Origin of the sequence: Pseudomonas frederiksbergensis (assembly GCF_003732275.1) — a bacterium.
Classification (GTDB): domain Bacteria; phylum Pseudomonadota; class Gammaproteobacteria; order Pseudomonadales; family Pseudomonadaceae; genus Aquipseudomonas; species Aquipseudomonas frederiksbergensis_H.
This window is the reverse complement of record NZ_MOBM01000009.1, coordinates 1-57,266: the sequence shown is the minus strand read 5'-3', so window position 1 is coordinate 57,266 and position 57,266 is coordinate 1. Positions and strand designations below refer to the sequence as shown.

Annotated in this window: 48 protein-coding genes and 6 pseudogenes (1 of these 54 running past the window's edge); 25 read left to right on the top strand and 29 right to left on the bottom strand. The window is 59.9% G+C overall.

What is annotated here, in order from left to right; all coding sequences use genetic code 11:
- Positions 1-1,303: the 3' portion of a phospholipase D family protein gene (locus BK662_RS06760; RefSeq protein ID WP_123357426.1), read on the top strand. Its footprint begins 284 nt before the window's first position; the window shows 1,303 of its 1,587 coding nt (coding positions 285-1,587); its start codon lies beyond the left edge, outside the window; the stop codon is at positions 1,301-1,303.
- 166 nt (positions 1,304-1,469) lie between these two features.
- Here the strand turns inward: BK662_RS06760 and BK662_RS06755 are convergent, their stop codons facing one another.
- Entirely contained in the window at positions 1,470-2,615 is a 1,146-nt protein-coding gene (locus BK662_RS06755) for an MFS transporter (protein ID WP_123357425.1), read from the bottom strand.
- A 186-nt stretch (positions 2,616-2,801) separates the two neighbouring features.
- On the bottom strand, positions 2,802-4,295 hold the full coding sequence (locus BK662_RS06750) for an aldehyde dehydrogenase (RefSeq protein WP_123357424.1): 1,494 nt from the start codon (positions 4,293-4,295) through the stop codon (positions 2,802-2,804).
- A gap of 227 nt (positions 4,296-4,522) precedes the next feature.
- Between BK662_RS06750 and BK662_RS06745 the strand changes: the two genes are divergently transcribed.
- The gene (locus BK662_RS06745) at positions 4,523-4,885 is read left to right on the top strand and encodes a cupin domain-containing protein (protein WP_123357423.1); all 363 of its coding nucleotides are present in this window, start codon (positions 4,523-4,525) and stop codon (positions 4,883-4,885) included.
- Between the two features lie 192 nt (positions 4,886-5,077).
- Here the strand turns inward: BK662_RS06745 and rpmG are convergent, their stop codons facing one another.
- Both rpmG and rpmB read right to left on the bottom strand, forming a co-directional pair.
- On the bottom strand, positions 5,078-5,233 hold the full coding sequence (rpmG, locus tag BK662_RS06740) for a 50S ribosomal protein L33 (protein WP_007894709.1): 156 nt from the start codon (positions 5,231-5,233) through the stop codon (positions 5,078-5,080).
- An 11-nt stretch (positions 5,234-5,244) separates the two neighbouring features.
- The gene (gene rpmB / locus BK662_RS06735; RefSeq protein ID WP_007894701.1) at positions 5,245-5,478 is read right to left on the bottom strand and encodes a 50S ribosomal protein L28; all 234 of its coding nucleotides are present in this window, start codon (positions 5,476-5,478) and stop codon (positions 5,245-5,247) included.
- 445 nt (positions 5,479-5,923) lie between these two features.
- On the opposite strand from rpmB, the gene BK662_RS06730 reads away from it, so the two are divergent.
- Positions 5,924-7,510 carry an ABC transporter substrate-binding protein gene (locus tag BK662_RS06730; protein WP_123357422.1) on the top strand — a complete coding sequence of 529 codons (1,587 nt, stop codon included), beginning with the start codon at positions 5,924-5,926 and terminating at the stop codon, positions 7,508-7,510.
- Between the two features lie 135 nt (positions 7,511-7,645).
- On the opposite strand, the gene radC is transcribed toward BK662_RS06730, so the two are convergent.
- On the bottom strand, positions 7,646-8,320 hold the full coding sequence (gene radC, locus BK662_RS06725; RefSeq protein WP_123357421.1) for a RadC family protein: 675 nt from the start codon (positions 8,318-8,320) through the stop codon (positions 7,646-7,648).
- 136 nt (positions 8,321-8,456) lie between these two features.
- On the opposite strand from radC, the gene coaBC reads away from it, so the two are divergent.
- The 4 genes and pseudogenes from coaBC to argB all read left to right on the top strand — a co-directional run bounded on the left by coaBC (position 8,457) and on the right by argB (position 12,784).
- On the top strand, positions 8,457-9,665 hold the full coding sequence (coaBC, locus tag BK662_RS06720) for a bifunctional phosphopantothenoylcysteine decarboxylase/phosphopantothenate--cysteine ligase CoaBC (RefSeq protein ID WP_007894693.1): 1,209 nt from the start codon (positions 8,457-8,459) through the stop codon (positions 9,663-9,665).
- 5 nt (positions 9,666-9,670) lie between these two features.
- Positions 9,671-10,126 carry a dUTP diphosphatase gene (gene dut / locus BK662_RS06715; protein WP_007894692.1) on the top strand — a complete coding sequence of 152 codons (456 nt, stop codon included), beginning with the start codon at positions 9,671-9,673 and terminating at the stop codon, positions 10,124-10,126.
- A 350-nt stretch (positions 10,127-10,476) separates the two neighbouring features.
- Positions 10,477-11,853, top strand: a pseudogene (locus tag BK662_RS06710) (phosphomannomutase/phosphoglucomutase); the annotation flags it as partial.
- 25 nt (positions 11,854-11,878) lie between these two features.
- Positions 11,879-12,784, top strand: coding sequence for an acetylglutamate kinase (gene argB, locus BK662_RS06705; protein ID WP_109626724.1), 906 nt, complete (start codon positions 11,879-11,881; stop codon positions 12,782-12,784).
- Between the two features lie 181 nt (positions 12,785-12,965).
- Here argB and pyrE read toward each other — a convergent pair whose 3' ends face one another.
- Entirely contained in the window at positions 12,966-13,610 is a 645-nt protein-coding gene (gene pyrE, locus BK662_RS06700; protein WP_007934609.1) for an orotate phosphoribosyltransferase, read from the bottom strand.
- Positions 13,611-13,692: 82 nt separating this feature from the next.
- On the opposite strand from pyrE, the gene crc reads away from it, so the two are divergent.
- Entirely contained in the window at positions 13,693-14,472 is a 780-nt protein-coding gene (gene crc, locus BK662_RS06695) for a catabolite repression control protein Crc (RefSeq protein ID WP_007934608.1), read from the top strand.
- A gap of 85 nt (positions 14,473-14,557) precedes the next feature.
- On the opposite strand, the gene gltS is transcribed toward crc, so the two are convergent.
- The 3 genes from gltS to rph all read right to left on the bottom strand — a co-directional run bounded on the left by gltS (position 14,558) and on the right by rph (position 17,242).
- Complete coding sequence (gltS, locus tag BK662_RS06690; RefSeq protein WP_123357419.1) at positions 14,558-15,763, bottom strand: sodium/glutamate symporter; 1,206 nt, start codon at positions 15,761-15,763, stop codon at positions 14,558-14,560.
- 358 nt (positions 15,764-16,121) lie between these two features.
- Complete coding sequence (locus BK662_RS06685; RefSeq protein ID WP_030132446.1) at positions 16,122-16,490, bottom strand: DUF4870 domain-containing protein; 369 nt, start codon at positions 16,488-16,490, stop codon at positions 16,122-16,124.
- Positions 16,491-16,519: 29 nt separating this feature from the next.
- Positions 16,520-17,242: a ribonuclease PH gene (gene rph / locus BK662_RS06680; RefSeq protein WP_008007612.1), complete on the bottom strand. Its 723-nt coding sequence runs from the start codon at positions 17,240-17,242 to the stop codon at positions 16,520-16,522.
- Positions 17,243-17,511: 269 nt separating this feature from the next.
- On the opposite strand from rph, the gene BK662_RS06675 reads away from it, so the two are divergent.
- From BK662_RS06675 to BK662_RS06650, 6 genes are all read left to right on the top strand, one after another.
- Positions 17,512-18,375 (top strand): YicC/YloC family endoribonuclease, encoded by an 864-nt coding sequence (locus BK662_RS06675; protein WP_123357418.1) that lies wholly within the window; start codon positions 17,512-17,514, stop codon positions 18,373-18,375.
- Between the two features lie 12 nt (positions 18,376-18,387).
- Positions 18,388-19,008: a guanylate kinase gene (gene gmk, locus BK662_RS06670; RefSeq protein ID WP_123357417.1), complete on the top strand. Its 621-nt coding sequence runs from the start codon at positions 18,388-18,390 to the stop codon at positions 19,006-19,008.
- A gap of 167 nt (positions 19,009-19,175) precedes the next feature.
- On the top strand, positions 19,176-19,439 hold the full coding sequence (gene rpoZ, locus BK662_RS06665; protein ID WP_007894670.1) for a DNA-directed RNA polymerase subunit omega: 264 nt from the start codon (positions 19,176-19,178) through the stop codon (positions 19,437-19,439).
- 57 nt (positions 19,440-19,496) lie between these two features.
- A complete protein-coding gene (gene spoT, locus BK662_RS06660; protein ID WP_007934594.1) occupies positions 19,497-21,602 on the top strand; it encodes a bifunctional GTP diphosphokinase/guanosine-3',5'-bis pyrophosphate 3'-pyrophosphohydrolase in 2,106 nt (701 codons plus the stop codon).
- A gap of 24 nt (positions 21,603-21,626) precedes the next feature.
- Positions 21,627-22,007, top strand: a complete 381-nt coding sequence (ridA, locus tag BK662_RS06655; protein ID WP_003177257.1) for a deaminase RidA — start codon at positions 21,627-21,629, stop codon at positions 22,005-22,007.
- A gap of 57 nt (positions 22,008-22,064) precedes the next feature.
- Positions 22,065-22,805 carry a hypothetical protein gene (locus BK662_RS06650; RefSeq protein ID WP_123357416.1) on the top strand — a complete coding sequence of 247 codons (741 nt, stop codon included), beginning with the start codon at positions 22,065-22,067 and terminating at the stop codon, positions 22,803-22,805.
- A 135-nt stretch (positions 22,806-22,940) separates the two neighbouring features.
- Here BK662_RS06650 and BK662_RS06640 read toward each other — a convergent pair whose 3' ends face one another.
- Positions 22,941-23,798, bottom strand: coding sequence for an SDR family oxidoreductase (locus BK662_RS06640; protein WP_123357414.1), 858 nt, complete (start codon positions 23,796-23,798; stop codon positions 22,941-22,943).
- A gap of 189 nt (positions 23,799-23,987) precedes the next feature.
- On the opposite strand from BK662_RS06640, the gene exbB reads away from it, so the two are divergent.
- The 6 genes from exbB to BK662_RS06610 all read left to right on the top strand — a co-directional run bounded on the left by exbB (position 23,988) and on the right by BK662_RS06610 (position 30,892).
- Positions 23,988-24,941, top strand: coding sequence for a tonB-system energizer ExbB (exbB, locus tag BK662_RS06635; protein ID WP_123357413.1), 954 nt, complete (start codon positions 23,988-23,990; stop codon positions 24,939-24,941).
- Between the two features lie 6 nt (positions 24,942-24,947).
- Positions 24,948-25,376: a TonB system transport protein ExbD gene (gene exbD, locus BK662_RS06630; RefSeq protein ID WP_038980717.1), complete on the top strand. Its 429-nt coding sequence runs from the start codon at positions 24,948-24,950 to the stop codon at positions 25,374-25,376.
- Positions 25,373-26,119, top strand: a complete 747-nt coding sequence (locus tag BK662_RS06625) for an energy transducer TonB family protein (protein ID WP_123357412.1) — start codon at positions 25,373-25,375, stop codon at positions 26,117-26,119. The genes exbD and BK662_RS06625 overlap by 4 nt, the downstream gene beginning before the upstream one ends.
- A 279-nt stretch (positions 26,120-26,398) precedes the next feature.
- Positions 26,399-27,328, top strand: coding sequence for a hydrogen peroxide-inducible genes activator (locus BK662_RS06620; protein ID WP_008007618.1), 930 nt, complete (start codon positions 26,399-26,401; stop codon positions 27,326-27,328).
- 9 nt (positions 27,329-27,337) lie between these two features.
- Positions 27,338-29,413, top strand: coding sequence for an ATP-dependent DNA helicase RecG (recG, locus tag BK662_RS06615; RefSeq protein ID WP_123357411.1), 2,076 nt, complete (start codon positions 27,338-27,340; stop codon positions 29,411-29,413).
- Between the two features lie 78 nt (positions 29,414-29,491).
- On the top strand, positions 29,492-30,892 hold the full coding sequence (locus BK662_RS06610) for an aminoacyl-tRNA deacylase and HDOD domain-containing protein (RefSeq protein WP_123357410.1): 1,401 nt from the start codon (positions 29,492-29,494) through the stop codon (positions 30,890-30,892).
- 107 nt (positions 30,893-30,999) lie between these two features.
- Here BK662_RS06610 and BK662_RS06605 read toward each other — a convergent pair whose 3' ends face one another.
- Positions 31,000-32,259, bottom strand: coding sequence for an NHL repeat-containing protein (locus BK662_RS06605; protein WP_185047089.1), 1,260 nt, complete (start codon positions 32,257-32,259; stop codon positions 31,000-31,002).
- 317 nt (positions 32,260-32,576) lie between these two features.
- Between BK662_RS06605 and BK662_RS06600 the strand changes: the two genes are divergently transcribed.
- Complete coding sequence (locus BK662_RS06600) at positions 32,577-32,834, top strand: hypothetical protein (RefSeq protein ID WP_123357408.1); 258 nt, start codon at positions 32,577-32,579, stop codon at positions 32,832-32,834.
- A complete protein-coding gene (locus tag BK662_RS06595) occupies positions 32,831-33,595 on the top strand; it encodes a Fic/DOC family protein (RefSeq protein ID WP_123357407.1) in 765 nt (254 codons plus the stop codon). The genes BK662_RS06600 and BK662_RS06595 overlap by 4 nt, the downstream gene beginning before the upstream one ends.
- 39 nt (positions 33,596-33,634) lie before the next feature.
- Here the strand turns inward: BK662_RS06595 and BK662_RS06590 are convergent, their stop codons facing one another.
- On the bottom strand, positions 33,635-34,018 hold the full coding sequence (locus tag BK662_RS06590; protein WP_123357406.1) for a helicase: 384 nt from the start codon (positions 34,016-34,018) through the stop codon (positions 33,635-33,637).
- 483 nt (positions 34,019-34,501) lie between these two features.
- Between BK662_RS06590 and BK662_RS06585 the strand changes: the two are divergent.
- A pseudogene (locus tag BK662_RS06585) lies at positions 34,502-34,875 on the top strand (DUF6124 family protein).
- A 249-nt stretch (positions 34,876-35,124) separates the two neighbouring features.
- Here BK662_RS06585 and BK662_RS06580 read toward each other — a convergent pair.
- The 17 genes and pseudogenes from BK662_RS06580 to tssA all read right to left on the bottom strand — a co-directional run bounded on the left by BK662_RS06580 (position 35,125) and on the right by tssA (position 56,251).
- Positions 35,125-36,147, bottom strand: a complete 1,023-nt coding sequence (locus tag BK662_RS06580) for a serine/threonine-protein kinase (RefSeq protein WP_185047088.1) — start codon at positions 36,145-36,147, stop codon at positions 35,125-35,127.
- Positions 36,144-36,872 (bottom strand): PP2C family protein-serine/threonine phosphatase, encoded by a 729-nt coding sequence (locus BK662_RS06575; RefSeq protein WP_123357405.1) that lies wholly within the window; start codon positions 36,870-36,872, stop codon positions 36,144-36,146. Before BK662_RS06575 ends, BK662_RS06580 begins: the two co-directional genes overlap by 4 nt.
- Positions 36,872-40,408 (bottom strand): type VI secretion system membrane subunit TssM, encoded by a 3,537-nt coding sequence (gene tssM, locus BK662_RS06570; RefSeq protein WP_123357404.1) that lies wholly within the window; start codon positions 40,406-40,408, stop codon positions 36,872-36,874. Before tssM ends, BK662_RS06575 begins: the two co-directional genes overlap by 1 nt.
- A 13-nt stretch (positions 40,409-40,421) precedes the next feature.
- Entirely contained in the window at positions 40,422-41,297 is an 876-nt protein-coding gene (gene icmH / locus BK662_RS06565; protein ID WP_123357403.1) for a type IVB secretion system protein IcmH/DotU, read from the bottom strand.
- 5 nt (positions 41,298-41,302) lie between these two features.
- Positions 41,303-42,634, bottom strand: a complete 1,332-nt coding sequence (gene tssK, locus BK662_RS06560; protein WP_123357402.1) for a type VI secretion system baseplate subunit TssK — start codon at positions 42,632-42,634, stop codon at positions 41,303-41,305.
- A 2-nt stretch (positions 42,635-42,636) separates the two neighbouring features.
- Complete coding sequence (tssJ, locus tag BK662_RS06555; RefSeq protein WP_123357401.1) at positions 42,637-43,137, bottom strand: type VI secretion system lipoprotein TssJ; 501 nt, start codon at positions 43,135-43,137, stop codon at positions 42,637-42,639.
- Between the two features lie 5 nt (positions 43,138-43,142).
- Positions 43,143-44,339: a type VI secretion system-associated FHA domain protein TagH gene (gene tagH / locus BK662_RS06550; RefSeq protein WP_123357400.1), complete on the bottom strand. Its 1,197-nt coding sequence runs from the start codon at positions 44,337-44,339 to the stop codon at positions 43,143-43,145.
- A 17-nt stretch (positions 44,340-44,356) separates the two neighbouring features.
- Positions 44,357-44,497 (bottom strand): type VI secretion protein, encoded by a 141-nt coding sequence (locus BK662_RS06545; protein ID WP_123357399.1) that lies wholly within the window; start codon positions 44,495-44,497, stop codon positions 44,357-44,359.
- Between the two features lie 305 nt (positions 44,498-44,802).
- A complete protein-coding gene (locus BK662_RS06540; protein WP_123357398.1) occupies positions 44,803-46,320 on the bottom strand; it encodes a sigma-54 interaction domain-containing protein in 1,518 nt (505 codons plus the stop codon).
- A 10-nt stretch (positions 46,321-46,330) separates the two neighbouring features.
- Positions 46,331-48,979: a type VI secretion system ATPase TssH gene (gene tssH / locus BK662_RS06535; RefSeq protein ID WP_123357397.1), complete on the bottom strand. Its 2,649-nt coding sequence runs from the start codon at positions 48,977-48,979 to the stop codon at positions 46,331-46,333.
- Positions 48,980-48,995: 16 nt separating this feature from the next.
- A pseudogene (gene tssG / locus BK662_RS06530) lies at positions 48,996-50,000 on the bottom strand (type VI secretion system baseplate subunit TssG); the annotation flags it as partial.
- Positions 49,964-51,751 carry a type VI secretion system baseplate subunit TssF gene (gene tssF / locus BK662_RS06525; RefSeq protein ID WP_123357396.1) on the bottom strand — a complete coding sequence of 596 codons (1,788 nt, stop codon included), beginning with the start codon at positions 51,749-51,751 and terminating at the stop codon, positions 49,964-49,966. The gene tssF and the pseudogene tssG, both read right to left, overlap by 37 nt.
- Before the next feature lie 6 nt (positions 51,752-51,757).
- Positions 51,758-52,231 (bottom strand): PAAR domain-containing protein, encoded by a 474-nt coding sequence (locus BK662_RS35145; protein WP_259695882.1) that lies wholly within the window; start codon positions 52,229-52,231, stop codon positions 51,758-51,760.
- 10 nt (positions 52,232-52,241) lie between these two features.
- Positions 52,242-52,649, bottom strand: a complete 408-nt coding sequence (tssE, locus tag BK662_RS06515) for a type VI secretion system baseplate subunit TssE (protein WP_123357395.1) — start codon at positions 52,647-52,649, stop codon at positions 52,242-52,244.
- 12 nt (positions 52,650-52,661) lie between these two features.
- Positions 52,662-54,130, bottom strand: a pseudogene (gene tssC / locus BK662_RS06510) (type VI secretion system contractile sheath large subunit).
- A 28-nt stretch (positions 54,131-54,158) separates the two neighbouring features.
- Positions 54,159-54,662 carry a type VI secretion system contractile sheath small subunit gene (tssB, locus tag BK662_RS06505; protein ID WP_123357394.1) on the bottom strand — a complete coding sequence of 168 codons (504 nt, stop codon included), beginning with the start codon at positions 54,660-54,662 and terminating at the stop codon, positions 54,159-54,161.
- Between the two features lie 32 nt (positions 54,663-54,694).
- Positions 54,695-56,251 (bottom strand): type VI secretion system protein TssA, encoded by a 1,557-nt coding sequence (gene tssA / locus BK662_RS06500; RefSeq protein ID WP_123357393.1) that lies wholly within the window; start codon positions 56,249-56,251, stop codon positions 54,695-54,697.
- 551 nt (positions 56,252-56,802) lie between these two features.
- Here tssA and BK662_RS35140 point away from each other — a divergent pair.
- A pseudogene (locus BK662_RS35140) lies at positions 56,803-57,106 on the top strand (type VI secretion system tip protein VgrG); the annotation flags it as partial.
- A 28-nt stretch (positions 57,107-57,134) separates the two neighbouring features.
- Positions 57,135-57,266 (top strand): annotated as a pseudogene (locus BK662_RS35035) (type VI secretion system tip protein VgrG); the annotation flags it as partial.

Below are 57,266 nucleotides of genomic sequence, written 5' to 3'. Positions count from 1 at the left end.
AATACTGGTGAGCGAGCTGCTCAATGCCGCCGACCGCGGCGTGCGGGTACGGATTCTGCTCGACGATACCACCAGCGATGGCCTGGATCGGATCATCGCGACCCTCGCCGCGCACCCGAAGATTCAGATCCGCGTGTTCAACCCGCTGCACCTGGGCCGCAGCACCGTCGTTACGCGAACCATGGGCCGGTTCTTCAACCTGTCGCAGCAACACCGGCGCATGCACAACAAACTGTGGCTGGCGGACAACAGCGCGGCAATCGTGGGTGGGCGCAACCTAGGGGATGAGTATTTCGATGCCGAGCCCAACCTCAATTTCACCGACATCGACATGCTCAGTGTCGGCCCGGTTGCAGAGCAGCTGGGGCATAGCTTCGATCAGTACTGGAACAGCGCCCTGAGCAAGCCGATCGAACAGTTTCTCTCGACCAAGCCGACAGCCAGGGATCTGAAAAACACCCGGACCCGACTGGACGAATCCCTGGAGGAAACGCGCAAACAGAACCACGCGCTCTATCAGCAGTTGATGGCCTACACCACTCACCCGCGCCTGGATGTCTGGCGTCGGGAGCTGATCTGGGCCTGGAACCAGGCGTTGTGGGACGCACCGAGCAAGGTGCTGTCCAAGGGCGAGCCGGCTCCGCACTTGCAACTGACCACCCAGTTGGCGCCCGAGCTCAATGGGGTCAGCAAGGAGCTGATCATGGTCTCGCCCTACATCGTACCCGCCCAACCGGGCTTGGTGTACCTGACCGATCGCGCCGATGCCGGCGTGTCGATAAGTTTGCTGACCAATTCACTGGAAGCCACCGATGTGCCGGCCACGCACGGTGGTTATGAACCTTATCGCAAAGCTTTGCTGGAGCATGGTGTGCAGCTGTTCGAATTACGCCGCCAGCCCGGCGACAACGGAGGCAGCGGCAGCGGCAGCGGACCGCGCCTGTTTCACAGCGGGAGCAGCTCCTCCCGTAGCTCCGACTCCAGCCTGCACAGCAAGGCGATGGTTTTCGACCGACAGAAAGCCTTCATCGGCTCGTTCAATTTCGACCCGCGCTCGGTACTGTGGAACACCGAAGTCGGGGTATTGGTGGACAACCCGCAGCTTGCCGAACGGGTGCGCGAACTGGCACTGGAAGGTATGGCGCCACCCCTCAGCTATCAGGCCCGGCTGGAAAAGGGTCAGGTCGTCTGGGTCACCGAAGATGACGGCAAGCAGCACACATTGACCAAAGAACCGGGAAGTTGGTGGCAGCATTTCAATTCATGGCTCAGCAGCATGGTTGGCCTGGAGCGGATGTTGTAGTCAGGAGGATGGTGATCAATTGTGGCGAGGGAGCTTGCTCCCGCTCGGCTGCGCAGCAGTCGCAAATCGGCATCCGCGTTCTGTCTGAATAAGCGGTGGCGCATGATTTAGGGCCGCTGCGCGACCCAACGGGAGCAAGCTCCCTCGCCACAGGGTTTTGCAGCGCTCAGGCTGGTTCGGCAACTGTCCCAAACGCCCCTTGCCGCGACACCAGAATCACCAGCCCCAACGCGCCCGCCGCCATCAGCAACGGCAAGGCATGCCCGCTGATCCACTGGCTGCCGGCACCGGCCGCCAAGGGCCCAATCAGGCAACCAATGCCCCACAACTGCGCGATATGGGCATTGGCCCGCACCAGCGCATCATCGCGATAACGCTCGCCGATCAGGATCAGCGACAAGGTGAACAAACCACCGGCACTGGCGCCAAACAACACCCACAGCGGCCAGATCAGCAGCGTGTCGATCAGCAACGGAATCGCCAGGCTCGACAGCAACAAGAGCACCGCACAGCCGGTGAATAACGTACGCCGCGACAAGCGATCGGCCAGCGCACCAATCGGCAACTGCAGCAAGGCATCACCCACCACCACCGTGCCGACCATCGCCAAGGCGATTTCCGTGGTGAAGCCCTGACGCAGGCAGTAGACCGGCAGCAAGGTCAGGATCATTGCTTCGAACGCGGCGAACAGCGATACCGCCCAGGCAATTGCTGGCAAGCCGCGGCAGAAGGTCAACAAGTCACCGAGGGTTACGCTGCAGGCTTCGCTGGTGGGTGCGCCGCCGCGACCCAGCAGCAGGAACGGTGACGTCATCAGCAAACCGACACCGACCCAGAAGCCATAATCGTGCTCGGTGCCCAACGCACCCAACAGCAACGGCCCGGCCAACTGACTCAGCGCATAGCTACTGCCATACAGCGCCACCAGTCGACCGCGCCATTGCTCGACCACCAATTGGTTGATCCAGCTTTCACCAAGAATGAAGACGAGGGTCAGGATCACCCCGATCATCAACCGCAGCGCCAGCCAGACCGGGTAGCTCGGCCACACTGCCAGCAAACCGATGGATACCGCCCCGGCCCACAGACATAGGCGCATCAAATTGGCCGTGCCAAGACGGGCCGCGAGGTGGCTGGAGATTTTCGCCCCCAGCAATACGCCAATGGCCGGCATCGCCGCCATCACGCCGATCGCGAACGAGCCGTAACCCCAGCCTTCCAGACGCAGCGATACCAACGGCATGCTGACACCCAGAGCCAGGCCGACACTCAAGACAGACGCCAAAACGGCGAAATAAGTCGCCCAACGCATGTTCCACACTCCTGTGGATTGTTATTTTACCGGTGGCACAAAACACTGTGGGAGCGAGCCTGCTCGCGATGACGGAGCAACATTCAACATTGACGTCGACTGTCATACCGCTATCGCGAGCAGGCTCGCTCCCACAAGGGATCTATGTTGCAACGGGCCCCGATATGAACCGGGGCCCGCTACAGATTACAACTTGATCCAGGTCGCCTTCAGCTCGGTGTACTTGTCGAACGCGTGCAGCGACTTGTCGCGACCGTTGCCGGACTGTTTGAAGCCACCGAACGGCGCGGTCATGTCGCCGCCGTCGTACTGGTTGACCCACACGCTACCGGCACGCAAAGCCTTGGCGGTCAGGTGAGCCTTGGAGATGTCGGCGGTCCAGACTGCAGCGGCCAGACCGTAAGGCGTGTCGTTGGCGATCTGGATGGCTTCTTCAGCGCTGTCGAAGGTGATGACCGACAACACCGGACCGAAGATTTCTTCCTGAGCAATTTTCATCGCGTTGCTCACGCCATCGAAAATCGTCGGCTCGACGTAGGTGCCACCGGTTTCCTGAAGAATGCGCTTGCCACCAGCCACCAGTTTGGCGCCATCGGTGTGACCGGATTCGATGTAGGACAGCACAGTGTTCATCTGCTGGGTGTCCACCAGCGCACCGACATTGGTTGCCGGGTCCAGCGGGTTGCCCGGTTTCCAGGTTTTCAGGGCCTCGATCACCAGCGGCAGGAATTTGTCCTTGATCGAACGCTCCACCAGCAGGCGCGAACCGGCGGTGCAGACTTCGCCCTGGTTGAAGGCGATGGCACCGGCAGCGGCTTCGGCGGCGGCTTGCAGGTCCGGCGCATCAGCGAACACGATGTTCGGGCTCTTGCCGCCAGCTTCCAGCCAGACACGTTTCATGTTCGATTCGCCGGAGTAGATCAGCAGTTGCTTGGCGATCTTGGTCGAACCGGTGAACACCAGGGTGTCGACGTCGTTGTGCAGGGCCAGGGCCTTGCCGACGGTGTGACCGTAACCCGGCAGCACGTTCAACACACCTTTCGGGATACCGGCTTCAACGGCCAGCGCCGCAATGCGGATCGCGGTCAGCGGAGATTTTTCAGACGGTTTAAGGATCACCGAGTTACCGGTGGACAGCGCCGGCCCGAGCTTCCAGCAGGCCATCATCAACGGGAAGTTCCACGGCACGATCGCACCGACCACGCCGACCGGCTCGCGAGTCACAAGACCCAGCTGATCGTGCGGGGTGGCGGCGACTTCGTCGTAGATCTTGTCGATGGCTTCACCGCTCCAGCTCAGGGCTTGCGCCGCGCCGGGAACGTCGATGTACAGGGAGTCGCTGATCGGCTTGCCCATGTCCAGGGTTTCGAGCAGGGCCAGCTCTTCGGCGTGCTGTTTCAGCAGGCCGGCGAAACGAATCATGGTGGCTTTGCGTTTGGTCGGCGCCAGGCGCGACCAGGCGCCGGAATTGAAAGTGGCGCGGGCGTTATCCACGGCACGCTGGGCATCGGCGGCGTCACAGCTGGCAATCTTGCCCAGCAGACGGCCATCGACGGGGCTGATGCACTCGAAGGTCTCATCGGAGACGGCATCGGTGTATTCGCCATTGATGTAGGCGCGGCCTTCGATCTTCAGATCGAGAGCCCGTTGTTCCCAGTCGGCACGAGTCAGGGTGGTCATTCGAGTGTCCTCCTCTTATTGAATACGAGTGCCCCGCGGTCTATGCGGGTGCTGTCAGGAATTCTGCCCGGCCAGCCTGCTTTTCGGCTCAAGGCAACCGTTACCCTAAACCAGCGGCCGGTGAAGTTTCAATATATTTGACACAAGGCCGGCAAACGGCCTTGCGATGTTCATTTTAATAAACATAGACTTTCAATTTTCCAGCGCAATCACGGGGGAATACCAGCATGAGCATTCAGGATATCGTCGATTTCAGCCAGGCCAACACCCAGCCCGATCGCTATCGACCAGACCCGGCGAAAGTCCTCAAGGGAGACCCCGAGCAAGCGGTGTACAACCATTACAACAGCCCATGCGGCCAAATGAGTGCGGGTGTTTGGGAAGGCGAAGTCGGCCAGTGGCTAGTGAACTACACCGAGCACGAATACTGCGAAATCGTTCAGGGGGTTTCAGTGCTGCGCGACGGCGAGGGTAACGCCAAGACTCTGCGTGTGGGCGATCGCTTCGTGATTCCGGCCGGTTTCAAAGGCACCTGGGAAGTGCTGGAGCCGTGCCGCAAGATCTATGTGGTGTTTGAACAGAAGGCTTGAGGATTTGTGCCGCCCCGGCCGGCCCTTTCGCGAGCAAGCCCGCTCCCACATTTGATCTGCGTCGTTCACAAATCCAATGTGGGAGCGAGCCTGCTCGCGATGAGGTCCTGGCAGACCAAAACAAAACACGCAGGCAACAAAAAAGGCCCGTATCTCGCGATACGGGCCTTTTTCGTAAGAGGGAAAAATCAATTACTTGATTTTGCCTTCTTTGTAGATCACGTGCTTACGAACAACCGGATCAAATTTCTTGATCTCGATTTTGTCCGGAGTAGTGCGCTTGTTCTTGTCGGTAGTGTAGAAGTGACCAGTACCGGCGCTCGAAATCAAACGAATCAATTCACGCATGATTAGCTCCCTTAGATCTTGCCGGCTTTGCGGATTTCGGCCAGCACGACAGTGATGCCACGCTTGTCGATGATACGCATGCCTTTGGCAGATACGCGCAGACGCACGAAACGTTTCTCTTCTTCAACCCAGAAGCGGTGATGCTGCAGGTTCGGCAGGAAACGACGACGGGTTTTGTTGTTTGCGTGGGAAATGTTATTCCCAGTCACCGGACCCTTACCGGTAACTTGACATACTCTCGACATGCCTCAGCCCTCTAAAACCACATGCCCAACCCGGCATGGGTTGGCCGCTTAATCTCTCAGTCATTTGGCGCCAGGCGCCGCGTTTCTTTAGAGGTCTTACCGGCTACACCTACAGTGAAGGAACCGGGCCCCTAGAAAAGAGCGCTGCTTTATACCAGAAAGACTGGAGAGCAACAACATTCCGTGTGCGCGAACTTGATAAATTCCCCCTTTTCCGGGCGCCGGGCGCCTTGGATAAAGGCTGTCGCCGATTAAGACCGCTCGTCGCAGAGAATCGGCCAACCGACCGATTCCGGGTTTTCCTCGGCCCGCATCACCGAAAACAAGCGCATATAGTCTCCTTAAAACGAAAAAGGGGATAGTCATTTGCAAAAGAGCCCACTAGGGTAAGCCTTTTCCAGACTGCACTTGCAGATGGGCCTTCGATCTGTAAAGGAATCCGACCATGCGCCTCGCTGCCCTACCGCTGCTGCTCGCACCGCTTCTACTGAGCCCCCTGGCCCATGCTGCCGCCCTGAGCGTCTGCACCGAAGCCAGCCCGGAAGGGTTCGATGTGGTGCAATACAACTCGCTGACCACCACCAACGCCTCGGCCGACGTGCTGATGGACCGCCTGGTGGACTTCGACACGGCCAGCGGCAAAGTGGTCGCCAGCCTGGCGGACAGCTGGGAAGTCACACCCGACGGCCTGACCTACGTTTTCAAATTGCACCCGCAGGTGAAATTTCACCATACCGAATACTTCAACCCGACGCGTGACCTGACCGCCGAAGACGTGAAGTTCAGTTTCGACCGCATGCTCGACCCGGCGCACCCGTGGCACAAAGTCGCCCAGAGCGGCTTCCCGCATGCCCAGTCGATGCAGTTACCGGCGTTGATCAAGAAGATCGACGCATTGGACCCGCTCACCATCCGCTTCACCCTCGATCACCCGGACTCGACTTTCCTGCCGACCCTGAGCATGGGTTTCGCCTCGATCTATTCGGCCGAATACGCCGACCAACTGTTGAAGGCCGGCACGCCGGAAAAGCTCAACAGCCAGCCGATCGGCAGCGGGCCGTTCATTTTCACGCGCTTTCAGAAAGACGCCTCGATTCGCTACAAAGCCAACCGCGACTACTTCCGCGGCAAGCCATCGGTAGACCCGCTGATCTTCGCCATCACTCCGGACGCCAACGTGCGCTTGCAGAAATTGCGCCGCAACGAGTGCCAGATCGCGCTGTCGCCCAAACCGCTGGACGTACAGGCTGCGAAGCAAGAACCGACCCTGAAGGTGGAAAAGACTGACGCCTTCATGACCGCATTCGTCGGAATCAACAGCCAGCATCCGCCGCTGGACAAACCTGAAGTGCGTCAGGCCATCAACCTGGCATTCGACAAGGCCAATTACATCAAGGCTGTGTTCGAAGACACCGCCGAGCCTGCCAATGGCCCATACCCACCCAACACCTGGAGCTACGCCAAAAACCTCTCGGGCTATCCCCATGATGTCGAGAAAGCCCGGGCGTTGATGGCCAAGGCCGGGCTCAAGAGTGGCTTCCAGACCACCATCTGGACCCGCCCTTCCGGCAGCCTGCTGAACCCCAATCCGAGCCTCGGCGCGCAATTGCTGCAGTCCGACCTCGCGGAAATCGGCATCCAGGCCGAGATTCGTGTGATCGAATGGGGCGAGCTGATTCGCCGCGCCAAGGCCGGCGAACACGACTTGCTATTCATGGGCTGGGCTGGCGACAACGGCGACCCGGACAACTTCCTCACACCGCAGTTTTCCTGCGCGGGGGTCAAATCCGGCACCAACTTCGCCCGCTACTGCAACCAGGACCTGGACAAGCTGATCAGCGCTGGCAAGACCACTGGTGAGCAAGGTGTACGCACCAAGCTCTACGAGCAGGCCCAGGCTCAGATCCAGCAACAGGCGTTGTGGCTGCCACTGGCGCACCCGACGGCCTTTGCGCTGACGCGTAAGGATGTGCAGGGCTATCAGGTCAGTCCGTTCGGTCGTCAGGATTACTCGAAGGTCAACCTCAAGTAATCCGCCCCGCCACAACCCCCTGTGGGAGCGGGCTTGCTCGCGAAAGCGGTCTGTCAGTAGACATTGATATCGACTGACACGACGCCTTCGCGAGCAAGCCCGCTCCCACAGGAGTTGCTTACCCCTCTAGCCCTCTCACATCCACCCATACTCGGCCATGGACAGCGGATCACCATCCCCAACGATGAAATGGTCTAGCACCCGCACATCGATCAGGTCCAGGGCCTCTTGCAGGCGCTTGGTCAGCGTACGGTCGGCTTGACTGGGGTTGGTGTTACCCGACGGATGGTTGTGGCAGAGGATCAACGCTGCGGCATTGTGGGCCAAGGCGCGTTTAACCACCTGCCTCGGATAAACACTGGTGCTGTCGATGGAGCCGCGAAACAGCACTTCAAACGCCAGCACTTGATGCTTGGAATCCAAAAACAGACACCCAAACACCTCGTGAGGCTCGTGGCGCAACATCGACTTCAGGTAATCACGAACCGCCTGCGGATTCTCCAGTGCCGATTTTTGGCGCGCACGTTCGGCCAAATGCCTTCTGCCCATTTCCTGGGCCGCTTGCAACTGAGCGAATTTCGCTGGCCCAAGCCCTAATTGCCTGCTGAATGCAGCCTGATCGGCCTCTAGCAGTGAGCGCAGGCTGCCAAACTGATTCAGCAGATGTCGCGCCAGATCAACTGCGCTTTTACCCGACACGCCGGTCCTTAAAAAAATCGCCAGCAGTTCGGCGTCCGAAAGGCTCCCCGAGCCCAACTCAAGCAACCTCTCCCGCGGCCGCTCGGCCGCCGGCCAATCGCGAATACTCATAGCACCTCCCTGGAATGTGGGCGCCGCTGTTCCATAGCGGTCGCTGTGATATCGTAGCCCATCTTTTTTGCTGGCGAATTCATCCCTGGGGAGGGGGTATCGCCAAGCAGTCATCAACGAAATGAAAGGCAGACCTATGCAGCGGCTGTATCGGAAACGCATCGTTCTGGGCGTCGGCGGCGGCATTGCGGCCTACAAGAGCGCCGAGCTGGTTCGCCGCCTGATCGACCAGGGCGCCGAAGTGCGCGTGGTCATGACCCGTGGCGGCAGCGAATTCATTACCCCGCTGACCATGCAGGCGTTGTCCGGGCATCCGGTCCATCTCGATTTGCTGGACCCGGCGGCCGAAGCCGCGATGGGCCACATCGAGCTGGCCAAGTGGGCCGACCTGGTACTGATCGCTCCCGCCACCGCGGACCTGATCGCCCGTCTGGCCCAAGGCATTGCCGACGATCTGCTGACCACGTTGGTGCTGGCCACCGACGCCGTGGTCGCGGTTGCCCCGGCGATGAACCAGGCCATGTGGCGCGATCCGGCGACCCAGGCCAACCTGCAAACCCTCGAAAGCCGTGACCTCAAGGTCTTCGGCCCAGCCTCCGGCAGCCAGGCCTGCGGCGACGTCGGTATGGGCCGCATGCTCGAAGCCACCGACCTCGCCCAGTGCGCGGCAGACTGCTTCCAGCGCCAGGCGCTGACCGGCAAACACGTGCTGATCACCGCCGGCCCGACCCAGGAAAACATCGACCCGGTGCGCTACATCACCAACCACAGCTCTGGAAAAATGGGCTTTGCCCTGGCCGAAGCCGCGGTAGAAGCCGGCGCCCGCGTGACTCTGATTACGGGTCCTGTGCATCTGCCGACCCCGGATCGCGTCACGCGCATCGACGTGGTCAGTGCCCGCGACATGCTCGCTGCCTGCGAAGCGGCGATCCCTTGCGACCTGTTCATCGCCTCTGCTGCGGTCGCGGACTACCGTCCGGAAGTCGTCGCCCCACAGAAACTCAAGAAAGACCCTACGAACGGCGACGGCTTGTTGCTACAGATGGTCCGCAACCCAGACATCCTGGCCACCATCGCCACCCGTCCCGACCGTCCGTTCAGTGTCGGTTTCGCCGCCGAAACCGAACACTTGCTCGATTACGCTGCACGCAAGTTGAAAGACAAGAACCTCGATCTGATCGTCGCCAACGACGTCGCGAACCCGAGTATTGGCTTCAACAGCGAAGAAAACGCCTGCAGCGTAATCGACCGTGAGCTGCACGCCACACTCTTCGCCCAGACCAGCAAGAGCAAAATCGCTCGCCAGCTGATCACTTTTATCGCCGAACGTCTGAACCAGGTTTAATTTACATGCACGCTTTGCAAGCCAAGATCCTCGACCCACGCATCGGTACCGAATTCCCACTGCCGCAATACGCGACGCCAGGCTCCGCCGGCCTCGACCTGCGCGCCATGCTGGAAAAAGACACCGTCATCAAGCCGGGCGAAACCCTGCTGATTCCGACCGGCCTGTCCGTCTACATTGGCGATCCAGGTTTGGCCGCGCTGATTCTGCCGCGTTCCGGCCTGGGCCATAAGCACGGCATCGTGCTGGGCAACCTGGTCGGCCTGATCGACTCCGATTACCAAGGCCCGCTGATGGTGTCGTGCTGGAACCGTGGCCAGACCGATTTCAACATGGTGGTAGGCGAACGCCTGGCGCAATTGGTGCTGGTACCGGTAGTTCAAGCTCATTTTGAAATGGTCGAAGAGTTCGTCGAAACCCAGCGCGGCACCGGCGGTTTCGGCCACTCCGGCAGCCACTGATCCGAAAGATGGCAACCCTGTGGCGAGGGGGCTTGCCCCCGTTGGGCAGCGAAGCGGGCCCAAACTCTGTGAGTCATTACCGATTTTTGTGAGTGCTATGCACTCAAGCGGGAGCAAGCTCTCTCACCACAAATTGCACAGTCGTCATCTGGAAGGTTTACCACTGAAAATCAAGGCATTGAACGGCAATTGCTCGTCGATGCTGATGGCATGGCCTTTTCATACCACGAACTCTCGGTGGAAAACGCCGTCATACCCTTCAGTTTGAGCCTGCCGACGAGTTTTTCGCCGGCAGGTCCAGCCACTTTCGAGATGGAGCATTCCTACAGATGAGCACCCCAGCCCAAGTCGCACCCAAGTTCCCCGACAGCATCTTCCGCGCCTACGACATTCGCGGCACCGTCCCGGAATTCTTGAACGCTGAAACAGCTTATTGGCTTGGTCGCGCCATCGGCTCCCAGAGCCTGGCCCAGAATGAACCCAATGTGTCCGTCGGCCGTGACGGTCGCCTGTCCGGCCCGGAACTGGTCGAGCAACTGATCAAAGGCCTGGCCGACAGCGGCTGCCACGTCAGCGACGTCGGCCTGGTACCCACCCCTGCGCTGTACTACGCCGCCAACGTACTGGCCGGCAAATCCGGCGTGATGCTCACCGGCAGCCACAACCCGTCGAACTACAATGGCTTCAAGATCGTCATTGCCGGCGACACCCTGGCCAACGAACAGATCCAGGCCCTGCACGAACGCCTCAAGACCAACAACCTGAGCAGCGGCAAGGGCAGCATCACCAAGGTCGAGATCCTCGATCGCTACAACACCGAAATCGTCCAGGACATCAAACTGGCTCGTCGCCTGAAAGTCGTGGTCGATTGCGGTAACGGCGCGGCCGGCGTGATCGCCCCGCAACTGATCGAAGCCCTGAACTGCGAAGTCATCCCGCTGTTCTGCGAAGTCGATGGCAACTTCCCGAACCACCACCCGGACCCGGGCAAGCCTGAAAACCTCGTGGACCTGATCGCCAAGGTCAAGGAAACCAACGCCGACATCGGCCTGGCCTTCGACGGCGACGGCGACCGTGTGGGCGTCGTTACCAACACTGGCAGCATCGTTTTCCCTGATCGCCTGCTGATGCTGTTCGCCCGCGACGTCGTGGCGCGCAACCCGAACGCGGAAATCATCTTCGACGTCAAATGCACCCGTCGCCTGATTCCGCTGATCAAGGAATACGGCGGTCGTCCGCTGATGTGGAAGACCGGTCACTCGTTGATCAAAAAGAAAATGAAACAATCCGGTGCCCTGTTGGCCGGCGAAATGAGCGGGCACATCTTCTTCAAGGAGCGCTGGTTCGGTTTCGACGACGGCATTTACAGCGCCGCACGGCTGCTGGAGATCCTCAGCAAGGAAAAATCCACCGCGGAAGAGCTGTTCGCGACCTTCCCGAACGATATTTCTACGCCAGAGATCAATATCCATGTGACCGAAGAGAGCAAATTCAGCATCATTGATGCACTGCACGATGCGCAATGGGGTGAAGGCGCCGACCTGACCACCATTGACGGCGTGCGAGTCGACTATGCCAAAGGCTGGGGCCTGGTTCGCGCCTCCAACACCACACCGGTGCTGGTGCTGCGCTTCGAGGCCGATGACGAGGCTGAATTGCAGCGCATCAAGGATGTGTTCCACGTCCAGCTGAAACGCGTTGCACCTGATCTCCAATTACCGTTTTGATCTTCTGAAGCACCCGGAGCCCTGAATGACCCTCGAACGCGAAGCCGCCGCCAACACCGCCAAGGTCCTGTCCGAAGCGCTGCCTTACATTCGCCGCTATGTCGGCAAGACGCTGGTGATCAAATACGGCGGCAACGCGATGGAAAGCGAGGAGCTGAAAACCGGCTTCGCCCGCGACATCGTGCTGATGAAAGCCGTCGGCATCAATCCGGTGGTGGTTCACGGTGGCGGCCCGCAAATCGGCGACCTGCTCAAGCGTCTGTCGATCGAGAGCCACTTCATCGATGGCATGCGCGTGACTGACGCGCAGACCATGGACGTGGTGGAAATGGTCCTCGGCGGCCAGGTCAACAAGGACATCGTCAACCTGATCAACCGTCATGGCGGCAGCGCCATCGGCCTGACCGGTAAAGACGCCGAGCTGATTCGCGCGAAAAAGCTCACTGTTACCCGTCAGACGCCGGAGATGACCCAGCCGGAAATCATCGATATTGGCCAAGTGGGCGAAGTGGTCGGCATCAACACCGACCTGCTGAACCTGCTGGTCAAAGGCGACTTCATCCCGGTGATCGCGCCAATCGGCGTCGGCGCCAACGGCGAGTCGTACAACATCAACGCCGACCTGGTGGCCGGTAAAGTGGCCGAGGCACTGAAAGCCGAGAAGCTGATGCTACTGACCAACATCGCCGGCCTGATGGACAAGTCGGGCACGGTTCTGACCGGCCTGACGACTCAACAGGTCGACGACCTGATCGCCGACGGCACTATCTACGGCGGCATGCTGCCAAAGATTCGTTGCGCGCTGGAAGCGGTACAGGGCGGCGTGGGCAGCTCGTTGATCATCGATGGTCGGGTGCCGAACGCGATTCTGCTGGAAATCTTCACCGATACCGGTGTGGGTACCTTGATCAGCAATCGCAAGCGTCCTTAAGCGGTACATACAAAAAGACCCCGCTCAGCCTGGCTGAGCGGGGTCTTTTTTTGCCTGCGATCCCTGCCGGATCTTGTAGCCCCCTGTAGGAGCTGCCGAAGGCTGCGATCTTTTGACCTTGTTTTTAAAAAGCCAAAATCAAAAGATCGCAGCCTTCGGCAGCTCCTACACGGGAAGTGCGTCAGACGCCGAATTGTGCGCGGTAGGCTTCAACTGCCGGCAGGTGTTGCTTGAGCTGCGGATCATCCGCCAGGAACTCGAGCACCTGATTCAGCGAAACGATGCTGATCACCGGGATGCCGAAGTCACGCTCCACTTCCTGGATGGCCGACAATTCGCCGTTGCCACGCTCCTGACGGTTCAGGGCGATCAACACGCCCGCGGCTTTGGCGCCGTCCTGGGAAGCGATGATCTGCATCACTTCACGGATGGCGGTGCCTGCGGTGATCACGTCGTCGATGATCAGCACGTCGCCGGTCAATGGCGCACCAACCAGGCTGCCGCCTTCGCCGTGGGCCTTGGCTTCCTTGCGGTTGAAGCACCATGGCAGATCACGGTCATGATGTTCGGCCAGCGCCACGGCGGTGGTCGCCGCCAACGGGATGCCTTTGTAGGCCGGGCCGAACAGCACGTCGAACGAAATACCGCTCTCGACGATGGCTGCCGCATAGAAACGACCCAGCTGCGCCAGGGCAGAACCCGAGTTGAACAGGCCGGCATTGAAGAAGTAAGGACTGGTGCGTCCGGACTTCAGGGTGAACTCACCGAAGCGCAAAACGCCACGATCAATGGCAAAACGAATGAAGTCGCGCTGATACGCTTGCATGAAAAAAACCCCAAATACCACGGATTTAGCTAATTAGGTAGACGCCGTGTATCATACCCGCACGCGATTTTTGGGGCCACTTATGCGGATCATCAGTGTGAACGTCAATGGTATTCAGGCTGCAGTCGAGCGTGGTTTGCTCAGTTGGCTGCAAGCACAGAATGCCGACGTCATCTGCCTGCAGGACACCCGCGCCTCCGCCTTTGAACTGGACGATCCAGCCTTCCAACTGGATGGCTACTTCCTTTATGCCTGCGAAGCCGAAGTTCCCGCCCAAGGTGGCGTGGCTTTGTACTCGCGGTTGCAACCGAAGGCAGTCATCAGCGGTCTCGGCTTCGAGACGGCCGACCGCTACGGGCGTTACCTGCAAGCCGATTTCGACAAGGTCAGCATCGCGACCTTACTGCTCCCTTCGGGGCAGAACGGCGATGAAGATTTGAACCAGAAGTTCAAGCTAATGGACGACTTCGCCCGTTATCTGGATAAACAGCGACGCAAACGTCGCGAGTACATTTATTGTGGCTCGCTGTACGTGGCGCAACAGAAGCTGGATATCAAGAACTGGCGCGACAGCCAGCAATCCCCGGGCTTCCTGGCACCTGAGCGTGCCTGGATGGATGAGATTGTCGGCAACATGGGTTATGTCGATGCCCTGCGCGAAGTCAGCCGCGAAGGCGACCAGTACAGCTGGTGGCCGGACAACGAACAGGCGGAAATGCTCAACCTCGGTTGGCGCTTCGACTATCAGCTGTTGACTCCGGGCCTGCGTCGTTTCGTTCGCAGCGCACGTTTGCCGCGTCAACCACGTTTCTCGCAGCATGCACCGCTGATCGTGGATTACGACTGGACGCTGACCATCTAGTTTTCGCTGACACGAAAACCTGCTGACCGGTGGACGAAAATGCCCATATCGAAAGATATGGGCATTTTTCTTATGCGTTATACCTTCAAGCAGCGGCGAAAAACGGCAGTGCCAAGTACAACTTGATCACGATGACATTAATGATGTCGATGAAGAAAGCCCCCACCATTGGCACCACCAGGAACGCTATCTGCGAAGGTCCGTAACGTTGCGTCACCGCTTGCATGTTAGCGATGGCAGTTGGCGTTGCTCCTAGTCCAAAACCGCAGTGCCCTGCCGCCAGAACTGCCGCATCGTAGTTGCTGCCCATCATTCTGAATGTCACGAAAATCGCAAACAGTGCCATGACCAACGCTTGCGCGGCCAGGATGATAAAGATCGGTAACGCCAGTGCTGCCAGATCCCACAGCTTGAGCGACATCAGAGCGATCGCCAGAAACAGCGATAAGCTGACATTCCCCAACACGGAAACTTCACGCTCAAACACCTGATACAAGCCAAGTGCGGAAAGGCCGTTGCGTAAGACCACACCCACGAACAAGACACATACGAACGTCGGCAACTCAAATACAGTTCCGTGGAGCAGGCCATTCAAGAGGGAGCCTGCCATCAGACTGACGGCGATCAGGGCGAGCGTCTCGATAAACGAAAACGGCGTGATCGAGCGCTCTTTGTTTGGCTGCTCAAAGCCCTTCGGCAGACGCGGCTTATCTTTCTCGCAACCGGGTGTCTGGACACGTTTGATGAGCAGGCGAGCGACCGGGCCACCAATCAAACCACCCAGCACCAAGCCAAACGTAGCAGAGGCCATGGCGAGTTCAGAGGCGGAAGCCAGACCAAACTTCTCGCTGAACGTCGCTCCCCATGCAGCGCCGGTACCGTGACCGCCAGACAACGTAACCGAGCCCGTCAACAAGCCCATCAACGGATCGAGCCCCAAGGCCTTTGCGAGGCCGATGCCCATGGCATTCTGGACCACCAGAAGCCCGATCACCGCCAGTAGGAAGATCCCCACTACGCGCCCGCCTTTCTTCAGGCTGGCAAAGTCTGCACTCAAGCCGATGGTGGCAAAAAAAGCCAACATCAGGGGAGTTTGCAGTGAGGTGTCAAATCGGACGTCGAAATCAAATCCCCGCAAGGCCAGGAGAAGCAGAGCCACCACCAGACCGCCTGCAACAGGCTCAGGAATATTGTAACTGCGTAAAAAACCGATTCGTGTGACCAGTCCGCGCCCCAGTAACAGTACTAAAGAGGCGGCAACAAGTGTTCCATAAAAATCGAGCTGAACCATTAGGATTTATACTTTGATATATATTCATGGGCGAGCTTTTTACCTGGACACGCCTCTTGAACAGGTTGATTTTCTCAACACTGATTTACTTTAAATTCAAGGACCTTCAATGGCCTGAATATATCGAAATATTTCTGAAGGAATATTTACTTGGGGCAACTTTATCAACCGCGAAGTCTCATTGCCAAGTACATAGGCGGCGCTGAGGCAAAGCAGTTGTGACTAGAAGTGTAAGAGCGATAGTGCGCAGTAATACCTGCGGCAGCGGGATATCGCTAATGGCAACGCTTGGGAAGCAGTTTCAAAAAAGCAAATGCCCCGACAAGTCAGGGCATTTACTTAAAAGCGTGGCGAATCATTATTTGATCAACCGCCAAGTGAACGGATACCGGTAAGGGAACCCTTCATTGGCTTTCACGCCGGCAATGATGGTCAATACCAGCGCACCGATCGCGACCAGACCAAACAGGAAGAACCCGATGATCACCACCATCAGCAGGAAGCAGATAGCCGAAGCAATGGCGACGGTAATCTGAAAGTTCAACGCTTCCTTGCCTTGCGCGTCGATGAACGGATCTGATTCGCGCTTCATCTGCCAGAGAATCAACGGACCGATCAGCGTGCCGAACGGCAGCCAGATCCCCAGCAAGGCGGACAGGTGACAAAACATTGCCCACTGACGAACCTCTCGGCTCGGTGTGGGTAGAGGCAGTTGCTCGTCACTCATGGCGTCCTCCTTGCGTGGAGCAGGTCCGATCAGTCGGCCAGTGCAGCCTTCTGCAGTTCGAAAATCTCGATCATGCCTTTCTTCGCCAGTGCCAGCATCGCGTTCAACTCTTCCGGCTGGAACGGCGCGCCTTCAGCAGTGCCCTGAACTTCGATGAAACCGCCAGTGCTGGTCATCACCACGTTGAGGTCAGTCTCGGCAGCCGAATCTTCCAGGTAATCGAGGTCAAGCACAGGCTCGCCCTGGTACATGCCCACCGAAACGGCAGCGATCATTTGCTTGAGCGGGTCGCCACCTTTCAGGCCGCCGCGCTTCTTGATCACTTTCAAGGCGTCGATCAGTGCAACCATGGCACCGGTGATGGACGCGGTGCGGGTGCCGCCGTCAGCCTGGATCACGTCGCAGTCGACGTACAGGGTGACGTCGCCCAGCTTGGTCATGTCCAGCGCAGCGCGCAGGGAACGGCCGATCAAACGCTGGATTTCGAGAGTACGGCCACCTTGCTTGCCGCGGCTCGCTTCACGCTGGTTACGTTCGCCAGTGGCGCGCGGCAGCATGCCGTATTCGGCGGTCAACCAACCCTGGCCCTGACCTTTCAGGAAACGCGGCACGCCATTCTCGACGCTGACGGTGCAGATGACTTTGGTATCACCGAACTCGACCAGCACAGAACCCTCGGCGTGTTTGGTGTAGTTGCGGGTAATGCGGATCGAGCGGAGCTGATCGGCAGCGCGACCACTTGGACGTTTCATAGGGATTACCTGTACGGAGGACGGAAAACTGCCGAGCATTATAGAGCCGTGGGCCGCGAGTGGGCACTTCTAAAAAAATCGCCCGACGATTGAAGCCCCTGAATAGAGCTTAGCCGACGGCCTGCAGCTCTTTGTCACAGCGTGTGTTTGGGCGCATCCGCCCCTCTGCGCTACAATCCTGCGCCTTTGCTGCCTGTCGGCTTTAATTCACAGATAGCGGGTCCGCGGAACCATGGGTTACGCGCCGACCTGCATTGCGAGGTACCTCCATGGTGCACAGCATGACCGCCTTCGCCCGCGTAGAGAAAGCCGGCGTCCAGGGCACCCTGAGCTGGGAACTGCGCTCGGTCAACAGCCGCTACCTGGAACCCCACCTGCGTCTGCCGGAATCTTTCCGCGACCTCGAAGGCGCGGTCCGCGAAGCCCTGCGCCAGGAACTGTCCCGGGGCAAGCTCGAATGCACCCTGCGCTTTACCGAAGAAAGCGCCGGCAAACCGCTGCAAGTGGACCGCGAGCGCGCCGCGCAACTGGTCGCTGCCGCCGAGACGGTCGCCAGCCTGATCAAGAACCCGGCCGCACTGAACCCGCTGGAAGTCCTGGCCTGGCCCGGCGTGCTGGTGGCCGATGCCGCCGACCCGCAAGCGCTGAATGCCGAAGCCCTGGCGCTGTTCCATCAGGGCCTGAAAGAACTCAAGGCCGGTCGCGAGCGCGAAGGCTCCGAGCTTGCGCGATTGATCAACGAGCGCCTGACCTCTATTGAAGGGGATGTGGTGATCCTGCGTGAGCTGGTCCCGCAGATGCTCGCCACCCAACGCCAGAAAGTCCTCGACCGCTTCACCGACATGAAGGCCGACCTCGACCCGCAGCGACTGGAACAGGAAATGGTCATGCTCGCGCAAAAGAGCGACGTCGCCGAAGAACTGGATCGCTTGAGCACTCACATCATCGAAGTTCGCCGGGTGCTCAAATCCGGCGGCGCTGCCGGTCGGCGCCTGGACTTCCTGATGCAGGAACTCAACCGCGAAGCCAACACACTGGGCTCCAAAGCCTTCGACCCGCGCAGCACCCAAGCGGCGGTCAACCTCAAAGTGTTGATCGAGCAGATGCGCGAACAAGTGCAGAATATTGAGTAAGGCAAACCCGACATGACCCACAGCACCGGCACCCTGTACATCATTTCCGCCCCCTCGGGCGCAGGCAAGAGCAGTCTGGTCAAGGCCCTGACCGACGCTGATCAGGAGATCCGTGTCTCGGTCTCCCACACCACCCGCGCCATGCGCCCCGGTGAAGTGAACGGCGTGAACTATCACTTCGTCGAACGCAGCGAGTTCGTGAAGATGATCGAACACGGGGATTTCCTCGAGCGCGCCGAAGTGTTCGGCAATCTCTATGGCACCTCGCAAAGCCACCTGCAGCAAACCCTGGATGAAGGCCACGACCTGATTCTGGAAATCGACTGGCAGGGTGCCGAGCAGGTGCGCAAGTTGATGCCCCAGGCCCGCTCGATCTTCATTCTCCCGCCGTCTTTGCAGGCCTTGCACCAGCGCCTGACCAATCGTGGCCAGGACAGCGACGAGATCATCGAAGGCCGGATGCGCGAAGCCGTCAGCGAGATGAGCCACTACGTCGACTACGACTACCTGATCATCAACGACGATTTCGCCCACGCACTGGACGATCTGAAGGCGATTTTCCGCGCCAATCAGCTGCATCAGAAGCGTCAGCAGCAGCGTCATGGCAAATTATTGGCTGAATTGCTCGGCTAAACAGCTCTTCCCAAAACCGCTGCAAGGGCTTTACATTGGCACTTATAGCGCGTCGAAGAGCCTGGTCAAAAAATCAGCGCTTCCCTAATCGCTGGTGATTTTTTAAACTGTTGAGTCCGCTCGCCCACCCGGGCAGCGCGCATATTGCATTCGCTCCGAGGAATACCATGGCCCGCGTAACCGTTGAAGACTGCCTGAACCACGTGGAAAACCGTTTTGAACTGGTCATGCTGTCCACCAAGCGTGCCCGTCAACTGGCCACCGGCGGCAAAGAGCCCCTGGTTCAGTGGGAAAACGACAAGCCTACTGTTGTAGCGCTGCGTGAAATCGCCGAAGGCCTGATGAGCTACGAGTTCATCGCCAACGCAGAAATCGTCGAAGACGAACCGCTGTTCGCAGCGTTCGAGGACGAGTCCAACGAGGCAGTATAAGTCCATGCCTGGTCGACGTAGCACGGCGCGGGGTCACAACGAACGGCAGGAATTATCATGCCGAGCATAGACGCCCTCGCCGATCGCTTATCGACCTACCTCGGCAAGGACCAGGTCAATCTGGTCCGCCGAGCGTACTTCTACGCCGAACAAGCCCACGATGGCCAACGCCGTCGCAGCGGTGAAGCGTACGTCACGCACCCACTCGCGGTTGCGAATATTCTTGCCGACATGCATATGGACCATCAGAGCCTGATGGCGGCCATGCTGCATGACGTGATCGAAGACACCGGTATTGCCAAGGAAGCGCTGCAAGCGCAGTTCGGCGAAACCGTGGCCGAACTGGTCGACGGGGTCAGCAAACTGACCCAGATGAACTTCGAGACCAAAGCCGAAGCCCAGGCCGAAAACTTCCAGAAAATGGCCATGGCCATGGCGCGCGACATTCGCGTGATCCTGGTCAAGCTGGCCGACCGCCTGCACAACATGCGCACCCTGGAAGTACTGTCCGGCGAAAAGCGCCGGCGGATCGCCAAGGAAACCCTGGAAATCTATGCGCCCATCGCCAACCGGCTGGGCATGCACGCCATCCGCATAGAGTTCGAAGACCTCGGCTTCAAGGCCATGCACCCGATGCGTTCCGCGCGGATCAACCAGGCGGTCAAACGCGCCCGGGGCAATCGCAAGGAAATCGTCAACAAGATCGAAGAATCCCTCAGCCACTGCCTGGCCATCGATGGCATTCAGGGCGAGGTCAGCGGTCGTCAGAAACACCTCTACGGCATCTACAAGAAAATGCGCGGCAAGCGTCGGGCCTTCAACGAGATCATGGACGTCTACGCGTTCCGGATCATCGTCGACAAGGTCGATACCTGCTACCGCGTGCTAGGCGCTGTACACAATTTGTACAAACCGTTGCCGGGTCGATTCAAGGATTACATTGCGATCCCCAAGGCCAACGGCTATCAGTCGCTGCACACCACGCTGTTCGGCATGCACGGTGTACCGATCGAGATCCAGATCCGCACCCGTGAAATGGAAGAGATGGCCAACAACGGCATCGCCGCCCATTGGCTGTACAAATCCAGCGGCGACGAGCAGCCCAAAGGCACTCACGCCCGCGCCCGCCAGTGGGTCAAAGGCGTGCTGGAAATGCAGCAACGCGCCGGCAACTCGCTGGAGTTCATCGAAAGCGTGAAGATCGACCTGTTCCCGGACGAGGTCTACGTGTTCACGCCCAAAGGCCGGATCATGGAGCTGCCCAAAGGCTCCACGGCGGTCGACTTCGCTTACGCGGTACACACCGACGTGGGCAACAGCTGCATCGCCTGCCGGATCAATCGTCGTCTCGCACCGCTGTCCGAACCACTGCAAAGCGGCTCCACGGTCGAGATCGTCAGCGCCCCCGGCGCGCGGCCGAATCCGGCATGGCTCAACTTCGTGGTCACCGGCAAGGCGCGGACTCATATCCGCCATGCGCTGAAACTGCAACGCCGTTCCGAGTCCATCAGCCTCGGCGAACGCCTGCTGAACAAGGTGCTCAACGGTTTCGACAGCTCCCTGGAAAAAGTCCCGGCCGAGCGCGTGCAGTTGATGCTCCACGAATACCGCCTCGAACTGATCGAAGACCTGCTCGAAGACATCGGCCTGGGCAATCGCATGGCTTACGTGGTTGCCCGCCGCCTGCTTGGCGAAGGCGAACAGCTGCCAAGCCCGGAAGGCCCGCTGGCGATTCGTGGCACCGAAGGTCTGGTGCTCAGTTACGCCAAGTGCTGCACGCCGATCCCGGGCGACCCGATTGTCGGCCATCTGTCCGCGGGCAAAGGGATGGTGGTGCATCTGGACAACTGCCGCAACATCAGCGAAATCCGCCACAACCCGGAAAAATGCATCCAGCTCTCGTGGGCCAAGGATGTCACCGGCGAATTCAACGTCGAGCTGCGCGTCGAACTGGAACACCAGCGCGGCCTGATCGCCCTGCTGGCCAGCAGCGTCAACGCGGCCGACGGCAATATCGAAAAAATCAGCATGGACGAACGCGACGGTCGTATCAGCGTGGTCCAACTGGTGGTCAGTGTGCACGACCGCGTGCACCTGGCCCGCGTGATCAAGAAACTGCGCGCCCTGACCGGGGTCATCCGCATCACCCGCATGCGCGCGTAGCCCACCCTTCACAAGGAGTCATACATGACCAAGACCGTTATCAACAGCGACAAGGCCCCGGCCGCCATCGGTACTTATTCCCAGGCGATCAAGGCTGGCAACACCGTTTACATGTCGGGTCAGATTCCTCTGGACCCAAAAACCATGGAACTGGTTGAAGGCTTCGAAGCCCAGACCGTCCAAGTGTTCGAGAACCTCAAAGCCGTGGCTGAAGCGGCCGGTGGTTCGTTCAAGGACATCGTCAAACTGAACATCTTCCTCACCGACTTGAGCCACTTCGCCAAGGTCAACGAGATCATGGGCAAGTACTTCGACCAACCTTACCCAGCCCGCGCCGCCATCGGCGTAGCAGCCCTGCCAAAGGGTTCGCAGGTTGAAATGGATGCCATTCTGGTCATCGAGTAATGTGTCCGGCGCAGCCCGCTGAAGGCTGCGCCGATCTTGCTTTGAAAGGATTCCACCATGCGCCAAGCGCTAGCTCTCTCGCTGGTCGCCCTTCTCTTGGGCGGTTGTGCCAGCGATCCTGCCGATCGTGATATCAGCGGCACCTGGATCAATCAGTCGGCAATCGATGCTGCATCCAAAGGCGGCCCCCTGCGCGAAGCGCTCCAGGCCTATGGCCCGAATCTGGAATGGGACGTCAACACCCGAGCCGGTCAGGCCCGCTACACCAATGGTTTTGAAAATGTCGAAGGCAAGCTGCTGAGCGAAGAGTCCGGCGCCTGGAAAGTCGATTTTTATGGCAGCTCCGCCAGCGAGCTGAAGCGTGATGGCAAGCAACTGAGCCAGGCCGCCAACGACAACGAGCCGGAGCAAGTCTTCGACCGTGCAGCGGTCCCGGTGCCCGAAGGCGCACCGATTGGCGCGAGTTTCGAGCGGGCACTGTATTCGACTTATATGGGCGGCAGCTGGAAAATTCTCAGCGGCCCGGGCGAAGGCAATACCGTGCAATTCCAGGCAGACGGCCAGGTTGCCGGCCTGCCCGGTGCGGATCGTTATGCCCTGTGCCTGGCGGGCGATTGCGCGTCGATGAGCGGCGGCAACGACAACATCTGGCTGCAGGTGAACGGCCAGGGCAATACCTGGATCTTTGCGCGCAAGGGCAAGGAACTGGAGATTTTCCAGACGGTGAATACCGCACTGGCGGACGAGATGCCTTCGTTTACGCCGGGTGATCGCAAGTGGTTGCTGGAAAAGCAGTAACCCGGTTCTGAAACCACCAAAGACCCCATGTGGGAGCGAGCCTGCTCGCGATGAGGCCATAACATTCAACATCATCGCTGACTGTTAAGCCGCCATCGCGAGCAGGCTCGCTCCCACAGTTGTTTTGGGGTGTAGTCAGCAGCGACCTTCGAGGATCGCAGCGTAGCCTTCGCGAAAACTCGGATACTTCGGCACCCAACCCAACGCCTTCGCCCGGGCATTGCTGCAGCGCTTGCTGCCGGCACGACGCACACTCGCATCCTCGGCCCATTCGGTCACGCCCAGATACTCACGCAGCCAGCCCACCACCTCCGCCAATGACGCGGGCGCATCGTCGACGCCTATATAGGCATCATCGAGCGTCACCCCACGCCGATCTGCCTCAAGCAGAAACGCCAGCAACCCCGCCGCGTCGTCGACGTGAATGCGGTTGGCGTACAACGGTGGATCGATCGCCACGCGATAACCGCGACGAACCTGAGTCAGCAGAAACTCTCGGCCCGGACCGTAGATCCCGGTCAAGCGCACGATGCTCGCCGGGATGCCGCTATCACGCGCCACTTGCTCGGCCTCCAGCATCACACGCCCTGAATAGCCAGCCGCCACGGTCGGCGAGTTCTCGTCGACCCACTCGCCCTCTTGCTGGCCGTAAACGCTGCTGCTGGAAACGAATAGCAGCCGATTGGGCACTTGCCCGTAGTCGTCCAGCCATTCCAGCACGTGCTGCAAACCCTGAATATATGCGGCGCGGTATCCGGCCTCATCGTGATCGGTAGCCGCCGCGCAATACACCAGGTAATCCACCGCCCCGATTGGCCAGGTCGCCGGGCAGTCTTTATTGAACAAGTCACCGGCAACGCCAATCACCCCTTGGGGCAGGCGTGAGACGTCACGCCGCAAACCGTGAACCTCCCACCCCGAATTCAACAATTGCGTGGCCAGACGACTGCCGACATCACCGCAGCCGGCGATCAAAACAGAAGGCGCGGACATCAGAAAACTCCTATCGCAAAGCTACAGACTAGCGCTGGCAAAGGACACGCGGCTAGCAATGAAGGAAAAAAAGATACTCTATTACTTTTGTTAACAAGAATTACTTGCAATAATGCACGCCACTTTTGTTCTCGGCCTCACGAGGCCTGGAAGAACATTTACCCTCTTTTCCTCTCAGGTCCGGCCAGCATGACACGCAATCAATTCCCCGCTTCGCCAACCAAACGACCTCGCGCCTGGAGCGCAGTGGCCGCCCTGCTGCTCAGCCTGATGCTGGCGCCGACCGCCGCCTTCGCCGACGCACAAGCGCCGGCCACACAGCCTGCTACCGCTCAAACACCAGCTGCACCTGTCGTGACACCTGCCGCGACCGATCCGGTCCAGGCCGTGAACGCCGCTGACGTACCGGAAGTCCTCGAAGCCGACAACACCCTGGGCATGGCCCATGACTTGTCGCCGTGGGGCATGTACCAGAACGCCGACATCATCGTGAAGATCGTGATGATCGGCCTGGCCATCGCCTCGATCATCACCTGGACCATCTGGATCGCCAAGGGCTTCGAGCTGATGGGCGCCAAGCGTCGTCTGCGCACTGAAATCGTCCACCTGAAAAAAGCCGCCACCCTTAGAGAAGCCAGCGCGACAGCGGCCAAGGAAGGCACACTCGCCAACCTGCTGGTCCACGACGCGCTGGAAGAAATGCGCCTGTCGGCCAACAGCCGCGAGAAAGAAGGCATCAAAGAACGCGTGAGCTTCCGCCTCGAGCGCCTCGTCGCTGCCTGCGGTCGCAACATGAGCAGCGGCACCGGCGTACTCGCCACCATCGGTTCCACCGCGCCGTTCGTCGGCCTGTTCGGCACCGTATGGGGCATCATGAACAGCTTCATCGGCATCGCCAAAACCCAGACCACCAACCTCGCCGTGGTAGCTCCCGGCATCGCCGAAGCCCTGCTGGCAACCGCGCTGGGTCTGGTTGCAGCGATTCCTGCTGTAGTTATCTACAACGTCTTCGCCCGCTCCATCGCCGGTTACAAAGCGCAGGTGTCCGACGCCTCGGCAGAAGTCCTGCTGCTGGTCAGCCGTGATCTCGACCACCTGCCGACCGAGCGCAGCTCGCAACCGCACATGGTGAAAGTGGGGTAATCGGCCATGGGCCTGCATTTGAAAGAAGGCGCAGACGACGATCTGGCCGAGAACCACGAAATCAACGTCACGCCGTTCATCGACGTGATGCTGGTGCTGTTGATCATCTTCATGGTGGCGGCTCCGCTGGCCACCGTGGACATCAAGGTCGACCTGCCTGCTTCCACCGCCAAACCGGCGCCGCGGCCAGAGAAACCGGTGTTCCTCAGCGTGAAAGCTGACCAGCGCCTGTTCCTCGGCGAAGACGAAGTGAAGGCCGAGACCCTTGGCGCCACACTCGACGCCAAGACGAAGGGCAAGAAAGACACGACAATCTTCTTCCAGGCCGATAAAGGCGTGGACTACGGCGACTTGATGAGCGTGATGGACGCCCTGCGCGCCGCCGGCTACCTGAAGGTCGGCCTGGTCGGACTCGAGACGGCAGCCAAGAAATGATCAACACGCGCCAAAAGCTGACGCGTTACAGCGCGAGCCTGGCCGTGGTGCTGGGCGTCCATGCGCTGGCCATTGCGCTGGCGCTGAACTGGACGTCGCGCCCACCGATCGAGCTGCCGCCGCAAGCGATGATGGTCGAGCTGGCGCCGGTTCCGGCCCCGCCACCGCCCGCACCACCGAAGGTGATCACGCCGCCACAGCCACCGGCCCCGGTAGAAGACCTGCCGCTGCCGAAACTCGCTGAAGCGCCGAAGGCCGAGATTGCCGTGCCCAAGCCGGTCAAGCCCAAGCCGAAGCCTCAACCGCCCAAGCCTGTGGAGAAAAAGCCGGAGCCGCCGAAGGAGAAACCTTCCGAGGAAAAACCGAGCGACGCGCAACCGACCCAGGCACCGACGGAGAAATCCGCTCAGCCGGCACCCGGTCCATCACCCGCGCAGCAAGCGGCCAAGGCCAGCTGGCAAGGTACCTTGCTCGCGCACTTGGCCAAGTACAAAAAGTACCCGGCCAGTGCACAGCAGCGGGGCAAGGAAGGCTTGAACCGTCTGCGCTTCGTGGTGGATGCTGAAGGTAACGTGTTGTCGTTCGAACTGGTGGGCCGCTCCGGCAACGCCGATCTGGACCGGGCCACCCTGGAAATGATCCGCCGCGCCCAACCGCTGCCCAAGCCACCGGCCGACATGCTGAACAACGGCTCCATCGAAATCGTTGCACCGTTTGTTTACTCGCTGGAACGTCGCCGTTAAGGCTCCGCCGAACCAATGTGGGAGCGAGCCTGCTCACGATGAGGCCATAACATTCAACATCTTCATTGACTGTAAAACCGCCATCGCGAGCAGGCTCGCTCCCACAGGGTTATCCGTCAGCCGGAAAATCCAGGCATAAAAGCACCGAAAGGTGCCTTTTTGCCTATCTGGAAACGCCAAACCCGCATTGCCCTGTGTCACTCAGCACACTCAGTCTGATAACGTGCGTCTATCGATTGCAGCCGGTATGCTTGGCTCGCAACTTCATGGACGCTTGCTATGACTCTCACAGAATTACGCTACATCGTTACCCTCGCCCAAGAGCAGCACTTCGGTCATGCGGCCGAGCGTTGCCACGTCAGCCAGCCGACCCTGTCGGTGGGCGTGAAAAAGCTTGAAGACGAACTCGGTGTGCTGATTTTCGAGCGCAGCAAGAGCGCCGTGCGCCTGACGCCGGTTGGCGAAGGCATTGTCGCCCAGGCACAGAAAGTCCTGGAGCAGGCCCAAGGCATCCGCGAACTGGCCCAGGCCGGCAAGAACCAGCTGACCGCGCCGCTGAAAGTCGGCGCGATCTACACCGTCGGCCCCTACCTGTTCCCGCACCTGATTCCACAACTGCACCGGGTCGCCCCGCAGATGCCGTTGTATATCGAAGAAAACTTCACCCACGTGCTGCGCGACAAACTGCGCAACGGCGAGCTCGACGCGATCATCATCGCCCTGCCGTTCAACGAAGCCGACGTACTGACCTTGCAGCTCTACGACGAGCCGTTCTACGTCTTGATGCCGGCCCAGCACCCGTGGACCCAAAAAGAATCCATCGACGCTGCCCTGCTCAACGACAAGAGCCTGCTGCTGCTCGGCGAAGGCCACTGCTTCCGCGATCAAGTGCTGGAAGCCTGCCCGACCCTGGCCAAAGGCAACGACGGCGCCAAACACACCACGGTGGAATCCAGCTCGCTGGAAACCATTCGCCACATGGTCGCCTCCGGCCTGGGCATTTCGATCCTGCCGCTGTCGGCGGTCGACAGCCATCACTACGCCCCAGGCGTGATCGAAGTGCGCCCATTGAGCGCGCCCGTGCCGTTCCGCACCGTGGCCATCGCCTGGCGCGCGAGCTTCCCGCGGCCGAAGGCGATTGAAATCCTCGCCGACTCCATTCGCCTGTGCTCGGTGGCCAAGCCGCCAGCGCCGGTGGTGGCCGGTTAAGTCGCTGCCATGACCGAGTTGTCGCAAGTGTCGGTGACGACACTCAAGGGTGTCGGCGAAGCCATGGCCGAGAAACTGGCCAAGGTCGGCCTGGAGAATCTCCAGGACGTACTGTTTCACCTGCCGCTGCGTTATCAGGACCGCACCCGCGTGGTCCCGATCGGCCATTTGCGACCCGGGCAAGACGCCGTGATCGAAGGCACCGTCAGCGGCGCCGACGTGGTCATGGGCCGACGCCGCAGCCTGGTTGTCCGTCTGCAGGACGGCACCGGCGGGCTCAGCCTGCGCTTTTATCATTTCAGCAACGCCCAGAAAGAAGGCCTCAAACGCGGCACGCGCATTCGCTGTTATGGCGAAGCGCGGCCTGGTGCATCAGGGCTGGAGATCTACCACCCGGAATACCGCGCCATCACCGGCGACGAACCGCCGCCCGTGGATGAAACCCTGACCCCGGTCTACCCGCTCACCGAAGGCCTGACCCAACAACGCCTGCGCCAGTTGTGCATGCAAACCCTGACCCTGCTCGGCCCTAGCAGCCTGCCCGACTGGCTGCCGACCGAACTGGCTCGGGACTATCAACTGGCGCCGCTGGCCGATGCGATCCGCTACCTGCATCACCCGCCCGCCGATGCCGACGTCGACGAACTCGCCCTCGGTCATCACTGGGCGCAGCATCGGCTAGCCTTCGAAGAACTGCTGACCCACCAACTGTCCCAGCAGCGCCTGCGCGAAAGCATGCGTGCCCTGCGTGCCCCGGCAATGCCAAAAGCCACGAAGCTGCCCGCTCAGTATTTGGCCAACCTTGGCTTCACGCCGACCGGCGCCCAGCAACGGGTCGGCAACGAAATCGCTTACGACCTCAGTCAGCACGAACCCATGTTGCGGCTGATTCAGGGCGACGTGGGCGCCGGCAAAACCGTGGTCGCTGCCCTCGCTGCGCTGCAAGCGCTGGAGGCCGGTTATCAGGTCGCATTGATGGCGCCTACCGAAATTCTCGCCGAGCAGCACTTCATCACCTTCAAGCGCTGGCTCGAACCGCTGGGCATTGAAGTCGCGTGGCTGGCCGGCAAGCTCAAGGGTAAAAACCGCGTCGCCGCGCTGGAGCAAATCGCCAACGGTACGCCCATGGTGGTCGGCACCCACGCGCTGTTCCAGGACGAAGTGCAGTTCAAGAACCTGGCGCTGGCGATCATCGACGAGCAACACCGCTTCGGCGTGCAGCAGCGCCTGGCATTGCGGCAGAAAGGCGTCGGCGGGCGGATGTGTCCGCACCAGCTGATCATGACCGCAACGCCGATCCCCCGGACACTGGCCATGAGCGCCTACGCCGACCTCGACACCTCGATCCTCGACGAACTGCCCCCCGGCCGTACCCCGGTAAACACGGTGCTGGTCACCGACACCCGTCGCGTCGAAGTGATCGAACGGGTGCGCGGCGCCTGTGCCGAAGGGCGTCAGGCCTATTGGGTGTGCACGCTGATCGAAGAGTCTGAAGAGCTGACCTGTCAGGCCGCCGAAACCACCTATGAAGACCTCACCGCCGCCCTCGGCGAGTTGAAGGTCGGGCTGATCCACGGCCGCATGAAGCCCGCCGAGAAAGCCGCGGTGATGGCCGAGTTCAAGGCTGGCAACCTGCAACTGCTGGTCGCCACCACCGTGATCGAAGTCGGCGTCGATGTGCCCAACGCCAGTCTGATGATCATCGAAAACCCCGAACGCCTCGGGCTCGCGCAGTTGCACCAACTGCGTGGCCGTGTCGGTCGGGGCAGCGCCGTCAGCCATTGCGTGCTGCTGTACCATCCGCCGCTGTCGCAGATCGGCCGTCAGCGCCTGGGCATCATGCGCGAAACCAACGACGGTTTTGTCATCGCCGAAAAAGACCTCGAACTGCGCGGCCCCGGCGAAATGCTCGGCACGCGCCAGACCGGTCTGCTGCAATTCAAGGTCGCGGACCTGATGCGCGATGCCGACTTGCTGCCCGCCGTACGCGACGCCGCTCAGGCTTTGCTCGAGCGCTGGCCGGATCACGTCAGCCCGCTGCTCGACCGCTGGCTACGCCATGGGCAGCAATACGGCCAAGTATGAGCACTGTCGCAGTTTCTGGACCCTGGCTTTAAACAAGCTGGTTATACTCCTGCAATTGTTTGAAAACGGATACAGACCATGACAGAAGCTGCCCTCGCCCCCGAAACCCCGCACGCTCCGTCTGTTATTCGGCTGCTGCTCGGCAAGCTGGGCATCGCCTACGAAGAAGTCCTCGACCATCACGGCCTGAACGCCGCGCGTAAAGTGCAGGCAGTTTTGCTGGACGATGCCGTCGGCACGCTCATGGTGCTGTTCCCCCAGAACCAATTGCTCGACCTCAACCGCCTCGCCGAACTCACTGGCCGCCGGTTGACTGCTGTATCCACCGAACGCCAGGTAAAGATGCTCGGCAAACACAGCCTGAGCCTGCTGCCCGGCCTGCCGGCACTCACCAGCTCGCCGTGCCTGTATGAAGAAAGCCTGCTGCGCGAACCGACGTTGCTAATCAACTCGGGCGAGCCGGGCGTGCTGCTGGAAATCTCCAGCGACGATTTCAAAACCATGCTCACCAAGGCCAGCGCCGCCAATTTCGGCGAAGCTGTGCATAGCATCCGCCCGAACCTCGACCGCCCCGACGATGACCGCGAGGAAATCACCCAGGCCGTGCAAGCGTTCACCGCGCGGCGCATCCAGCAGCGTCTGGAAGAGACCATCGAGATTCCGCCGCTGGCCGAGACCGCGCAGAAAATCATCAAACTGCGCGTCGACCCCAACGCCACCATCGACGACATCACCGGCGTGGTTGAAACCGACCCGGCCCTGGCCGCACAAGTCGTCAGCTGGGCAGCGTCACCGTACTACGCCTCGCCGGGCAAGATTCGTTCAGTGGAAGACGCCATCGTCCGGGTGCTGGGTTTCGACCTGGTGATCAACCTGGCGCTGGGCCTGGCCCTGGGCAAAACCCTGAGCCTGCCCAAAGACCACCCGCAACACACCACACCGTACTGGCAGCAATCGATCTACACCGCCGCCGTCATCGAAGGCCTGACCCGCGCCATGCCCCGCGCCCAGCGCCCGGAAGCCGGCCTGACCTACCTCGCCGGCCTGCTGCACAACTTCGGCTACTTGCTGCTGGCCCACGTATTCCCGCCGCACTTCTCGCTGATCTGCCGCCACCTGGAGGTCAACCCGCACCTGTGCCACAGCTACGTGGAACAACACCTGCTGGGCATCAGCCGCGAACAGATCGGCTCATGGCTGATGCGCTACTGGGACATGCCAGACGAACTGGCCACCGCCCTGCGCTTCCAGCACGACCCAAGCTACGACGGCGACTACGCCGAATACCCGAACCTCGTCTGCCTGGCCGTTCGCCTGCTACGCAGCCGCGGCATCGGCTCCGGCCCGGATGAAGACATCCCGGATGCTTTGCTGGAACGCGTAGGCCTGACCCGCGACAAGGCCAACGATGTAGTCAGCAAAGTGCTTGAGGCTGAAGTGTTGTTGCGTGAACTGGCGTCGCAGTTCAGCCAGTCCTGAAAAGCTTCGTCGGATCGCCGTCCGGAGCCGGCTCGCTCCCACAGGGTTCAAGTGATCCCTATGGGAACGTGGCTCGCCCGCGATGAATCCAGCCCAATCCACCGGATTTATCCCAAGTACCGCACCGCAGACTTCTGAAGCGACCTATTCCCTAGAACGACAATTTTGTTATCTGCCGTTAACTCGCTGCTTTCCACACCCAGCGCCACAATAGAGTCGTGAACGACCCAGCCTTTACCTCCAAACGTTGGATCCAGATCACCGAAAAAGTCATAACGCGCAGCCACCACGTAACCGTCCCCCCCCGATCCAGACACTATGATTTTTCCGCTGTGCTGAAAGACACTTGTCGAGAAGAATAAATTCGGTAAGAAGTCGGCGTACAAGGGTTGGCCTTGGTTGAAGATGAGATTGAAACCTCCATTGGGATTAAGAACTGTTAACAGACCTTCTTTTTCACCGGTTTTACCTGACTCGCCGGAAGCTACAATCAGGCCACTATCATTGAGCTCCACGGAGTTAATAATAGACGTTCGACCATCGATGCCATTGGGGATGAGCACCGTTCCGCCCACGCCGAAAGAACTATCGATGTTTCCCCGTTGGTCATAGCGTTTCAGAAAGGCAACTTCGCGCGAACCCGTAGTCCCTCTAAAACCGCCACTAACCAGCACGCCGTCTCCTTGGGCCGTTAACGATGTGAGGCGAATGCTAGAACCGCCGTCGGGTGAAATTACGACATAACCTCGGTCATTGAAGCCTGTGTCTGATGAGCCGTCGCTGTTAAGACGAAAAAGAACCCCTTCAAAGCCTCTTGCTTCGGAATGCACATGAGCGCAGAAATAAATTTTTGCGTTCTGCTCCGAAACAGCGATTTGTTCGCCCGCGAAATAAACGGCATCAGTCGTCAATTTCTGTTCTGGGCTACTGACAAACCTGACTCCCTGCCCGGCATCAATATCCGGAACTCGAATCGTGGCTAAGCCTCCCTCCCCGAAGGTCTCATCAAGTTGTCCGTTTTTTAATAACTGACAGACATATTTTCTGGTGGAGGCTGTACCGGATTCGTAGCCAGCGATCAGGTAATTGCCATTTCGCAGCACAAGGATGTGGCTCACCAGCATTCTGTAACCAGTAACAGAGACTTCAACCATGCCACCATCGCCAAAGGATGGATCAAGCGCCCCGGCCTCAGTCAGTTGTGCCACCGTAATTGGCTCTTGAAGGCTGGCTCCTGTAAGAACGATTAACTTGTTATTGGGTAGCAGGGCAATAGACCTCGCCCCGTTTGGCAACGCCACAACCCCACCTGTGCCAAAGGACGGATCAAGAGAGCCCGCTGCTGCATTACCTGATATTTGATTCATATTTACGCTCATGGATTGATAGCAGTGATCCGGGGGATCTTTGCCCCCACTTGATCACGCAACAAAACAATCCAGCAACTGTCAGAAGTGACAGTTTTATTATCTCGGCGAGCCAAGTCACTGACATAACGAGCCAATTTTCATGATGGCGGGCCGCAGACTTCAGAATTGCCGCATCTTTAAAAAAATCGCAAACGCCGGCTCGGCACACACACCGGCATTGGGGACACGCTCTTTCCCTGATCGTCGGCTATGCACCCACGACGACAGGAAGCAAGTGCCCTGCTATGATTTGACGGCAAATAGAGGGCTTTCCGATGACCCAAACAGCTGCTGTCAGTGTTGCAAGCCAAGTCCGTAAGCTTGCTAAAGAAAACAAGGTCACTGCTGGACGTGACGGCATGAGTCGTATGGCCGTGAGCATTACCCGTTTGGCTGGCGATGTCGTCGAGCTGGATGGCATCGAACAGTTGCTCGTCAATCTCAAGAGAAAAGGCGTTCTGAGCAAGTCTGAAATCCTGGCGCTCCAAGGGCGTTATCTTCAGGAAAGGCGTGCACAGAAACGTAGCGCATGACTTTTGATCCGTTCGGCGACTTCGAAGCTGCTGGATACCTTCAAAACTCGCTGCAACTGAAAGATCCCACTGAAGTAAAAGAGTCAGAGCATCTTTCGTTCGAATTGAGTATCGAAGATGCGCTTGCCTATTTGGCCAAGAAAAAGCCAATCGATTACAAGGCTGTACTCAAAGTTCACGAAATCCTGTTCTCCGGCTTCTATCACTGGGCAGGAAAAGACCGGAACGAGCTTGTCCCTCACCTGGCAGTCTTCAAGGGCTCCTACGACGATCCCCGAAGCACCGTCTTCGAGCGCCCGGACTCCATCAAAATGTCTGTCGACTATGCGCTAAAGCTAGCAGCAGACAAGAAACGCTTCAGAGCCCATCCCGGCGGAGTGATGGGCCAGCTGGCTTTCGCACATCCCTTTCTGGACGGCAACGGGCGCACGATTCTATTAGTCTTCATGGAACTCTGTTATCGAGCCAAGTTCGCCATTGACTGGTCAGGGACAAGTAAAGACGACTACCTGCGGGCACTCAGCGATGAAATCCGAGAGCCTCGCGAGAGGCATCTCGATCACTACCTCAACCCGTTCGTAATCGATATATCCAGTCGTGACGAGTGGCCAGAGACCATCAGTGGTATCAGAGGCCTGGATGGCCTGGACAAGGAAGACATCACATACGAGAACCTGGACAACCCGCAAGTCCAGCAGATCTACAAGACATACCGGGCCCAACCATTCGACGCCAGCGGGCCTCCTGAGTCGGATGGCTGAAGAGGCTAGCTTGCTCTCCCGGCGAGCTACCTGAAAGACCTACGCCTTCGGCTTGGCCTTCTTCGGCTTCAAATACTTGGTCAACCCCTGAAACCAGATCACCAACGCCGGGTTGCCCTTGATCTGAATCGACTTGTCCTGAATCCCCGTCATAAACGCCAATTGCTTGTTCTTCGCCTGCATCGTGGCAAAGCCATACGCCGCGTCTTTAAACGCAATCGCAAACGCCGGCTCCGCATACACCCCAGCCTTGCTAGTAATGCGCTGGTCCTTCACAAAGAAATGCCGCGCCACTTTCCCGTCCAGGGTCTGTAGCTGAAACACCAATGCCTTGTCACCCAACTGCTGCTGAAACGCAGGATTAGTCCGACTGGCCTTACCCATCAACAAACCCAGCATCCACAGAAGAAAACGAAATTTCATGCGCACAGCCTCAAGAGAAAAGTGAACGGCCGGCGCAGTGTAGCGGCTTCAAGCAAGAACGCCACCATTGCGCAGTGTTAGAAGACGATGTCGCACTTTTTGACGCCGATGACTACCAAGTCATTGACGAAACGCTACTGTTTAAAAGCCGAGAGCTAATGGTCTTTCTACCCTCGACTCCATCGGACATTTCCTTCAACACGCGGCGCTGTTCATGAACTAGGCAGCCCTCCGCTTCACCGCTAACCTCTATTCGTCACCGCAAAATCGGTGACTCGGACGTGCAAGTCTGGCCTGGTGCATAATCGTTTATGGCTATTCATCGAGCGTTTTCTTATGCTCGCGAATCGTTATGGCGACTGTGCGTGGGAGACCTTCGGGTCTGCCGGATACTCCGGGCCGGTCTTGCACACCTATGCACAGTTGCCACCTCTTTCGAAGTGCGAGCGAAACGGTGTCAGCTCCTATTACCGGAAGATACCTATGATCAAGCCAACACCGAATCCCCCAGAAAACTCAGCCACATCCCCCTACGAATCCTTCGATTCGAAAAAACTCCACGAAGCCGCCGAACGCGCCACCATTTCGCCCCACCACCCAACGACAAACCCAAGCGCAAAGGCAAACTCTTCACCGTCTCCCCCGACATCGATACCGAAGCCCTCTTGGCCAACGCCTCCGAAGACCTGAAGTCCATCAGCGCCATCGCCGCCGATCTGGCTGACGACATCGACGGCACTCGAAGATCAGTAGCCTTGGCGCTCAGCAGAATGGCTGATGGGGTTCAGTTGTTAGTGGAGCGAGCGCTGGATCACATTGATTCGCCGAATCCAGCGGAGCATCGGGCTAAGGCGTAACGGAATCGCGGAAAGAGAAAGGGGACGCTAAGTCTAATGCCAATCAGTTAAGGGTAAATCGGACTTGTAGGAGCCACGCTTGCCGGCGAAGGCGTCCTTAAGAGCGCCTTCACCGGCAAGTCGGATCGCCGCACCGCTGGCTCCGCGGTTCATTCGCTTAATTGTCGCCCACGTAGTCTTCGACGGTCGGACTGAAGTGCGTTTCGTTAGAAGGACTGAACATCGTGCGCTCCCTTCCCTGTTCGAATGTCATCCATTACGCCGAAAGACAAAGCGTTGCAACCAGGACGGGTTGGCGATCATCGCGTCATGCAGTTCACGGGCGCTGATACTGCGCTGCGCCGCATCGAAAACCAGCGCTGTTCGCAGGGCTGGCCAGCAGTGTTTCGGCAGGTTTCGGGGGGCGTGCAGCTCACGCTCGAGGCGCCCGGCGCGGGCCTCGGTCGAGGGCAAGCGGCGGAACGGGTGTTTGCCGCACGCCAGTTCGTAGATCACGCAGGCCACGCCGTACACGTCCGCGCTGGCCGACAGCGTCTGGCCTTCGAGCAGTTCGGGGGCGGCGTAGCCGGGGGTCCAGGCGTTGAAGCGGTTGCGGCTCAGGTGCGGCAGGCCGGGCAAGATGCCCTCTTGCGCCTGGCCAAGGCCGAAGTCGAACAGGCGCACACCTTCTTCGCTGAGCATCACGTTGCTCGGCTTCATGTCACCGTGCAGCACGCCGCGAGCGTGGGCGTAGGCCAACGCGTCGAGCAGCGGCAGCGCGATGTCACGCAGCTCTTTCCATGGCAGGCCCAGGGGCCGCTCGCAGAGTAATTTGTCCAGGGCCAGCCCACGCATGAGTTCCATGGTGATGAAGGCACGCTGGCAATCGGTGTCCACTTCAAAGGTGTGCAAACGCAGCACGTTGTCGTGGCGCAGTCGTCGGGTCAGGGCGAACTCGCTGTAGAGCAAGGCGCTGGCGTCCGGCGATTCGGCAAATTCTTCGCTGAGGATTTTCAGCGCGATGTAAGGGTCGGGATCGCCGAACTGTTCGCTCAGCAAGTCCCGTGCACGGTAAACCGCGCCCATGCCTCCGGCACCAAGCAGGCGCTCGATGCGATAACGCCCCGCCAGCACGTCCGGCAGTTCACCGACGCTGGCCCGGGTCGGCGCCAGCGCAGACTCAGCCTTATGCGGCTTTCCGTTTAGAGGCTTGGTGAAGGCGAAGAAAGTCAGGTTATTGGCTTCTTCCTCGGTCACCAGCCGGTCGTCGATCAGTGGCATGAGTTCAGTCATTGGCGGATCACCACGGCAGTCAGGTTGTCCCGGGCCGAGCCACGCAGCGCGCCGTCGAACAGACGCTCCAGCGCTACGTGCGGCGCGGTCAGGCTGAGAGCGCTGCCCAGGGCATCGCTGCTCAGCCCTTGATACAAACCGTCGCTACACAATAGAAACGCATCGCCGGGATAGACCTCGAGTTCCAACACATCCAGCGTCAATTGCTCGGCAGCGCCGACCGCACGGGTCAGCGCATGAGCGACAGGATGCGCACGAGCGTCTTCGACACTCATGTTCTGCTCGTCGATCAGTTGCTGTTGCAGCGAATGGTCCTTGGACAGCTGATACAAGCGCTGGCCGCGCCACAGGTAGCAGCGGCTGTCGCCGGCCCAGATGCAGGCCGCGCGATTGCCTTTCACCAGCAGCGCCACCACGGTGCTGCCCATGATGCTGTCGTGACGCCCGGCGGTGACGGTCAACTCCTGACCCAAACGGCGGTTGAGCCAGTGCAGGCACTGGCGAATACCTTTGAGTCGTTCGTCGAAGTCGTCCTGCACCGGCAGTTCCGCCAGGCTGGCGACGATCAACTGGCTGGCGATGTCGCCACCCTGATGACCGCCCATGCCATCCGCGACCACCCACAGCCCCTGCTGTGGACAGTCGAGAAAAGCATCTTCGTTGCGCGCCCGAACCTTGCCCGGATCGGTACGCGCAGCGCTGCGCCAAGGACTGGCAACCAGCATCAGAGCTGCACCGGCATACGGAAAGTGCGCAGCACGCCCATGTCGAACGGGTTCGGTGTGTGCTGGCTCGACAGCAAGTAGTTGGCGCGCAGGCCACCCACGTCAGCCTTGAGCACTAGCACGTCGCGACCGGTCAGGTACTCGGTCTGCATCAGGTCGAACAGACGGAACAGCGACCATGGGCCGGTGTTCTTCTCGATACCGATCGGGCGACCAGCCATTTTGTCGAGGATCAGGCTGGTGCGACCGTCTTCAGCGTCGGTCGGCCATTTGAACGACACCGGCACGATAGGGCCGTGACGGTATTCAATGGTCTTGTCGCCAAACTTGAACTCGGAACGGCTGACGGCCGGGTCGAGGGTGTACGGCTCCAGTTTGAACTGCACTTGCGGCTCGGCCGGGTTGCTGGCGAAGAAGCTCTGGCGGATCACTTGTGCCGCGGCCATCTGGTCGAGGTAGACCTTGGAGATCGGCATGCTGTGACCGTCAATGCTGCGCAGGCGATAGTTGTATGGGTCGCCACTCACGAACGGACGCATGTAGTTCTCGAAGAAGCGGTCGGCGATGCCTTGGGCTTTGAAGAACTCGCGAAAGTCGCTGATCGCAACGTCGCTGGTGCTGTGGGCGCTGAACGGGTAACGCTTGTTGATCGCCTTGCCGTAGAAGCTGTACAGCTCGCTCTGATAACGCTGGTTCAGATACTGGTAGGAATCGTTGAGTACCAGACGCCAGGTGTCTTCGGCCAGCACGTTGAACCACACGCTGACAGGACGCGGCAGACGGTTCGACGCGTTGCGCAAGTTGCTCAGCGCATCACGCTGGCCGCTCATGCGGGTCTTGGCCATTTCGAACGCAGCCTGCTCCGGCGCGCTGGCACGGGCCAGGCTCGACAGTTGCAGTTGCAGATCGTTGAGTGCTTGCAGGGCCGGGGTCAGATCAGCGGCGGGGCCGTTGTTGTCATCCAGCAAACGGTGCAGCGGTTCGAAGCGACGTTGCAGGGATTTCTTTGCGGTGTCGGGCAGCTGCTTTGCCCTATGAGCCGCCATGTCCGACGCTTTGTCCGCGGCGGCCGCAGCGAGTTTGCCCAACTTGCCGCCCTTCTCGCCCAGTTTGTCAGCCGCTTCGGCGGCTTCATCAGCACTGTCTGCGATGACCTGGAAACGGGTGTTCTCACGCACTTCCACCAGCAGCTGCAGCACCGGCGAGTTGGCGGAGGTCAAGCCAGCCAGTTGCTCAGCGCCTTCACCAGCATCGTTGATCGGTGGCAATGCCACCTGGCCGACCGCTTCGCTCCAGAAGTTGGCGTAGTCGCGAAAGTACAACTGCTCCAGTTCGACCATCAGGCGACGCAAGTCCATGCCGCTGATGCCCGAGCCTTCGCCCAGCACCCAGTTATCACGCAGGATATCGGTAACCAGCGCAGTGCCCTGGATCGAGAAATACTGCGTGTAACCCTGTTGGGTGTAGAACCCCGGAATCACGTAATCGGTGCCGACAAACAGCGCACCCTGTGGGCCCAAGTGTTGGCTGAAACGGTATTCCGGCAGATTGCGAGCCTGCTCGCGCAGCATCCGGTAAACCACGTTGGCCAGCGACTCGCTGCGCAACACCTGACGGGCCTGCGTCACCAATTGATCGTTCAGCGGGTAGATAAACGGCTGCTTGAGCAAGCGCTCGAAGTGGCTGTTCAAGCCGTTCTGCACCGCCGTGTTGCTGGCGTAACGCAGGGACCAGTCAGTGGCGACCCAATCCTTGAGCCACGTAGCATCGCGGCGATCTTTCATGTTCAGCATCAGGTACGCACGCAGGCTGTTGAGCAGGCGTTCGCGGTCCTTCATGTTGGCGCGGATTTCCCCTTCCAGCAGCGTTGCAACCCGTGGCAGCAGTTGCGCTTCAAGTTCACGCTCGTAGGCGCTCTTGACCACCGGATTGGCGTCTTCGCCTTGGTACAGGCCGCCGCGCTCGTGGTACGACACGTCACCTTTTTTCGGGAAGACCTGGGTCGCCGCATAGCGGGTGTCGAGGGTCTTGAGCACCGCCATGGAGTCATCACGCGCAGTCAGGGCCGAGCGTTGCTGATTCCATTTCTGTGCCAGGGAACGCAGGTTTTCCAGACGCTCATAGTTGGCCGAGAAACCGCCAGCCCACAGCATGCCGAACAGCGCCAGTGCCGCCAGCGCACCAACGTAGAGGGCACGTTGGCCCCAATGGATACGGCTGCGCTCGCGCTTGTCCAGACCGGCCAGATCGGCCTCGGGGAAAATCACCCGGCTGAGCAAATGGTGGATGAACCGCGAACGGCCACTGCGCAGGGTCGGCAGCACGCCAGCGTTCATGCCCAGGTTCGCGCCGATGCCGGCGGTGGTCTGGTCCATCTCTTGAGTCAGGTGCGGTGCGCTGGTCAGGTAGAAACCGCGCAACTGGCTGACGCGCTGGTAGCGGTTGCCGGTGAACGCCATGTCGACGAACAGGCACAGGCGCTCGCCGATCTGCCCCAGTTGGTGCGGGAAGTCGAGGATGCGACCGCGGCGCTGGGTGTCGCGCTCCTGGTGCATGCGCATGATCACCTGGCTGTTCAGGCAACGCAGCAGCTCTTCGAACTCGGCGCGCAGCACGGCCACGTCAGTACCGCTCTGCTCTTTGCGGAAGCTGGTGCCGAGTACCTGATCGCTTTCTTCGCGGGTCAGCTGATCGAAGAATTCGTCGAAACCGAGCAGGCGATCGGTCTTGCTCAGCACCAGATAAATCGGCACGTCGACATGCAGTTTCTGATGGACGTCTTGCAGACGCGCACGCACCTGGCGGGCCAGGGTGTCGAGGTCTTGCTCGCTGCCGCCCAGCAGTGTTTCCACCGGGATGGTCACCAGCACGCCGTTCAACGGACGGTTGCGGCGGCGCTTGCGCAGCAGGTCGAGCAAGGTGCTCCAGGCGCTGCCATCGACTTCGGCATCCGGCTGGGTCAGGTAACGCCCGGCGGTGTCGATCAGCACGCCGCGATCGGCGAAATACCAGTCGCAATGCCGAGTGCCGAGAGTGTCGCGGGTGAGTTTGCGGTCGATCCTGTTGATCGGAAACTCAAGGCCCGAGAAGTCCAGCAGGCTGGTCTTGCCGCTACCCTGCGGGCCGATCAGCAAGTACCAAGGCAAATCACTGCGCCAGCGTTCGCTGCGACCGCGATACAGGCTCGAGGTCTTCAGGGTTTTCAACGCATCCTTGAAGCGCACGCGAAGCTCTTTCTGCTCTTCGTCGATCAGCTCTTCGCGGCGGATACGGTCCTGGCCGTCTTCGGTTTCTTCGATGGCCTTCTTGCGCACACCGGCGCGCCAGCTGACGAAGACCATGGTCAGGCCCCAGATCAGGAACAGCACACTGATGGTCAGCAGGCGGGAGGTCGAACCTTCCCAGAACTTGTAGTCGTTGACCGCCAACAGCGGCCCGACGAACCACACCAGCAGCGCGACAAACAGCACCAGCAGCAGGGTCCAGATCCAGGTCTGGCGCAGGAATGCGCCGACTTTCTTGAAAAACTTCTTCATCACACGTCCCTGTTTACGGCTGCGACTGCGGCTGAACCGCGGCCGGATCAAGCTGCTGATAAGGTTGCAGAACGGTTTCGCGTTGCTCGCCCAGTACCCAGGCGAAGCCCGAATACATCACCACCAGGCAGACCACGGTGAACAGCACCACCATCCACGCCGGCACGATGCGCACCAAACTTCGGCGCTGATCGTTCAAACCTTCCCAATGCGGCGACAGCTCACGAGGCACGTCGCCGCGCAGTTGACGAATCTGCCGATACAAGGCGTCGCGGATGCCTTCAAGCTCGAGCATGCCGCGGGCTTGTACCCGGTATTTGCCTTCGAAACCGAGGGACAGGCACAGGTACATCAGCTCCAGCATCGACAGGTGCTTGACCGGGTTTTTCGACAGGCGATCCAGCAGCTGGAAGAACTTCTCGCCACCAAAAGTTTCGTTGTGGAAGCTGCTGAGCAGACTCATCTGCGACCACTCGCTTTCGTTGCCCCACGGTGTGGTGACGACGGCTTCGTCGACCACGGTGCAGAGCACGTAGCGGGCGGCCATCACCTGGCTGCTTTCGGCGCCGTTGTGCAGCGCCCGCACTTCAAACAGCTTCAGCCCGGCGGTCAGTCGCTCGTTGAGTGCGTACATGTCTTCGCGGGTGTCGCTGTGCTTGAGCCGCACCACTTCCGACAGCAAGTCGGACGCCGCGGCCACCAGCGAATTGAGGCTGATATTGAACGCTTCGGCCGGGCGCAAACGCGCGGCGTAGATCATCCGTTCTTCCAGCTGTTCGAAACGCGGCGGTGCAGCGAAGTCAGTCAGCGGACTCGACGCCGGGCCGTGGCCCTGGCGGTCGAGCAGGACGGTTTTGTCGTCCTGGTTATGTTCCATGTCCTTGATCATGTCGGTCAGTTCCTGATGGCCCAGAATTTCAGTTCAAGCTCGGCGAATTCGCCGGACACGTGGAACGCGAAGCCGCCGGAGCGCTCGAGTTGCGCCAGGTCTTCGGAACTGAGTTCGAGGATGAAATAGGTTTTGTTGGAGTGGAACGCGATCTGCCGTGGGGCCACCGGCAACGGTTTGACCTTGATGCCGGGCAGATGCAGGTTGACCAGTTGGCGGATGCGCTCCACCGGGCCGACCTTGAGGTGCGCCGGCAAGCGATGGCGCAGTTCTTCGGAGTCGCAGTTGGCGCTGGCCGCGAGCACGAACGACGCCGAGCCCAGCAGTTTGTGGTCATGCAACGGCGACACGATGATCCCGTACTGACGCGCTTGCAGCACCAGTTCAATGGCGTGCTGTTCGAGCACCATCGACAGCACCTGACGAATCGCTTCCATCAGTTTGCGGAAGCTCGCGCCCTGGTCGCTGTGCTGGTAACGGCTGTCCAGCCGCGGGCGTTTGCTGTCGCTGGAAAACGTCGCCAGATCGCCGAGCATGGTCAGCAGCGTGCGGTACAACTCTTCGGGGTGAACCTGTTCCAGGCCGAGGTAATGGCGCAGCAGCATTTCGGTGCGGTTGATCAGTTGCAGCATCATGAAGTCGCCGATTTCCGCACCACCGACCTTACCGTTGGAGCGGATCCGGTCGGCGATGGCGTCGCCCCGGTGGCCGAGCATGCTGATGACTTCTTTGAGGCACGACAGCAAGTAGCTGGAAGAGTGCGCCTGAATGTAGGTCGGCACGAAGTCCGGGTCGAGGCTGATCACGCCGTCGGGCGTGGTGTCGAGCACTTCGCAGATTTTCAGCTTCACGTAGGCCTGGTCGCTCTGCTGCTCGCCGAGCAACAGTTTGAAGTCCGGACGACCGCAGCTGACCTGGCTGGCGGAGTCGTCGCCGGCGTTGGAGTCGGCGACTTCCGCGTCGTACGCGGTGTAGCGCGCCAGCACGTCGGACTGCTCCGGGCGGCGAGACTCGATGTGGTTACCGGTCACCAATGGCAGCGCCAGATAGATTGGCGTGTTGCCAGTGTTCGGCGGCACGTCCATGGCCAACGGCTCGGTGTCGCCGCCGAGTTCGAACAGGCTGCCGTCCGGCAGAATCCCCGAGGCCTGGCTGATCACCAGTTTGCCCATGTTGAGGAACTGCAAGTCGATTTCCAGGTTGAGGAAGCCCCAGATGTAGCTGCCCAGCAACTGGGTACGGGTCTTCATCTGGTGGTCGTAGTAACGATCGTTGTGCTGGAAGTGCTGCGGACGCAGCAGCATGCCTTCCTGCCAAATGACTTTATGGGCATTCATGATCAGTCATCCGCCTTGGCGAGCGTTTCATGGGTATTGCGGATGCCGGCCTGATCGAGGGTCAGGTCAGCCTCGGTGACTTCCACCGGAGTGATTTGCACCGTGTAGCGCCATTTGGTTTCCGGCAGGTCACGATAAGCCGCGAGCACGCCGACGTAACGGCTGCCCTCCTCCACGCTGAGCTTGAGTTCGGCGGTTTCACCCGGGCGCAGTTCGAGTTCTTCGCTGGCCACCAGGTCCGGGGCCAGGGATTCCTTGGCGCGTTCGTAGAGGCTGAAGAAATCAGCGTTCTCGAACGTCACCGGGTGCTTGAGCTCCAACAGACGCACGACAATCGGCGACGGACGACCATTGAGGTCCGGGTTCAACTGATCGCTGGCGGTCAGCTTCAGGTTGAGTTTGGTCACGGTGGAATACGGCGACAGCGACGAGCAACCGGCCAGCAGCACGAGGGCAGTGAGCGCAGTCAGCGTCTTGAAAAAAGCGGTCGAGCAGCGAGACATGCGCATCATCCTTGGTGGTCCGTGTGAAGGGTGGAAATCAGCCGGATCTGTTCTTCGTAGGCCTGAGCGAAGTCGCGGGCCAGCAGGCGCTCGCTCCAGTCATCGTCCTGACGCAGGGCCTGGTGATAACGCCCGTAAGCTCTCCAGCGACTGCCTGAGGTCGCGAGCAACGGCTTGTTGTCGCGCTCGAAACGCAAGGTCAGCTGTTGCGGCGAGAAGTGTTCCAGAGTGCCGCGAACAGCGGCGCGGCTGGCGGTCAGCAACGCCACCTGATGCGCCTGCAAATCGCGGAACGCACGGGGGACTGCTTGCTCGGCCGGCAACTGACCCGGCTTGTTCGGCTGCAACAAAATGTCCAGCGCTTCACCGGCATCGACGGCGAATTTCAGCGGGTTCTTGTTAGTGCCTTGCACGGTGGTTTGAGCCAGGCGCAGTTCGTTTTTCAGTTCACTGCGGGTGCGCAGGCTCTGCTGCAAACCACCGATGCTCTGCTTGAGCAGACGCGCGGCGTTCAATGCCAGGGCTTCGCGGGCGTCGTGGTCGAGGCCTTTGAGATCCACGCCCAACGCGGCACCGAAGTGCTCCCAGAAACCTTCGCTCTGACGCTCGACCGCTTTTGTCGGCGGGGCTGGCGCAGGTTCTGCCGGCGCGGCGATCAGCTCCGGCACCATCAGGCTTTCCATGTCGATGCGCGTGTAGTCGGCACGCTGACGGGTGTCTTCGATAGTGGTGCTAGGGGGAATCAGTTCGTCGATTTCCGAGTACACGCGCTCTTGCTGGTCGAGGGCATTGAGCGGGTCGAGGTCGAGGAACGCATCGTCCGGAATGATACTGCCCGCCGCTTGCGGACGGCCGACTTCAACGTCGAATGTCGCCGGGTCACGCACCAGTCGCGCAAGGATCTCGAAGTCACCCAGCACGTACACGCTGCCGTGCTCGATGCGCATTGGATCGCCCTTGCGCAGGCGCGCGCCGCTTTCGCTGTCCTGAATACCGTTGCTGCTGGTATCGGTCAGGAAAAACGTGCCTTCTCGATAGCTGATCAACGCGTGGTGGTTGGACAGGTGACGCTTGCGGTCGGGGATGATCCAGTCGCAATCCTCGCCCCGGCCAATTACGCCACCGGCCTGCTTGAAGGTCTTCTGGCACAAATCCGTGGGCACGAACTGCTTGGTGTTCAGCATTTCGAATACCAGTTCCATGGTGATACTCCTTGCGGTCACTTGCCGCGATTGACCGCCTGCGGATCACCCAATGGGCGATAGGTGTTGTCGTTGTATTTGTAATTGCCGCTACAGCCGCCGAGGCCGCATAGAACGACGAGGGTCAGCAGGGCGGCTTGCCAGTGACGAACAGACATCAGAGGGTCTCCAGGGGTAGACAAAGCGCAAAGCGCCGACCCGTTTGGGTGGCGCTGTCAGAAGCGGATGAGGTAGGTTCGAGCGCTCTAGCCAGCGGCCTTGAGCTCTGCCTTTGTGGCGAGGGAGCTTGTCCCGCTCGGCTGCGCAGCAGTCACAAAACAGCAGACGCGGTTTCACTGATGCACAGCGGAGCATGGGTTTGGGGCTGCTTCGCAGCCCAGCGGGAGCAAGCTCCCTCGCCACAGGGAATGCGCTGGCCACAGAGAGCATTCCAACCACAGTGTTTGGGTGGCAAAAGTTATGGTCAGACATCGAAGTCACCCAAGTTGATATTCAGGCGACCGAGGCGGTACAGCAGCGTGCGGCGCGGCAGGCCTAATTCGCGGGCGGCGAGGGTCTGGTTGCCATCGTTTTTGCGCAGGCAGTCGAGTAGCAGACTGCGTTCGACTTGTTCCAGGCGTTCGCGCAGGTTCAGGCTGCTGTCTTCCGGCATGGCGTCCATGCACAGGGAGAAATGCTCGGCCAGCAACTCGCCGCCTTCGCACAACAGCACCGCGCGCTCGACCAACCCTTTGAGTTCACGCACGTTGCCGGGGAAGGCGTAACCGGACAGGTGATCCAGCGCCGCGTCGGACCAACGCACCGCATCCCGCTGCAGAAACGCGCAAGCCTTGTCGGCGAAATGCCGGGCCAGGTCGAGGATGTCGCCTTCGCGCTGACGCAGGGCCGGCAGCTCGATCGGGAATTGCGCGAGGCGGTAGTACAAGTCCTCGCGGAATTTGCCTTCGCTGACCAGCACCGACAAATCCCGGTGCGTCGCGGCGATGATGCGCACGTCGATCTTGTGGGTGTCGTTGGAGCCGAGCGGGCGGATCTCGCCTTCCTGCAACACGCGCAGCAATTTGGCTTGCAGCGACAACGGCATGTCGCCGATTTCATCGAGCAACAAGGTGCCGCGATTGGCCGCGTCGAACAGCCCGGCACGGTCGCGGTCGGCGCCGGTGAAGGCGCCTTTGCGGTAGCCGAACAGCTCGCTTTCCAACAGGTTTTCAGGGAACGCCGCGCAGTTCTGCACGATGAACGCCTGGGAACGTCGCGGGCCACAATCGTGAATCGCCCGCGCGACCACTTCCTTGCCGGTGCCGGTCTCGCCGCGCAGCAGCACGGTGTACGGGCTGTGCAAAACTTTGCTGATCAGAGAATAGGTCTGGCGCATCGCCGCGCTCTTGCCGATCAAGCCATAACCGTTAACGCTCGGGACGCTGACCAGCGCCGGTCGTGTATCGCCGGTCGGCTGACGCAAACGCTGCAGCAAGTGCAATTGGCCAAGCACGAACGAGCCCAGTTGACCGAGGGAATCGGCAAAGCCTTGCAGGTCGATATGCCGGCGACTGGCGCACAGCAGCAAACCTTCGACAGCCTTTTGCTGATTAACCAACGGCACGCACAACAGCGACTGCCAAGGCGTGGCCTGGAGCGGCAGGAAACTGGTTTCGTGCAGGCTGCCGCTCAGCTCGCTGAGGCATACCACGCGGTTCTGGCACAGGGCGAATTGCAGCAGTTGTTCACCGTTGTAATCCGCCGGCAGGCTCGCCGCTTCCCGGGGTTGCAGAATGCCGTTCAGACACTCGGCGTTCATTCCCAGGCAGGTGTGGGTCGCGTCCAGCAGGTACAGCTGCGTCAGCTCGCAACCGCTGAGCTCGGCCAGCCCGCGCACGAAGTCACCCAGCAGCGCAGCACCCTCCGCCGCGCGCGACAGGCTGGCGAACTGCGCCAGCAAGGCTTCGGCATAGACCAGCGGTTGCGGCTCTTGAGTGAACATCACACCCACCTCAGGCGAACTCGCACATCACGCTGGCGTTGCCGTCGAGCGTCGCATGCACACGCTTGAGGCTTTCGCCGGTGGCCATTGCATCGAGCAAACGGTCAGCCACCAACGGCAGCACGTGCAGGTCGAGCAAGTGGTCGATCAGGCGCGCGCCGCTGTCGCTTTGGGTGCAGCGTTCGGCCAGGTGATCGACGAGGTCCTGGGAGTAGGTGAAATCGAGCTGACGACAGTTCAGGCGCTCGCCCAAACGACCGAGTTTGATTTCGATCAGCTCGCGCAGCACCGGGCCACCGACCGGGTAATAAGGCACCACACGCATGCGCGCCAGCAACGCCGGTTTAAAGTGCTTGCTGAGCACCGGGCGAATGGTTTCTTCGAGCACTTCGGCAGTCGGCCGCGCGCCGTTTTCGCAGAGTTCGCTGATGCGGTCGCTGCCAAGGTTCGAGGTCATCAGGATCAGCGTATTGCGGAAGTCAATCTCGCGCCCTTCCCCGTCGTTGGCCACGCCTTTGTCGAAGATTTGGTAGAACAGGTTGAGCACGTCCGGGTCGGCTTTTTCGACTTCATCGAGCAGCACCACCGAGTACGGTTTCTGACGTACCGCTTCGGTGAGCATGCCGCCCTCGCCGTAACCGACGTAGCCCGGAGGCGCACCGATCAGACGCGAGACGGTGTGCTTCTCCTGGAGCTCGGACATGTTGATAGTGGTGATGAAGCGATCACCGCCGTACAGCAAATCGGCAAGGGCCAGCGCGGTTTCGGTTTTACCAACACCGCTTGGGCCGACCAGCAGGAACACGCCGACCGGTGCATCCGGTTTGTTCAGACCGGCCGCGGTGGCGCGCATTGAGCGGTCGAGGGCATGAACCGCTTGTTCCTGACCACGAATACGGGTGCGCAAATCGTTGGCGAAGCTCGCGACCTTGGCGTTGTGTTCGCGGGCCAGTTGCGCCAATGGCACGCCGGTCCAGGCGCTGATCACTTCGGCCACCAGACGCGGGCAGACTTCGAAGCTCACCAGACGTTCTTTGACTTGCAACTCGGTCAGGGTACGGTGGGTTTCGTTGAGAGCGGCTTCCAGCGACCCGACGCTTTGCGCTTCGTCTATTGCCAGGGTTTCAATCACGGTGCCTTCGGCGTCTTCTTCAACCGTGATGGTCGGTTCGACGGCAGCGGCTTCACGGGCCTTGGCCAGTTGCTGACGCAGGTCCAGCAGGCGCTCAGCCAGTGCTTTCTGCTCGGTCCAGAGGGTTTCCAGAGCGACCATTTCTTCTTCGGCGTCGGCCAGGCGATCTTCCAGAGCATCCAGCGCCTCCTGGTCAATCAGCAGACCCGCCTCGGCGTCACGACGCAGGGCCTGACGTTGACGGCCACCTTCGGCCAGCTCGCCACGCAGGCGTTCCAGACTTTCCGGGGCGGCGGCGAGGCTGATGCGTACTCGAGCGCACGCGGTGTCGAGTACGTCGACGGCTTTGTCCGGCAGCTGACAACCCGCCAGGTAACGGGCGGACAACTCGGCCGCTGCAACCACCGCATCATCACGCAGGTAGATGCCGTGGCTCTTTTCGTAAACCTGAGCCAGACCGCGCAGGATGGTCACCGCTTCGCTGACGGTCGGTTCGTGCAGTTGCACCGGCTGGAAACGACGGGCCAGGGCCGGGTCTTTCTCGAAGTATTTTTTGTACTCCGCCCAGGTGGTGGCGGCGATGGTGCGCAACTCGCCACGGGCCAGGGCCGGTTTCAGCAAGTTCGCCGCGTCGGAACCACCCGCATTGCCGCCCGCGCCGATCAACGTGTGAGCTTCATCGATGAACAGGATGATTGGTTTCGGCGAAGCTTTGACTTCGTCGATCACGCCTTTAAGGCGACGTTCGAATTCACCTTTGACACTGGCGCCGGCCTGCAACAGGCCCATGTCCAGGGACAGCAACTCGACACCTTTCAATACTTGCGGCACTTCACCGGCCGCGATGCGCGAGGCCAGGCCTTCGACGATGGCGGTTTTGCCGACGCCGGCTTCACCAACCACGATCGGGTTGTTCTTGCGGCGACGGGCGAGGATGTCGACCATCTGCCGGATCGCGCCATCACGGCACAGCACCGGATCGAGTTTGCCGTCGCGGGCCTGTTGGGTCAGGTTGTGAGTGAAGCGCTGCAGCAGCGATTCGCCGGGCATGGCAGGTTTGCCGGTAGCCGGTTGTTCTTTCTGCGACAGGGCGAATTCTTTCAGGCGCTCGATGTTCAGCTTGGCCAGCAACGACTGATAACGACTGCCGGCGTAACGCATCGGGTTGCGCAGCAGTGCGAGGATCAACGCGGCTTGCTCGACCTGACTCTGGCCCAGTTCGAGGTTGGCCACCAGCAAGGCGTCTTGCAGCCACTGCACCAGTTCCGGGGCGAACACCGGGTTGCGCGAGGCGCTGTGCTCGACCCGCGATTGCAGGGCGGCGCTCAGTTCTCCGGCGTCCACTTCAGCATCTTGCAGCGCGCGTGCGAGCAGGCCTTGTGGACGTTCCAGCAGGCCCAGCAGCAAGTCTTCGACGAGGATCTTGCTGCCGCCACGGGCGACGCAACGTTCCGCGGAACTTTCCAGATCACGACGGGTTTCGGCGTCCAGCGCCTGGATAAGTTGTTGCAGGTCTACGTTGATCATGTGTCATCTGTCCTTGATGAATTTTGCTGCCCAAGGTCACCACGCCGTCCGCTTTTTCGCGGCCCAGCCAACTGGTCCATCCCAGGCGACAAGCGTTCTGCTCACCGATGCGCAGTTCGCGGATTTCTTCCTGGCGCAACACCAGGCGAATGTCGTAATCGAGCGGGTCACGCAGGGTGAACCCCACCAGCGCGCACAGCGGCTGGTAGCCGAAACCGATCGGCAGGAATTCGTGAAAGCGTTGCCAATCGAGCTCGCGGATGTGAATGCGGAATTTGCCGCTGCGATCACGCACGTGTTCGCCCAACACCAGGTCTTCGCCGAGCATGCTGTTGGCGCGACCCAAGCGATTGCGCTGCTCGTCGAGGATTTCGACGCGGCGCTCGATGCACTGCTCGATGGTCAGTTCGGCGTGCTTGAAGTAGTAGCGCAGCACCGCTTCGATCAACGCCGCCGAGTGCGCCCGCAAACTGAGCAGGCCGAGGTACGGCAGCAGGCGTTTCCAGTTCAGCTCCTGAGCCTTGCGGATGTCTTCGCCACCGAGGCCGATCAGGGCAAACAGCTGCTCCGAAAACGGGTCGAGGGCGCCGCTCTGGAAGCTGGCGTGGTAGCGGTATTTACGCCAGATCGGCAGCATCAACCGTTGCAGGCGATGGTGGAACAGGTCGAGGAAGTTGCGGGTCGGGTTGCCGTCTTCGCTGTCGCCCAGGGCCTGTTCGCCGTAGAACGCCGGCAGCGGCGAACCGGAACCGACCAGGCCGATCAGGTTGAAACGCAGACGCGCACGCATCTGCCCGTGCTCTTTGAAAAACTCCACGCGATCGACGTCGCTGCCAGGGAAACCCAGGCTCGGATTGGCCTGGAACTCCAGCTGGTCGTACAGGTCGTCTTCGCTCAAGTGCGGGTGTGCATCGCGCAGCCGGTCAATGACCAGCAGCACGGCCTGAAACAGCGAGTACTCGCGTATTACCCGGGTCAGCCCGCTTAAAGCAGGGGCTGCAGGCCCATACGTGGTGTCCATTGGTACACCTCTCCCTGTGTGCTTTTTACCCGCAGCTCATGGAACGAATTGAGACTGGCGTAAAGCGCGAAAAACTCGTTAAGAACCGAAGCGAACACGAACAGGTCGCCCTCGCCGATATACCCTTCCGGGTCGATGGTCAGCTCGGTGCGCAACCCGCGAACCGGCAACCCTCGGTGCAATCTGTCGACGTGTTGGTGCTTGATTGATTTGAGCCCGCCCAGCAGGCGCTTGCTGACTTTTTCCGCGTATTGGTCGTAGTAGCGCGGCAGGTCGTAGGTTTCGAGAATCACCTTCAACGCATTGACGTCGGCCAGCGACAGGTAGTTAAGCGACATGTTGCTGATCAGCTTCCAGAGGAAGTCACGATTCAGCGGCGGCGCAAAACTCGAAGTGGCCGGGGTGATGTTGCGAAAGCTGAGGAACTCCGGCGTCTCTTCGCAGGCCATGCAGATGTCGCCGAGCTTGAGCTTGCGCGGCAGGTTCTGGTTGGTGCATATCAGCTCGATCGACAGGGTTTCGTGGGCTTCGGTGTGGCGGATGCCGAAGCTCAGATAAGTGTCGAGGCCCTCGTGCAGCAAGGATGAACGCTGGCGGATGCTGTAATGCGGACGGCTGGTGGGCACGTCGAAACTTGGGTCGTGCTCGAAGGATTCGAACGGCACGTACTCCTGATAACCGAGGCCACCGGGCTTCCAGCCGGTGACGGTTTCCACCGAGAACACACCGCAGTTTTCCAGATCGAATTCGGCGGGCAGCAGCAGGTATTCGTCCTGCTTGCCATCGAGGCGAATCGGCAGTGCATCGTGCTCGAACAGGTTAACGATCGGGGTGCAGTAGAGCTTCACGTTGTCCAGGGTCGGACGCATACGCATGATGCCGCTCTTGCGAATATCGAAGCGCAACTCCAGGCCACGCATCTGCTTGAGGGTGTCTTCCGGCAACGCCTTGAGCAGATCCAGACCGTTGATGTCGACGAAGAGGAATTTGTCCTGGAAGGCGAAATATTCCTGCAGGTAGCGATAGCCGCGGAAGGTGTTCAGCGGGTACGGAATCAACGTTTCTTCTTCGACGAAACCCACCGGCTGCACACGGTCGCCGGACATCGTGAACGCCATCGGCTGGCCGTTTACACCGTTGATGGCCTTGCCGACGCCGTCCAGCGGGATCAGCTCGATACCCTCGAGGTTGCGCAACAGGCTCAGGTAAAGCATCTGGCTGATGTAGCGCTCGCCGGCAAAGTGCAGGCGCAGACGACTCAGCTCCAGCTCGCCGAGATGACCATCAGCGCTCATCTCCAGACGCAGACTCAACAGCGAACCGTCGCCCTTCACCGAGTAAGTCAGCGCAGCCAGATCCAGCGGCAACACCTCCGTCGGGTAGCACGTGCGGAAACGGCAGCGCACATCATCGACTGGCACACTCTCCACCGGCGTATCACGCTCGACCATCAACGCAGGCCCGGAACGTGTCAGTGGGTTGAACTGCAAAATGCTGAACGCCGGCAGCGGCCGCATGTAGTTGGGCCACAGCAGGTGCATCATCGAGTGGCTGAGCTCCGGCAACTCATCGTCTAGCTTCTGACGCAGGCGCCCGGTCAGAAAGGCAAAGCCCTCAAGCAGCCGCTCCACGTCCGGATCCCGCCCGGCCTGGCCGAGGAAAGGCGCCAACGCCGGGCTACGCTCGGCGAAACGACGACCTAACTGGCGAAGTGCGGTGAGTTCGCTTTGGTAGTAGTGGTTAAAGGACACGGGGGGTTACCTGTTTGTCGTTTTTGCAAAAATTTCGATCCAGGCCAGCCAGAGCAGGCTTTTGACATCTTGTTCCGAGGCGGCCATACGGCTTTGCCGCTCGGAAGCTGTGCCGGTGTCATCAACACTGGCCTCTGGAATCAACGCCGCGACCACGGCATCCAGCGCGGTTGCGACAATCCCGGAGAACAGTGCCGGCGAATGCGAATTCCCGATGATCACCGTCCCGGAACCCGTCGTAACCTTGTTGCCATGAGTGCCAACAGAACCCACCGTTACCGCCGGCTTGCCATTGATCAACACAGTCGTTGCAAGATCGCCAACCATCGCACCACCACACGCCGAGGCATCGCCTTGGCGGGCGGCCGCGAGGCCGTCGAAGAGCACGTCGCCGGAACCGGCGGCGATCGGGTTGGTGCCGTGGCCGGGGAGCGGGCAAGCGGTGGGGTCGGATACGCGTGCTGCGGGTTTGCCGGACATCGGAGTCTCCTTAGTTGACCTTTACTTGACCGCTGCCATCCAGGCGCGCGGCGAAACTGACCTGGCGCTTGAAACCATCAACTTCCAGCAGGCCTTCGATGCTGAAGGACAGGCGAAGCTGATCGTGCTCACGCGGCAGGGAGATGACACGCACGTTGCTCAGGCGAGGTTCATAGGCGTCGATGAAGCTTTCGATGGCCAGGCGGGCCTGACTCAGCGAGTCGTGCAGGCTCAGGCGCATGTCATTGAGATCGGGTAGCCCGTAATCGGACAGCGTTTGTACGCTGCCCGCACGGGTGCTGAGCATCTTGGCCAGATGGGCAGCCACGGACGCCATGGCGCAAACCTCGCGGCTCCAGCCGAGGCGTTTGTCCGCATCGCCACCCAGGCGCTCGAAAAGGCTGCCGTATCCAGTCATGAGTCGCTCCGTTTACTCTTTGTCCAGCTTGCCAACCAGCGACAGGGTGAAATCGGCACCCATGTACTTGAAGTGCGGGCGCACGTTCAGGCTGACGCGGTACCAGCCAGGCTCGCCTTCAACATCGCTGACGATGATTTGGGCAGCGCGCAGTGGACGACGACCACGGACTTCGGCGCTTGGGTTTTCCTGGTCGGCCACGTACTGGCGGATCCACTTGTTGAGCTCCAGCTCGAGGTCGGTACGTTCTTTCCACGAACCGAGTTGCTCGCGCTGCAGCACTTTCAAGTAGTGAGCCAGGCGGTTGACGATCATCATGTACGGCAGTTGGGTGCCGAGCTTGTAGTTCAGCTCTGCGGCCTTGCCTTCAGCGCTGATGCCGAAGAACTTCGGCTTCTGCACCGAGCTTGCGGAGAAGAACGCCGCGTTGTCGGAGCCTTTGCGCATGGTCAGGGAAATGAAACCTTCCTCGGCCAGTTCGTATTCACGACGGTCGCTAACCAATACCTCGGTAGGAATCTTGGTTTCGATTTCGCCCATGCTTTCGAAGTGGTGCAACGGCAGGTCTTCAACCGCGCCACCGCTCTGTGGGCCGATGATGTTCGGGCACCAGCGGAATTTGGCGAAGCTATCGGTCAGCTTGGTGCCGAATGCGTAGGCCGTGTTGCCCCACAGGTAGTGCTCGTGGCTGTTGGCGACGGTTTCTTTGTACACGAACGATTTGACCGGGTTTTCTTCCGGGTCGTACGGGTTACGCAGCAGGAAACGCGGCACGGTCAGGCCAACGTAACGGGAGTCTTCCGACTGACGGAAGCTCTGCCATTTGGCGAATTGCGGGCCTTCGAAGTGATCTTTCAGATCTTTCAGGTCCGGCAGACCGGTGAAGCTTTCCAGGCCGAAAAATTTCGGGCCGGCAGCCGCGATGAACGGCGCGTGCGACATGCAGGCAACGCTCGATACGTACTGCATCAGTTTCACGTCCGGCGAGCTTGGGGACATGAAGTAGTTAGCGATGATCGCGCCCACAGGCTGACCACCGAACTGACCGTATTCAGCGGTGTAGATGTGCTTGTACAGGCCCGACTGCATCACTTCCGGCGAATCTTCGAAGTCGTCCAGCAGGTCGTCCTTGGAGACGTTGAGGATTTCGATCTTGATGTTTTCGCGGAAGTGTCGACCAGCAACTGCAGGCCACGCCACGACGATTCCAGGGACTGGAAGTCCGGGTGGTGCAGGATTTCGTCCATCTGACGGCTGAGCTTGGCGTCGATCTCGGCGATCATGCGATCGACCATGGCCTTCTTGACCGGCTCACCGTTGTTCTGCGGCTTGAGCAGCTCTTCGATGAACGCCGACACACCGCGTTTGGCAATGTCGTAGGCTTCGTCGTCCGGGGTCAGGCGGGTTTCGGCGATGATGCTGTCGAGAATGCTGTATTCGCCGTTCTCGTTGCTCTTTTGCAGTGCTGCGCTAGTGCTCATTGTGTTGGCTTCCTTGGCTGATAGGGGCTCAGACGTCTTGGGCTGCGGCGTTCAGGCCCAGTTCACCCAGTACGCGACCGCGGGATTCGTCGTCGGCGAGCACGCCTTCGATGGCTTTGCGGAACGCAGGTGCGTTACCCAGCGGGCCTTTGAGGGCCACCAGCGCGTCGCGCAGTTCCATCAGTTTTTTCAGTTCAGGCACTTGCTCGACCAGCGAGGCCGGGTTGAAGTCCTTCATCGAGTTGACGCGCAGTTTCACGGCCAGTTCTTCAGTGTCGCTTTCTTCCTGAAGACGGTTCGGCACGCTCAGCGTCAGGCTCAGCTCTTGCTTGGCCAGCACTTCGTCGAAAGTCATTTTGTCGATGCTGATCGGCTTGCGATCTTCGAGTTTGCGTTCGTCCTTGCGGTGGGTGTAGTCACCGATTGCCAGGAGTTTCAGCGGCAGTTCAATCTCTTCCTGAGCACCGCCGGTGGCGGGTTTGAAGGTGACGTTGATGCGTTCCTTGGGGGCTACCGAGCCTTCTTTGGCCATGGCTTTTCTCCTTGCGGTTGTGGCCCGGGGGCCTATTCGAGTACCACTTCGAGATCGAGGTGGCACAGCCTGCGATAAATCTCTTCCTTGCGTTCACGCACTGCATGGTTCTGCGGCAGCAACTCGCAGCAGCTATGCAGCAAATGCAGCACTTCCAGCGCAAGATCTGGCTCCCAGGCGTGCAGGCCTGAGTCCTGTAATGTTTGGTCTAGGGTTTCGAGTTGGGTCTTGGCCAGCTCGTATTTCTTGGCCATGAAACACAGCCGCGCGAGCGCGAACTGCCAGAAGAATCGAACCCGCCCGCCGTGGGCACTTTGCAGGCCTTGCTTGAGGATCTGCACGGCGGCCTTGAGGCCGTCCTTGCGCAGAATCGGCAAGACTTCTTCCAGGGCCAGTTCCCAGGCCGGCTGGGTATCGGTGACTTCGACCTTGCGCGGCGCACTGGCGCTTTGCAGGTGCGGCATGACGTGGGCACCGATCCAGGCGCGGGTGGCCGGGTCGGCGAACGGCGCACCGTCATGGAAACGCAATTCGATGATGCCGGGCAGCCGCTGAACCAAAAGCGCGAAGTGGATTTCCACTTCGCGCATCGCCATCTCAGCGTTCAGCCCTTGAAGGCATTCCCAGACCATTCGCTGGCCATCAAACCAGAACGGCGCCTTCGCCAGGCTCGCCTCCAGCTCTACCAGCAGATCTGCGTATTTCCCTTGTTCGTAGCTGTCCTGATAGGCCTTGAGTTTGTCCGCCGGCAAGCCACGCAGAACGGTGATTTGTTCTGCGTTGCGCTCAGGCACCGCGTCGATGGGCAGCCACGACAGCGTGCGATTGAGGCGAAGGGCGCGCAGGTCGGTAGCCTTCTGCTTGAGCCACCAGGCACACAACGGACGGGCGTTTTCTTGCTGGGCACGCAGGGCCTTGTGGGCTTCTTTCTCGTTGTCGATTGGTGCGCCGAGGGTGAACAGCTGGGTCGCGGCCTGCTTGACCTGCGCCACCGCGGCGCCCACCACACCGGGCTCCGGCTGATTGTCGGCGGCGCGCAGGACCATGTTTTTCAAGCGACGGGAAATCGGCAGCAGCAACGGCGCATCATCGCCCAGATGCTCGGTGCATGCGGCGTCGAGGCCTTCCAGATGCTCGACCAGACGGCGGAACAGCGGCAGCTGCTCTTTGATCGCGACGTTTTCGTTCAGCACCTGCTCAAGACGCGGCTGCAACCAGCTGATGGCAGCAACACGAGTGCGGGCCTTGTTCGGGTGAACCTCGGCCCAGTGGTTTTCACAGAGATGGTGCAACAAACCGAAGCCAGCTAGCAGTCCCTGGAAGGATTCACGCTGGTACAGCGCCCAGGTCAGCCAGGCGCCGACACGCAAATCCTTGGATTGGGTACGCAGCAGATTTTCACTGTTTTCGCGGATTTTCAGCCAGTCGATCTGACCGCTTTCGTGCATGGATTGGGCTTTGCCCAGCTCGCTTTCCAATGCCTCATATTCGCTCGAAAAGCGAACATCCTCGCCCGCGAAATTCTCTTCTGAAACGGAGGCTTTTGCGAGTTCAAGGTAATGAGCGGAAAGTTTGCTTGAGTAGGACATCCATGGCCTTTAATTAGGATTACGGTCATACGGCCATTGGAGTTGCAATGGCGCCGGACAGTGTCAAAAAGCTGCGATGAGTCTCATCCAATTGAGTTCGCGCTCTTTCAAGGCGCGCATCACAATCAAAATGATGGCCATTTGAAGGCATCCGATTAAACAATAAAACTGCGTCTTTCTTGTTGCTGTAGGAGATTCACCCTATATGGCACGGGGGGATCGCCACAGAACATTCACGCCCTGAAACGGAACTCAGCATGACAAAAATAAACAATGAAAAATGTAGGAGTTTTCCGAAAAGTTACAGTCATTCATGGACATAGCGATAACTGACAATAAGCAATATAAGGCCCAATGACGGCATGCATTACTGACGCAACATTCTGAAATGCGGAAAACTCTGACGTACTTTCTGGACGTGTCCGACATTCATTCTTTTGCCCTCTTGTTAGCGTGCTGGGCAGTTTGCGTTTGCTCACGCCGGGCATGGCTTGGGCACCGCGACTTGTCTGCTCTTTCGGCTTAAGGACGAGTCACGGAAAAGCAAAAGGATAAGCGTATGTCCCCCGGCCAATGCTGCTCACTTCACGTTGTTGATCCCAACGGTCCGCAACGATTTCAAAGTGCTGGCCTTTGAAGGCACTGAAGCCATCAGCACCTTGTATTCGATCCAGATCGAGCTGGTTAGCGAATACCCTGATTTCGATCTGGAAAGCTTGCTCAGCCAGCCAGCGTTTCTCCAGTTCGGCCTCAAGGGTGAAGGCATTCATGGCCGTATCGAAGATGTGCTCATAGCTATGCCTGACCTGTTATTACCTGACGCTGGTGCCCGCGCTGCACTACTTGCAGTTCAGCCAGTGAACACAGCAGTTGTTGGCTGCGGGTGTCCTCCAGTTGGGCGGGGGGAAATTTCGGCGCGGTGACCATTCCACGCATCGGCATGGAAGTCGTGGTCACCTATCTGTGTCAGTACCGATGCAAAACTGACCCACCCTACCGGTTGAAAACTGACCCA

Bases quoted from the DNA above. Each gene is read 5' to 3' on its own strand.
- rpoZ (WP_007894670.1), top strand. From the start codon at position 19,176: ATGGCCCGCGTAACCGTTGAAGACTGCCTGAACCACGTGGAAAACCGT.
- tssE (WP_123357395.1), bottom strand. From the start codon at position 52,649: ATGACTGGATACGGCAGCCTTTTCGAGCGCCTGGGTGGCGATGCGGAC.
- tssM (WP_123357404.1), bottom strand. From the start codon at position 40,408: ATGAAGAAGTTTTTCAAGAAAGTCGGCGCATTCCTGCGCCAGACCTGG.
- BK662_RS06580 (WP_185047088.1), bottom strand. From the start codon at position 36,147: ATGACTGAACTCATGCCACTGATCGACGACCGGCTGGTGACCGAGGAA.
- crc (WP_007934608.1), top strand. From the start codon at position 13,693: ATGCGGATCATCAGTGTGAACGTCAATGGTATTCAGGCTGCAGTCGAG.
- dut (WP_007894692.1), top strand. From the start codon at position 9,671: ATGCACGCTTTGCAAGCCAAGATCCTCGACCCACGCATCGGTACCGAA.
- BK662_RS06610 (WP_123357410.1), top strand. From the start codon at position 29,492: ATGACAGAAGCTGCCCTCGCCCCCGAAACCCCGCACGCTCCGTCTGTT.
- BK662_RS35145 (WP_259695882.1), bottom strand. From the start codon at position 52,231: ATGTCCGGCAAACCCGCAGCACGCGTATCCGACCCCACCGCTTGCCCG.
- tssH (WP_123357397.1), bottom strand. From the start codon at position 48,979: ATGATCAACGTAGACCTGCAACAACTTATCCAGGCGCTGGACGCCGAA.
- BK662_RS06540 (WP_123357398.1), bottom strand. From the start codon at position 46,320: ATGTTCACTCAAGAGCCGCAACCGCTGGTCTATGCCGAAGCCTTGCTG.
- rpmB (WP_007894701.1), bottom strand. From the start codon at position 5,478: ATGTCGAGAGTATGTCAAGTTACCGGTAAGGGTCCGGTGACTGGGAAT.
- pyrE (WP_007934609.1), bottom strand. From the start codon at position 13,610: ATGCAAGCGTATCAGCGCGACTTCATTCGTTTTGCCATTGATCGTGGC.
- BK662_RS06545 (WP_123357399.1), bottom strand. From the start codon at position 44,497: ATGTCTGTTCGTCACTGGCAAGCCGCCCTGCTGACCCTCGTCGTTCTA.
- tssJ (WP_123357401.1), bottom strand. From the start codon at position 43,137: ATGTCTCGCTGCTCGACCGCTTTTTTCAAGACGCTGACTGCGCTCACT.
- BK662_RS06685 (WP_030132446.1), bottom strand. From the start codon at position 16,490: ATGAGTGACGAGCAACTGCCTCTACCCACACCGAGCCGAGAGGTTCGT.
- BK662_RS06750 (WP_123357424.1), bottom strand. From the start codon at position 4,295: ATGACCACCCTGACTCGTGCCGACTGGGAACAACGGGCTCTCGATCTG.
- tssA (WP_123357393.1), bottom strand. From the start codon at position 56,251: ATGTCCTACTCAAGCAAACTTTCCGCTCATTACCTTGAACTCGCAAAA.
- tssK (WP_123357402.1), bottom strand. From the start codon at position 42,634: ATGAATGCCCATAAAGTCATTTGGCAGGAAGGCATGCTGCTGCGTCCG.
- coaBC (WP_007894693.1), top strand. From the start codon at position 8,457: ATGCAGCGGCTGTATCGGAAACGCATCGTTCTGGGCGTCGGCGGCGGC.
- exbB (WP_123357413.1), top strand. From the start codon at position 23,988: ATGACACGCAATCAATTCCCCGCTTCGCCAACCAAACGACCTCGCGCC.
- BK662_RS06590 (WP_123357406.1), bottom strand. From the start codon at position 34,018: ATGAAATTTCGTTTTCTTCTGTGGATGCTGGGTTTGTTGATGGGTAAG.
- BK662_RS06620 (WP_008007618.1), top strand. From the start codon at position 26,399: ATGACTCTCACAGAATTACGCTACATCGTTACCCTCGCCCAAGAGCAG.
- recG (WP_123357411.1), top strand. From the start codon at position 27,338: ATGACCGAGTTGTCGCAAGTGTCGGTGACGACACTCAAGGGTGTCGGC.
- exbD (WP_038980717.1), top strand. From the start codon at position 24,948: ATGGGCCTGCATTTGAAAGAAGGCGCAGACGACGATCTGGCCGAGAAC.
- BK662_RS06575 (WP_123357405.1), bottom strand. From the start codon at position 36,872: ATGCTGGTTGCCAGTCCTTGGCGCAGCGCTGCGCGTACCGATCCGGGC.
- BK662_RS06640 (WP_123357414.1), bottom strand. From the start codon at position 23,798: ATGTCCGCGCCTTCTGTTTTGATCGCCGGCTGCGGTGATGTCGGCAGT.
- ridA (WP_003177257.1), top strand. From the start codon at position 21,627: ATGACCAAGACCGTTATCAACAGCGACAAGGCCCCGGCCGCCATCGGT.
- rph (WP_008007612.1), bottom strand. From the start codon at position 17,242: ATGAAACGTCCAAGTGGTCGCGCTGCCGATCAGCTCCGCTCGATCCGC.
- argB (WP_109626724.1), top strand. From the start codon at position 11,879: ATGACCCTCGAACGCGAAGCCGCCGCCAACACCGCCAAGGTCCTGTCC.
- tagH (WP_123357400.1), bottom strand. From the start codon at position 44,339: ATGGAACTGGTATTCGAAATGCTGAACACCAAGCAGTTCGTGCCCACG.
- rpmG (WP_007894709.1), bottom strand. From the start codon at position 5,233: ATGCGTGAATTGATTCGTTTGATTTCGAGCGCCGGTACTGGTCACTTC.
- BK662_RS06755 (WP_123357425.1), bottom strand. From the start codon at position 2,615: ATGCGTTGGGCGACTTATTTCGCCGTTTTGGCGTCTGTCTTGAGTGTC.
- icmH (WP_123357403.1), bottom strand. From the start codon at position 41,297: ATGATCAAGGACATGGAACATAACCAGGACGACAAAACCGTCCTGCTC.
- BK662_RS06600 (WP_123357408.1), top strand. From the start codon at position 32,577: ATGACCCAAACAGCTGCTGTCAGTGTTGCAAGCCAAGTCCGTAAGCTT.
- spoT (WP_007934594.1), top strand. From the start codon at position 19,497: ATGCCGAGCATAGACGCCCTCGCCGATCGCTTATCGACCTACCTCGGC.
- BK662_RS06675 (WP_123357418.1), top strand. From the start codon at position 17,512: ATGGTGCACAGCATGACCGCCTTCGCCCGCGTAGAGAAAGCCGGCGTC.
- BK662_RS06745 (WP_123357423.1), top strand. From the start codon at position 4,523: ATGAGCATTCAGGATATCGTCGATTTCAGCCAGGCCAACACCCAGCCC.
- gltS (WP_123357419.1), bottom strand. From the start codon at position 15,763: ATGGTTCAGCTCGATTTTTATGGAACACTTGTTGCCGCCTCTTTAGTA.
- BK662_RS06730 (WP_123357422.1), top strand. From the start codon at position 5,924: ATGCGCCTCGCTGCCCTACCGCTGCTGCTCGCACCGCTTCTACTGAGC.
- BK662_RS06650 (WP_123357416.1), top strand. From the start codon at position 22,065: ATGCGCCAAGCGCTAGCTCTCTCGCTGGTCGCCCTTCTCTTGGGCGGT.
- BK662_RS06595 (WP_123357407.1), top strand. From the start codon at position 32,831: ATGACTTTTGATCCGTTCGGCGACTTCGAAGCTGCTGGATACCTTCAA.
- gmk (WP_123357417.1), top strand. From the start codon at position 18,388: ATGACCCACAGCACCGGCACCCTGTACATCATTTCCGCCCCCTCGGGC.
- BK662_RS06605 (WP_185047089.1), bottom strand. From the start codon at position 32,259: ATGAATCAAATATCAGGTAATGCAGCAGCGGGCTCTCTTGATCCGTCC.
- radC (WP_123357421.1), bottom strand. From the start codon at position 8,320: ATGAGTATTCGCGATTGGCCGGCGGCCGAGCGGCCGCGGGAGAGGTTG.
- tssB (WP_123357394.1), bottom strand. From the start codon at position 54,662: ATGGCCAAAGAAGGCTCGGTAGCCCCCAAGGAACGCATCAACGTCACC.
- BK662_RS06625 (WP_123357412.1), top strand. From the start codon at position 25,373: ATGATCAACACGCGCCAAAAGCTGACGCGTTACAGCGCGAGCCTGGCC.